The organism is Syntrophomonas erecta subsp. sporosyntropha (assembly GCF_055395365.1).
In genome coordinates this window covers 2,594,711-2,652,381 of sequence record NZ_AP042459.1, presented here as the reverse complement: position 1 = coordinate 2,652,381, position 57,671 = coordinate 2,594,711, and the positions used below count along the sequence as shown (strand labels likewise).

Sequence of the window (57,671 nt, the reverse complement as noted above, 5' to 3'; positions counted from 1 at the left end):
TTTTTAGATTACACTATTAAAAATAGTAATCTCATATGTATTTTTAAATAAGGTATGATATAATTGTGTTGTATAGTTTTACCATAGGAGGTGAAAAGAGGTTGTACCTTAATGAAGCAATTATAACAGTTTTTTTAAAAAAACCCCTCTTTTTTCAAGATGTGCAGGAGGAGATTGGAAAGTATATCAATCGTTCTATGATGGAAAACCATAACTTAACCAACTTACATGGAACTGATGGTTATAAGTTTTATGTATTTTCGGGTCTCTGGCCCCTCGAAAAAAACAAAACTTATCAGGCTGGAAATGTCTATATTTTTACAATTCGTTCATTAAGGGAAGATTTTATTGATCAAATCATTCCATGTATACGAAAAAATGATAACAAAATATTTCAAGTGTTGGCGATTGAAAAAAAACGATTCTGTCGCCGGTTTATACAGGAACTGTATACATTAACCCCTTTTGTCGTAACGATAGATGGGAAGCCATGGATGCCTGAACAGCATGACTTTGATTTGTTATTGAACAGGCTACATGGGAACGCTGAAAAGAAATATAAAAAGTTATTTGGTGAGGAGGTGTTTAGAGATTCATTTATCCAGGGTATTTATCTATTAAATAACAAACCACTTGTAATGCATTATAAAAATATTTCTGTGCTTGGGCATAAGGCTAGAATTGTAATCAATGAAGATGAGCAATCGCAAAAACTAGCTTTCACCGTACTTGGTGCAGGTCTTGCCGAGAAGAACTCTGCGCTGGGAGCGGGCTTTTGCCATGGAAAATTTGTTTAAATAAGGAGGTGTATTTGTGCTAAAAGATTTTGCTCCAGTTTTTGCTGATGAAATGGAAATACATCCTGAAACTCTATTTGACAACTATATCTTAAAAGAGGGACTGTATATACGTTTTGATTTGGAAAAATCTCTGGAAGAGAACACCAGGGATCTAGATTACATGATTGTTGCCAAAAAAGAGGAACTAGATCCAAGTAAAAAAGAATTGGCTAATTGGATTAAAAGACGTGATTACTACAGTAGTGTTCTTAATGATGATATGAACAAATGTTTGGATCTGCCTGCCCGCAAGGTACACAATACTAATTGTTTAACTCTTTTTTGGAAATCTGATTTATTATTCGGTAAGAATCCGACCTTTAAACCAGCAGAACTACAAGTTCATATTGATAACTTTTTTAATAAAGGACTTAGTTCAACAAGGGAGACCTTATTAAAGGTATACCCTATTACAGGGTCAACAAAGGCAGAAAAAGCGAGAAACACACAACAACGGGAGAATTTTTTCGCCAACCAGTACGCTGATTTGTTAAAACATCTTAAATCAAAATACAGACAGGATATCTTTGATAGGGCTAGAAAGTTCTGGCAGAAGCATTTTGTTGATTTTGCTATCTTCCTTAATAATTTTAAGCAAACTAATCCATTTTCTAACTATATAAAAGTTTTCTTTGTTGCTACTGAAGATTTTTATCAAAAGGAATACCAATTATATATGATACCCAGGATTTTTAATATTAATGATTTTAATGTGATAAAAGGCGATCGTATTTACGGATTACCTGCCTACGATGTAAGTATGAATTCGAAAAAGCCATTTTTAGAATTGAAAACCATGCGAACAAAAGTACCGACCAGAGTATCCCTTGAGGAAGCAGTTCTTATAAAGAATTTTTATAAATGGTTGGAATCAAAAGGGAAAATGAGCGAAAAGGTTCTTTCGATGCACAGCCCTTTTTCTCCCGTAGGGGATGATAACGATGGAGCCTTTCATATTCGACTCGATAGTAGTGGTCAGATAGACTATTTTGAAAATGTCCCTTTTAAATCTCCTGCTAATTGGGATATAGAAGTCGATAATATTTTACTCCGTCAAGAAAAAGAAAAGAAAACAGGAGTCTGGTATACGAAAACATATGATACTATCCAGTCCACGGGCGCTTTACACAAGCAAATCAGTAAATGTTTTTTTGCTGGTAGACTAGCAACTTCATTTTTAAATAGTGATATTCCTAAAGTAAAAGGAAGTGTCTTTACATCTCACATGCAATCGATTTTCGTAATAACCAGACAGTCTTTATATGACTTTCTCTATAAGGGGACAACCATAAGTATTCGCCCTTTTATTTTAAAATATTCACGCCAGCTTATAGAGGAGCAGCTTTGTAAAACGGTTGAGGGTTTAGCGCTTTACCAGCAGGCAGATGCCTTTAACTTGCGTTTGGCATTAATGAAACACCTGGGATTAAAAGAAGGGGAAGAGGTGGCTACTTTGATAAATCAAGCCTATGGCAGTTTAACTAAAAAATTAAATAGCAAAGACAAACTGGTGACCTGTGCTAACAACGAAGAATTTGCTTTTCTAGCTGGTCAATTAGCCTTTTACTTACTGGCACAATCGAAGGCTGATCGTAAAAACCTAGGTATGATGGAACCAATCTTACGAGCTAAGAACGTAGCCATACTAAAACGACGTCTTGAAGATCTGTTAGACACATATGGACATGAAATAGCACTAGGTAATGTTCGTTTCAGGAATGGCTTTTCTATGGTTATGGGTTATGAAACCAATATGAAACTAGAAGGTACTAACAGGGATATGCTTTTGGCAGGTTTAATGGCGAAAAATTTATTCTATGAAAAATCTGGGGAGGAACTATAAATGGCTAAAATGATAAAACGTGTATACGGATTAGCAGGGATTGGTTGTTATATGGCAAACTGGAATGCCGACTTTACCGGTCGTCCTAAAACAACAAGTGATGGAAGTATTTTTGGTAGTGATAAGGCCTTTAAATACAGCATTAAGCGCTACTGGGTAAACCAGGGCGAGAAAATACTATATTTTAAATCCTATATCATAACTGATAAAAAAGGAAAGAGCGAAGAAAAGGAAAAGCTGCAGCCGAAAGAACTCAGTCAACGTTATGAGGAGATTTTTGAAACAGAACTACTAGCAAGTACTAAATCATCAGAAGTATTGGGGAATCTTTTTTCGGCGTTAGATGTACTGAATTTTGGTGCCACATTTGCAGTTGGAAAACAGAATATAAGCCTAACAGGGGCAGTTCAAGTAGGGCAGGGTATGAATAAGTTTGAGGACAGCAATATTGAGGTACAGGACATTCTTTCCCCTTTTCGTAATCCCAAAAAAGAAGATGCTGATGCATCTTCACTAGGCAAAAAAATCGTGTGCGATGAAGCACATTATGTTTATCCATTTAGCATAAATCCAAATAATTACGATGAATACATTCCAATGCTCGATGGCTTTGAAGGATATACCGAAGAAGCCTATGAAAGGTTTAAAGAAGGTGCCCTGCTGGGGGCCACCGCATTAAATACCAATAGTAAGGCAGGCTGTGAAAACGAAATGGCTTTGTTTGTTACTTGTAAAGAAGGTGACAACCTCTATTTACCCCATTTAGATGGCTATGTAAGCGTTTTTAAGGAAAACAAGGAAGACAAGATAATATACGACTTTACTATTCTAGAGACTTTCCTGGCAGAATTAAAGGAACATATAGAAAGGGTTGAACTTTATTATAACCCCTATAAAGTTGATGTTAAACTTGACAGTAACTGGTTTGCCAAAAGTCATATATATACGCGGGAAGCGCTTTAATTGACGGGGTGTGAGCTAATGAAAGCTATTGCATTAGAGATAAGCGGTAAAACAGCCTGTTTTCGCAAACCTGATGTTAATGTTAACGTATATTTTACGTACAACCATATACACAAGGTAGCTTTGCTGGGCTTGTTTGGAGCTGTACTTGGGCTGGGCGGGTATAATGCCCAAAATAGGGCCATAAATGAGCAAGATATTAAATCAGAGAACATATATCCGGATTTCTACATTAAGTTAAAGCACTTAAAACTTTGCATAGTTCCCCATGGTGATCGGGGCTACTTCTCTAAAAAAATCCAAACCTTTAATAACTCAGTGGGTTATGCATCACAGGAAGCAGGAAAAAATCTTGTAGTAAATGAACAGTGGTTAGAAAACCCTTGCTGGACCGTATATATATTTGATGATAATAGTGAAATGTATATTAGGTTACAAAAGGCTCTACTAACAGGTCAATGCAAATATATTCCCTACTTGGGGAAGAATGATCATTTCGCCAATCTGACCAATGTACGATCCATAGAATTACAACCGGCAAAAAAGTTTACCCAAATAGACTCCTTATTTGCTTTGGGAAAAACCGAATTTCAAAAACGTTTTACTGGGCAACCGTTTTTTTACAAGGAGTTTTTACCGATTGCGTTAGATGAGGTAACAAATGGCTATATTTTTGAAAACATGGCCTTTACCAACAGAAAAATACAAACATATAACGAAGGGGAAAGTCTTTATATAGGTGAGAATAAAAACCTGTTTTTCTTTTAAAAGAGGCTTCCCCCCTCTTTTTTTATTGTTAGGGAGGATGTATATGGTCCATATTGATGACTATCTGGATTTACCATGCGGGGAAATTATTTATGCCCATGAAGGGGAAACATTGGTCGAGCATGCCAATGTGGTAATGTATTTCTATCATAAGTTAGGGCAAGAAAATGGCTTGCACCTGCAATTGGAAAAAATCATCGCGACACTACGTTTCCAGAACCAATCCCTTCCTTTACCGGAAAGGACAATGATTCGCAGATGGTTTGAACAAGCAATATATTTACACGATCTAGGAAAAATAAATCCGGCTTATCAACGCATTAAATTAAGTAATAATACTATCCATTTTATTGATAGAGAAACTGATCACAAACATTCATTACTTTCGGCCCTGCTATATTTGCATCTATTCTTACCTGAAACAAATAAGGTTAGTAACGATGAGCTTCGAGGCTTCATGCGACATGTACTATTTGTTTTTGCCTACATGATATCCAGACATCATACATTTTTGCAACACGTATCCGATAAAGATGACAAGTTTTATGTGAACCTAAAAGGATTACTAAGACGGGTTACAAAACAGCGGAATTATATAAGATATTATAGGTACCGGGAAAATCTCTGTGCTAACTTTGAACTAAGTCTCTTTAAAAAATACCAACGTTATGATGACGAACATGAACTATTCTCCTTGTATATACTGGCTAAACTGCTTTATTCCACCCTGGTAGCCTGTGATTTCTACGGGACCTACACTTATACAAAAAACGGACAAAAGCCTGAATTTCATTATTTCAGCCAACAGGATATTTCTAAACTTGATAGTTCGTATAAGGGAACAGAGCTTTACCAAGGGATTAGAGCGTATAAGAAAGATAGTGAGCATTTTATCGCAAATCCCATCAATGCGTTAAGATCGGATATATTTATGGATGCTGAAAATGAACTATTAAGAAACCTAGATAAAAACATATTTTATCTTGAGGCCCCTACCGGAAGCGGTAAAACAAACGTTTCTATTAATCTGGCCCTGCGATTACTAGAAAACGATCCTGGGGTTAACAAGATAATATACGTATTTCCTTTTAATACTTTGGTGGAGCAAACTAAATATAGCCTGGATAAAGTTTTTCCTCAAGAAATTCAAAATGATTATCGTATTCAGTTAATTAATTCGATAACACCTATTGTAAATGACTTGGAAAAAAAAGAAGAAGAGGATTTTATTGATTATCAAGAAGAAGTATTACGCCGCCAAATGCTTCAATACCCGATTACGGTCACCTCGCACGTAAATTTTTTTAATTATCTTTTCGGTACCGGTCGCGGAATCAAATTTAGCCTTTACGCATCTGTGCAATAGTGTAGTTATCTTAGATGAAATCCAAAGTTACCGTAATGATATTTGGGTAGAAATTATTCATTTTCTTAATGCTTTTAGTCAATTCATGAATATTAAAATTATTATTATGTCAGCTACATTACCAAAACTTGACCGACTCTTAGGTGAAAATGAGGTTACCGCAGAACTTCTCCCTAACTGTCGTAGGTACTATGAGAATCCTCTATTTAAAGACCGGGTACAGGTGAATTATGACTTACTTGATAAAGGTAAGATTTCTATTGAAGAATTGCAGGATTATATCGTGTCGCTGCACCAGAATCATGGACCAAGCCGGATACTTATAGAGTTTATAAATAAAAAATCAGCTCGTTCATTCTATCATCAGTTATATGAGAATTATCAAGGCATCGTTCCTGTCATAGAATTGACTGGTGATGACCATCGCTATTATCGTCAAAAGATTATTAACATGTTAAATGAGAAGGATGCCGATAAAAATTTTGTTCTTAATGATGTAATAGTGGTCGCTACCCAGGTTATTGAGGCCGGGATCGATATTGATATGGACCTCGGGTTCAAAGATATTTCTTTGCTCGATGCAGAAGAACAACTGATGGGAAGAATTAATCGTTCTTGCTTGCGTGAAGACTGTTGGGTTTATTTTTTTGATATGGATAATGCAAAACCAATTTATAAACATGACTTTCGTTTGGAAAAAGATCTAAATGACAAGAATCTTCGTCGACTACTCAGGAACAAGGATTTTGGAGAATTTTATTCATTGGTTTTACAGCGATTAAAAGAATGTAAAAATGAACGAAACAATAACCACATAGATGTTTTCTTAAATAAAGTAAGGCAGCTCGATTTCCAGGAGTTAGCTGAAGATATGGAGCTAATCGAAGATACCTCCTGCACATTGTTTATAAATTATAAGCTCCAGCTCGATGATGGCAGTGTATTAAATGGACAGGAAATATGGGAGCAATTCAAGGAACTAATTTATGACCAGGAAATGGAGTATGCGGAACGCCGGGTGAAAATATCAGCCATACAAGAAAAGATGAGTTTTTTTACATTTTCATACAAAGGCAGCCCTAAATTGTATGATGATTGTATTGGAGAAACCTATTACGTATTTAATGGTGAGTTAATGATGGAAAGTGATCCATTAACAAACATGAAAAAATTTTCTCTAGAAAGGTATCAAGAGGCAAGTGAGGGGCTGTGCTTATGAATATTTCTGGTACTGTGATTAATTATTATTTTCATTGCCGAAGGCAATGTTGGCTTTTTGCCAATCGCATTAACATGGAGGACAATAGCGAGGACGTACGTATCGGCAAGGTTCTTCACGAATTAAAACTACAAGATAACAAGCAGAGTGAAGTCCTTATCGGAAATATAAGAGTTGATAAACTAACCAACGAATATCTTGAGGAACTAAAAAAATCGGATGCGGATGTAGAAGCAGTAAAATGGCAAACCCTATATTATCTCAAGGTATTAAAAGGAAAAGGGATTAAACGCAACGGAAAAATCATATTTCATGAAAAGAAGAAACAGACTCATAAAATCGTGTATGTTGAATTGACTGAAGAAATCGAAAGTCGACTTGATCGAATTATAAAAGAAGTTGATGAATACATTCAAGGCCCCTTACCGGATTCTCCAATTTCTAGTGCGAAATGTAAGCGATGTTCATATTATGAATATTGCTTTATTTAGGGAGGAGGAGAGCATGTGCCTAAAGCAACAAAATACTTGCTTAGTATGGGAGAGCTAAAGCGCAAGGATAATAGTCTAGTATTCAAAAACGATATTGGCAATATCTACATACCCATTGAAAACATTCGAGAAATTTACTGTCTAAATGAGATTAACATGAATACAAAAGTTTTAGATTTGCTGTCTAAAGCCGGCGTAATCGTCCATTTTTTTAATTTTTATGGTTATTACACAGGTACATTTTATCCACGTGAGCAATTAGTTAGCGGTAGGTTGACTATTATGCAGGCTAAAGCTTATGAGGAACGAAGAATGGAAATTGCGAAGTCAATAGTAAATGGAATTGCTGATAATATGCATTATATAATCTACCATTATTATAAGCATGGAAAAGAAGAGGTAAAGCCATTTCTAGACTCATTGAAAAAAGACGTACCAAAATTTTTACAAAAAAACTTAAATATAAAACAGGTCTTGTTTATTGAGGGTGAAATGTGGCGAAGATTTTATGAATCGTTCAAGTTTTTTCTCCCCGAAACATTTTTAGTGAACAAAAGGGTAAAACGTCCTCCAGATAATCCGATGAACGCCCTTATTTCTTTTGGCAATTCAGTTTTATATAGTAAGACTGTATCGCAAATTTATAGAACCCATTTAAATCAGACTATAAGCTTTTTGCATGAACCAGCAGAACGACGTTTTTCATTATCTTTAGATTTAAGCGAAGTATTTAAACCAATCATTGTATATAGAACCATTTTCGATAATGTCAATAACCGGAAACTAAGTGTTGAAAAACATTTTGATAAAAAATTAAACTACGCAATGCTGAATGAATCTGGACGTAAGATATTTATCCAATCCCTTGAGCAAAGATTTGATTCTGTAGTAAATCACCCACAGTTAAAGCGTAAAGTTAGTATGGAAACGGCTATTCGCTTAGATGCGTACAAGTTAATAAAATGTGTATTAGAGGGGAAAAATTTCAGGCCATTTAGTATAAGGGAGTCGATGTAATGGCAGCAAATAAACATAACTATAATTATGTTTTTCTTTTTTATGAGGGTTCAAAAAATTTTTAAAATTTGTAAAAAGTATCTTTACCATCATCAAAAATCTGTATTTCGGGGACCTATTACCCCTTCTAATTTAATGAAGCTAAAAATGGAATTATACAAAATAATCAACCCAGATGAAGATTTTATTTCTATTGTTAAATTTGTAAGTGATTATTATTTTGATGAGGAAACTTTGGGAACTAATCATAAAGATAGTGAGTCGCTATTTTATTAATTCCCAAGTATCAGTATAATTAAAGTGTAATAAGAGTCGTGAATGGCGGGCCCTATAATAAAAACATTATGATTTTTTCTATTATGGATTACCAGTTGGTAAAAATCATAAGAAATGATGGTTAAAGGAGGGATAGAGCCTTACGATATAATTTGAGAATACCATTTTTACTGTGGTGGAACCGTAACATAAGATGTATTTAAATATTACTGATACAAATAATATAAAAAGTATCCCGTACCACCCTAAAAAGTGATACGGGATATTTAGCTCGACTAAATATAAATATAGTTATCTTATTTAATAGTTAAGCCCTTTTTTCCAGAGTAGCAAACCAGTTGCCGTTATGTTCGGAAGAAAAGGCGGCATCAACGTAACCGTCCAGCATCATAGATCCAAATTCCACCCTGGACTTTGGGTGGATGGCCGCCAGGAAGAAGTGTCCACCAATAGCTAGTATCATAACAACAGCATCCCAAAAGTGAATAGTATAACAGAGTTTGAGTAGCACGGCAGGTAAGATACCACGCCACAACCACATGGGAAAACCGGTTATCACCAGCAGGATACAACCCATGATAACCAACCATCCCAGCAGTTTTTGACCGGCATTATATTTATCCTGAGGTGGTACATAACCATGGAGAAAAGGTAGGTAACCACCCATAGTTTTAAGCCACTGGATATCGTTTTTGGTAAATGTCGAAATAGTATCGATAAATTTGGCAAATCTTTCAAAGTTAAGTAGAATATAAATGGCGGGGCCGGCCGCAAAAACTACTCCAGCCCACCTGTGCACCAGTGAGGCATTGGCTGCCCCGCCAAATATATTGCTTATTCCATTCAGATCAAAGTAAAATCCAATACCGGTTAGTCCCAAAAGCAGGAAGCAGATTAGATGAATCCAGTGCATAGTGCGAGTTTGCTCACCATGTTTTAAAACTTTGCCTTGAATGTCACTCATTTTCTTCCCCCCCTATACAGCATTTTTAAGCGTATGCTGCTGCAGTTCTTCAATCAACCCCGGGATATCTTTACCATACCTGGTATGGAGCAGGTGATGGGCTTTTTCACTTACTGGCTTCACTTCTCCGGGGGATAGGAAATCTTTATACAGCTGGATAATTTCTGGATTTTCATGAGATTTTCTTATAGCCATTTTTTCATCCAGACTGTAAAGTCCCGCCGCCCTTTCAGAAATGTAGTCGGAACTGGCGGCAAAAACGTCTACCCCAATTTTGGCCATGACACCTGCAAATATTGCTGTTACGGCCAGCATACCAGTACCTTTAACAAACTGCCTTCTGGTAATACCAGCTTTTTCGGAAAATATGCTCATTCTAATCCCCCCCTCAGTAGGTGTCTCTTCTTATCGGTTGTCCACCGCCGTTAATGCAACCACCGGGACAATTCATGACTTCAATGAAATGATAGTTACTACGTCCATTAAGAACATCTTCTATAATGTTGTCTACATGTTTGATACCGGTTACAATGCAGACATTAACTGGAATTACTTTACCAAGTTGTTTAACCGGGATTTCTACCGTGGCTTCCCGTACGGGCTGCATGCCTCTAACAGCTTTAAATTCAACTTTATCGAGGATTTCACCGCTTAAAAGTTCGTAAGCGGTACGTAAAGCCGCTTCCATAACCCCACCAGTCGCTCCGAAAATAGTAGCTGCACCAGTTGATAATCCAATAAAACGATCAGCTTTTTCATTTGGTAAAGAAAGGAAATCAATTCCAGCTTCTTTTATCATTTGGGCTAGTTCGCGGGTGGTAATCACTGCATCAACATCCTGAAAACCGCTGGCTATCATTTCCGGCCGGCTGCATTCGTATTTTTTAGCGGTACAGGGCATTACCGACACTACGAATATATCGGTCGGGTTAACCCCCAGCTTTTCTGGTAAATAAGTTTTAGCAATAGGGCCAAACATTTGCTGTGGAGATTTGGCCGAAGATATGTAGGGCAATATACGGGGAAATTTATCTTCGGCATATTTGATCCAGGCTGGACAACAAGATGTGAACTGGGGTAGAGGCCCTATGTCTTCATATCCTTCAACCCCCAGGGCGTTAAAAACCCGGTAAATGAGTTCGGTGCCTTCTTCCATGATAGTAAGGTCGGCAGTAAATTCGGTATCAAAAACCTGGTCAAATCCTAGTTTTCTTAGGGCAGCATACATTTTTTCCTTTACATTAGTGCCGGGAGGTTGTCCGAATTCTTCCCCCAAAGCCACCCTAACTGCAGGGGCTTCCTGTACCACTACAGTTTTGCGCGGATCTTTAAGAGCCTGTTTGACCTGTTCTACCATACTGATATCTTCTATGGCCCCGAATGGACAGCTTATCAGACATTGTCCGCAATTAATACATTTACCCACATTAATCTGGTGCTTCTGGCCTAAGGTACCACTGATAGCACCAGTAGGGCAAATGAAGGAACAATGGTCACAAGCTTTACATTGGCTTGTAACCTTGATAATGCCCTCACTGACTACTGTGTTCAAATCAATCCCTCCCCATTGTGTAGTCTATCAGGCTATTTTTGATAAACTATGTCACCTCCTTGTTAATGATTTTATCCTAGACTTCGGGGGAAAATAACTTCCCCCGCTAGTGGAGGATCTTATTATATGTTCCGGGATTATTTATAAGTAAAATTAATCCCGGTGATTTTTAAAAGGTACCCGCTTGCGGGGATGCAAGCGGGAAGAAAAAGATTGGGATTGAATAAAAAATAGTCGCATCTGGTAAAAAAGACACGACTATTTATTACCTGTTTTAAGCAGGTTGGTCATATCTCCTTTCCAAAACACGGGAGGCACAACCGTTTCCAGGTGCACCCATCGGCCCAAAAACCATAGCCTATAGCCACAGGCTCAGAGGCTCGGAGAATTATTAAATTATAAATTAAAATAAGGACAGCACGTTTTGCAAAAAGAGCATACGAAAGCTGTCCTTTTATTTCCTCTTTTACTCCTTTCCAAAACACGGGAGGCACAACCGTTTCCAGGTGTACCCATCGGCCCAAAAACCATAACTTATCGCCACAGGTTTAAAGGGCTCGGAGTTTATATTTAGTTTGGATAAGTTTAGCATAAATGGTACTATTAATCAACACTTTTTGGCAATATTTATGATAGCTAATCTTTTTGGTTCCTGCCGTATCTTAAATAAAAAGCAGTTTTGCAAACGTTTGCCCGCAGCTTCTTGCTATCAACTCCTATATATTAACCTATGTTCTTTTGAACAATTAATGCATCTTTTCATCTGGATGCATAGATATAAAATATATAGCCCTATTAGAAGGGGAGAAAGGCAAAGTAAGGGGTTAGGCAAAACCTTCCCACCAAAGGTAATTTAAGGGCTGCTTAAGAAAGGGATTTCCTTTTTTAGCAGCCCTTTGTTAATGAAATATTCCAATTAAACTGGATTTCATTATAAACTAATAGTATGTATAGAAAATCCCCAACCGGGGAGGGGAGTGGTACCAGGTTTAAAATGAGGGGAATCATGACTTATAAAAGGGGAGGCGAAAATAATGGACCAACTCATACAGGTATGTGGTGACCCTACAGTAGATTGGTTTAGAATCCATAACGAAGATATCATTGTACGAGGCGGAGTATATTACTGGAAAAAACAAAATGAGGTTTCCAGGGTACGATTAAGTTCAAATCCAGGGGGAACCGCCATGATCCTCCGATTGCTAAATGAAATGATTTCTGAAAAATTGGCTAGAGTTGAAGGAGTAACCATAGATGAGGAGTTACTGAATAGACCTAAGGATAATAATATAACGACCTCCTGGACAGTGTGGAAGGATTTTGTTAACCCAGGTTTTGTCCATAGCTCTTTTCGTTTAGAAAAATGGCTTGAATTTGAACCAGGTAACTGGGATTATGCTTCGGCAAAGCTAAATGGCTATCCAGATTTATTAATAATTCATGATAGTGATCTGGGCTTTCGTAATAATAAAGAGGGATGGCCGGAGGTTTTATCTGACGATTCCGGAGAAAAACTACCTGGTGATATTATATATAAACTAGGTCAATATAATGATGATCCTAGCAATCCTTTGCTTGCTAGGATTGCTGAATTAGGGTTAGCAGATAAAACCACCATATTAACTACTTTAAGCGACCTGCGTTCCTGTGCTGTCAAGATAGGAATATCATTGTCATGGGAAAGGATGCTAGACGAGGTAGTTACGGCTGTATTCAGTACGCAGTGTCCTTTTGTTGACCAGGAAGGTAAACATTTAAAATATAAACAGGTTATTGTTAGTATTGGTGCTAGTGGGGCTGTAATTGTCGGCAAGGATAAAAGCACCTTAATTTTTGATCGCAGTGGCCAGGAAGGTGATTTTGCCAGCCTGTTTCCCGGACAAATTATGGGTTACAACACATGTTTAGTAGGGGCACTGGCGGCTGACTGGGCTCAAAACCCGGAAACAATAAATTGGACCCAGGCGACCTGTACTGGAGTTAAATTAGCTCGTAAACTTCATGTTCTTGGTTATGAAGTTATCGAGTGCGATGGAAATAAACATCTGCAATTCCCGGGTAAAGCCATTGCTAAAACCTACTGGGAGTTAAGATCTACTGAAAAGAAAAAAGAAAGTGTGCTCTATAAGCAGATTGGTGATTTGGGAACCTTTACTCTGGAAAACCATATCCTAACCAGTAAATTGAATCGGGACAATTGGACTATTCTGGAAGAAACTTTACTAAAACAACAGCAAGCTGAAGGATTCTCACACGATCCGCAGAGCGCTGTCAATGAATGTGCCAGAGACATTGTTATTAAAGGAGCCCTGGAAGCCCTAGCTGATGTTCCCATCGAAACAATCGGTGCCTGGTCCAGTGCAGACCGGCAGGAAATAGAAGGGGTACGCAGCGTAAATAATGCCATGAAGGATTATCTGGGAATAAAGAATCCGGAGTTACCCCTTTGTGTTGCGGTATTTGGGCCTCCCGGATCAGGTAAATCTTTTGTGGTGAAAGAAATAGCCAAAGGGCTGGGTATAGCGGAAGATGCTCAGTTAACATTTAACCTTTCTCAATTTGAGTCTTACGAAGAGCTGCAGACCGCCTTTCATCAGGTACGAGATCTTAATTTAAAAGGCAAACTGCCTTTGGTATTCTGGGATGAGTTTGATACACCTTGTGCCGGACAGCCCTTAGGATGGTTACGCTATTTCCTGGCTCCCATGCAGGATGGAGTATTTACTGATCAGGGAGTTTCTCATCCTTTGGGTGGCGGTATTCATGTTTTTGCAGGTGCCACTAGATATTCTTTTCAAGATTTTCAAATGGGAGACAACCTGGAGGATCGTAATGCTAAAAAGCCAGACTTTATCAGTCGATTACGTGCCTATATAAACATCAAAGGAATCAACGGAGATCCGAACACAGTGGAAGATAGGCTTTACACGATCCGCAGGGCCTTTATTTTAAGACAATACCTGGATACTTATGCCCCTCAGATTAAAACCGATGATGAGTTTGAAATCGAAGCCGGCGTTCTGGATGCTTTCTTAAGGGTAACTAAGTATTCTCATGGTGCCCGGTCAATGGAAAATCTGATTAAAATGAGCAGTATAGCTGATAAACGTAAATTTGAATTATCATGTTTACCACCTGATCATATTTTAGGAATGCATGTAAATGTTAAAGAATTTAATGATTTAACCTATTTAGGACACCGAGAAATGCTCAGAATCGGTGTTGTAGGACATACCAAGCTGGATCAAAGCCAGATAGCTAAATTAGAGCAAGCCGTAGATAAAGTGATTGGTTTTATCGAAAATCGTGTACCCAAGCACTATATGACAGTTTACTCTTCATTAGCAAAGGGAGCTGACCGTATGGTAACCCGTCAGTTATTAAACCGGAAAGCATCCCAGTTAATAGCGATATTGCCGATTTCTAAGGATAAGTATATAGATGATTTTGGCCCATCTGACGATTATCGTGTCGATAGTGAGGGAGCAGCACTACGGCAGGAATTTAAGTACTGGTTATCACAGCGAGCCATTGAAGTTATTGAAATGTCTCCTTCACCTACCCGCTGGGCTGCATACCTTAAGGCCGGGCACTTTATTGCTGAACAAAGTGATATTCTAATTGCAGTATGGGACGGGCAAAAGCACCAGAATTCAGTTATCGCCCCAATTGTCGATAGAGCCGAACAACTCAATAAACCTATTTGCCATATCTGGGCAGATAACTACAAAGCAGGTCCCCCCCAGACCAGTATAGGACTAAAGCTCGGAGAAACAACCTACAAGAATTTCTAAAAAAAGGAAGCAAAGGGGCGGTCCCTTTGCTTCCTTTCCTTAGTATTTATAAATATTTATACTGCCTTTTTAATCGCAGCTGCATTTTGTACCGTTTTTGATTCATCTTTGGATAGGAACCATCCTGCTACAGCGATAGTTATTAAAACTAACCAGAAAGTTATTTTCCAAACTGGTGAATGGGGTATAGTAGGGGATAGGACATGTAATCCTGGGTGGGCCAGCGAATGAATTGCCAGTTTAACCCCCACCCATCCTACAATTAGATATGCAGTAGTTTCTAATCCTGGTTTTTGTTTTAGCAGGCTTATTATATATGTAGCAGCAAATCTTACACAAATGAGACCTATAAAACCACCTATAAAGGCGACTAAGAATTGAGCACCATCCATACCGCCAATGTTAGGCAGATTTGTAACCGGAAGGCTAACCACTAATGCTATAGCAGCTAGAATAGAATCTACAGCAAAGGCTATATCAGCCAGTTCAACCCTTAATACCGTTCCCCATAAGCCAGGGGCTTTTTTAGATCTACATTTAGTTTCATCCTTAGCATCACCGGGTTTATTATCTTTAATATGACTTTTATAAATATGACTAACAGCGATAAACAATAAGTATGCTGCTCCTATAGCTTGGATTTCCCATAGATCAACTAGGTAGGAGATAACAAAAAGAGAGGTAAAGCGAAATACAAATGCTCCAGCCAGTCCATAGAACAATGCTTTTTTAGTTTGTTCATCAGGTAAATGCTTAACCATAACCGCCATTACTAAAGCATTATCAGCAGCTAATAAACCTTCTAAGGCAATGATTATTAACAATGACCAACCATATTGAAATAATAAAGCCGATTCCATTATATAGCCTCCTTACAACTAGCTAAATTGTTTAGTAGGAACAAAAAACGGCCCTCCATTTCTGTGCAAAATAAAAAAACCTATGGCACTACATAAGAATGTGCCATAGGTCTCGTTTAGCAAAATAAATACTTTGCCCGATAATACCAGACAAAAAATTGACGAGATTGTTGATATTATCCGCTGAACTACTCCCCTATGTTCTTTTGTTATAATAAACCAAATTTTTGTTATTTTCAATAGGGTACTATTTTTTAATTGAATCCACATTAAGCGGGTCGGTTAACAATCAACTATATCTGTCTTTATTTATAGATTTCCCACGTCTAAAGATCGGCATTTTCAATAAGTAATGTCACTAAAGCACCTTACTAATACTTTTACCCGCGACAATTTTTTAACCTAGTGAGCGGCTGACTGTTTCAGGCTAGGTGGACTTAGAAAATTTTGTATAATGATCTTCGGCTTATGATAAGATTATGATAATATATTTTAAAATTGAAAAGGAGGATTTTCATCTATGATTCTGACAACTACACCTGGTATAGAAGGCCAAACCATCCGTGAATATATGGGCCTGGTGGCTGGTGAAGCCATTATGGGCGCCAATGTAGTTAGGGATATATTTGCTAGTATCACCGACATTGTAGGGGGACGCTCCGGTGCTTACGAAACCAAACTAAGCGAAGCCCGCCGGATTGCTATTGATGAAATGACCGATAAGGCCCGTCGGCTAGGGGCCAATGCTGTGGTAGGTATTGACCTTGATTACGAAGTAATCCGAGACGGGATGCTGATGGTATCCGCCAGCGGTACTGCAGTGAAAGTCGGTTAAGTTGCCAAAACAGGTTGCCGTATTATATATATACCAATGCTCAGCTCGAAGAAATTATTGCACTAATGCCGGAAACATGTCAGGAATTAATGCAGATTAAAGGTTTTGGAGAAAAGAAATGCAGTAAATACGGAGATGCTATTATAAATATTGTTAATAAATTTAAATAAAAACCAGATTAAACGTGATGGTGCCATAAACCACCTACTAAATCCACTGGCAAGTTTTTCCGGCAAGTGTGTTCATTGCCCAATACTCCCTTAATTAACCTATCTTGGATTAATACTGGTAGAATTTTCAACTAGCCATACGGTAATATATTCAGTTAATTTAAGGAAAAGGAGGTATGGCTATGAAAAAAATTCTAGTACCTGTTATAGCCCTTTTTCTTATCCTGGTACCCATACATAGTCTCAAGGCTGAGACAAATCAGGTATGTTCATCCCAGGGTACACGGCTGGTATTAAGGAGCGATTTATGTCGTTCAAGAAGTACCAGTGTCAAGCACCAATTCCCGACTATACGGATCCCAAGATGGGATAATGCTGATCAAAAGAGTGTAAGAGTAATCTACAACAGCAGAGGGAAAACATTGACCCGGGTTCCTTCACAAACAGTACCGGTGCCAAAGCAACCGACTTTTCAACCGAGTCCGGTTCCTGCAAAACCGGCACCTGTATCGACACAACCCTTGGCTCCAACACCTGCACCCGAGCCAACTCCGGCACCAGCACAGGAACCGGCAAATTTCTCTGCTATGCAAAAAGAGATGCTGGGTTACATAAATGCGGAAAGGGCATCTGCCAATTTGCCTTCGTTAACCCTGGACCAAAAGCTATGCCAGGGAGCCTATCTCAAGTCACGCGATATGGCAGTTAACGGATATTTCAGTCACACTTCACCGACCTATGGTAGTCCCTTTGAAATGATGAAAAGTCAGGGTATTACCTATAGGACAGCAGGGGAGAATATAGCTAAAAACACTAGTGTAAAAGGTGCCCATAATGCATTTATGAATTCAGCAGGTCATAAAGCCAATATTCTTAACCCGGGATTCGGTAAATTAGGGTTGGGTTTTTACCAGGAAGGACAGTATTTGTATGTTACCCAATGGTTTACAAACTAAAACTTATGAGCGGTAACTAAAAGGGAAAAAATCAGGGGGCAGTTTTGAAGCAAAATTGCCTCCTGATTTTATTACCAATGCTATGCCAGAGAGCCTATCTTCAAATCCTGGGACATAGCATTAATAGCGTTTTCAGCCACAAGTCACCGGCTCATGACAGTTGTCTTTAGATAACAAAAAGGGCGAACATAGCAAAAAGCTAGCGTTAAAATGCCCAAAATGCATTTTTAAGATGCGGTAGGTTTAATGCCAGGGTGGCCAGCTTTATAAAAGGGTATTGGTAGGGCTATTTTTAAGAATAACTAAATATCCAGCTAAATACTTATTTTAACCGCCAATATTGACCGGCTTAAACCCAGTTGATATTTCTTCTGCCTTCATAGTATCTAGGTAACCTGTAGCCTTAAGGGTATCCCACACCTTTATAGCAGTATACAATTCTACTCGAGTCTCCATTTGCGAAAGATCGACATTTAAAATCTGTTCAATTTTGTTCATCCGGTAGTAAAGAGTATTAACATGAATAAAGAGGCTGTCAGCGGTTGATTTGATATTTACGCATGAATCAAGTAATTGCCGTAATGTAGGCAGTAACTCACCTTCATTTTTACAATCATGTTCAACTAATAAACCTATCCTTTGTAAACAATAATCTTTGATGGCATGAACATCCTGGGAGAAAACACCATAATACACTCCTAAATCTGAAAACTTTTGAATTAGACTATTTTTACCGGTTAAATGAATAAGAGCAACAGTTATGCGAGCCTCATGGTAGCTTTTTAATATATTACTAAGCGGGTAGATTTGTCCTATGCCAATACAAATCCTAATTCTAAAGCGTTCCTCAACCATTACTTTATAATTAGTAATATTTTGCGGCAAAACAGCCTTAAGGTTGTGCCATTCTTTATCTCCCTCATAAACAGGAATTAGCATAATTAGACATTCATTACCTATAACCGGGATTATGTCATAGCCTTCTTTTTTAAAAAACTCATTAGAATATGACTTAAGCAGATGCCAATCAATTTCATCATACGCAGATTCTTTACGGACTAATAAAGCAAAATAGGATTCATAGATATTTAAATTTCGTTCACTTAATTGGAGAATATCTTCCATGCTAGAGGTACTTTGGCCTAAAAAGTATTGTTGAAGAGCTTTCTCGAAGGATTTTTTGTTTTTGTTCAATTTACAGAAGTAACACTTTATAGCTAATCTCGTTACTCTAAGAACCGAGAGGTAAGAAAAAATCTGGGGTTCGCGGCCTTTAACTACAACATATGCACTAGAGTTATTATAGTTAATACGATAATAAAGTGTTTTGCTTTTTTTATTAAAATAATACTCTCTACGCTTAGCTTGACCGGGAATATTGATAAAGAAATCATCAACACTAATATGACAATCACTTATCTCCGGATAATAAATACGCCCATTATAATCAGCAATTATTATAGACGTTTCCAGAGTTGATTCAAGATATGATGCAACAAAAGCTAAACCTTGGTCTAATACTCCTTCTATTAAAATATATAGGTTTTGGGGTTTATTAGACATTATGCCACCTCTTTTGCTTAATCATATTAGCCTAAGTAATTGCAAGAAACCGGACTGACCCCCTAATATTGTACAAAAACTCTTAATGTCTGGCTGATACTTAGAATTTGAAAATTTATATAAACTGGCTTTGCCAGGATCATTATTATACCCTTACAGACTGGATTTTTAAGGATTTCTGCTGTAACAGGTGGTACGCTTCATTTGGAGTATGATATTTCAAACTGGAATGAATCCGCACTGCGTTGTAGTCTTTTATGAATTGGCTTACCGTATCGTAAGCTTCGGCATAACTTTGGAATTCATGCTTGCTCAGACATTCTCCTTCTAGGATGGCATTGAAAGATTCAATGTGAGCATTTTTATTGGGTGTACGACAAGGAATACGCTCATGTTCAACGCCGAATTTAATACAGCTTTCATCAAAATGATGACTGATAAACTGTGGCCCATTGTCACTTCGGATGACTAAATCATCGGTTCCATATACCTGACGTTTAAACATGGCTGCCTGTACAGTACGTGCAGCATCCTGAGCATTACAGTTTAGGCCGATGTGGTAATCCACAATAACCCGATCAAACACGTCTATGATAGGCAGAATATAAAAGAAACGGTTTTCTCCAGTAATATAGCCGTATTTGAGATCGATTTCCCACAGACGATTTGAAGAAGTAATTTCATGGTTCCGTGCCAGTCGTCTGGGATGCTTTGCTTTAAGTTTACGCTGCGGTTTCAATATATCCAGTTCTTTACACAAACGATATACTTTCTTTTTATTGATGATAAGCTGGTATTTCCGTCTGAGCGCCCAGGTTAATTTGTGGTAACCATAGTATTCTCCTTCAGCGAAGATGAGTTCACAAAGCCATTCTTTAACCTGTTCATTGCTTACAAATCTGCCATCGTTAGTGCAGGTACTTGCAGTTGTCGGGTGGCCGCCTCTGTGATTAAGTGCAGAAACTGGATGCTTCAAATGGTAATAGTATGTTGAGCGGCTAAGCCCGACCAATCGCAATACAAGGGTTTTATGATATCCTCTTGATATCCATTTGCTGGATATATCTACTTTATCTTGAATTGTGGGTTCGTTTTTTTTACAAGATCCTTAAGAATGGCTATTTCAAGGTCTTTTTCGCCCAGCAACTTTTTAAGTTTCTCGTTTTCAGATTCCAATGCTTTAGCGCTTTGATTATATGGTCCGATTCTAACAGGGATTGGTCCTATTCCAATACTATTGTGATTCTTATGTTCTCTAACCCAACGACTGACCATGTTGGCAGATAAATCATTCTTCCGGGCCACAATAGCGGCATTGCCAACTTCCAGAGATTCTTTAACAATCTGATCTTTAAATTCTTGTGAGTACCTTTTACGTTGCATATTGCCCCCTCCTGTTTTAAAAGGTACCAGATTAAGATACTTTGTCCAAGTCGGTTAGGGGGCTAAAGAGAATCTATTGAAAAAACCCGTAAATTTGCCAGTTTGGACTTTAACATTCTTATCCAAGGGGAGAGTGGAACAGGTAAAGATGTATATGCTCAGGCCGTTCATAATGAAAGTAGACCCGATGGCCCCTTTGTGGCGGTAAATTGTGCCGCTATACTGCGAACTTTAATTGAAAGTGAGTTATTTGGCTATGAAGGAGGAGCATTTACAGGTGCGGAGAGACAAGGAAGGCCTGGGAAAATAGAATTAGCTAATAATGGCACCCTGTTTCTTGATGAAATAGGAGATATGCCTTTAGAGCTGCAACCAGTTCTCTTACGGGTATTAGAGGAAAAACAGGTGATGCGGGTTGGCAGCAATCGCTACATACCAGTTGATTTTAGATTAATTACTGCAACTAATAAGAATTTACTAGAGTTAGTAGAAAACGGTGATTTTAGGCAGGATTTATACTATAGGTTAAAAGTATTGGAGGTTAATATTCCTCCTTTACGGGCTAGGGGACAGGATATATTACTATTAGCACAACATTTTGTAGAGAAAATCGCCCGGCAAAAAAACAATTCCGCCCCAGTTTTAAGCGATTTGGCTATCATTTATCTTTTAAAGTATGATTGGCCAGGTAATGTTAGACAGTTAGAAAATGCCATGTTCTACGCTGTTACGGTATGTAAAGGAAACATTATAAAACCTGAAGACTTACCTGCGGAAATATTAGAAAAACTTAATATTGCTGAACCTGCTAATAGTACTAATAATGCCGACAATAAACTTTCTATGCAAGACGTAGAAAAGGTTATGATAATAAATGCTTTAAAACAGACGGAAAATAATGTATCAGAGGCTGCCAAACTATTAAAAATGAGCCGTTCCACCTTATATCGTAAAATTAAGCTTTATGAAATATAATCGATTCCTATGAATAGAAAAAAAGATAGGGCCTGAAAAAATCAAGCTCTATCTTTTTTCTATTTGTAAGCGTCAAATAAATCGTGACGTGGCTTTAGCAGTACAAAAAGTTGTACAATCATGATGACAAGGTTGAAAAAGTTTAAAAAGTTTAAAAAGTAGGCCAACTAATTCAACACGAAAACGGAGTGATTGTATGGACACACAAAAGGTTACTGCGGAATACCGATTATTACACTGGATGAAAGTGATACAAGAACGGCAAAACAGCGGGCAAAACATTAAGGAATTCTGTGAGTCAACTGGAATAAGTAGACACGCATACTATTACTGGCAACGGAAGTTACGACAAGCTGCATGTGCAGAGCTTTCAAAGTTAGAAAAGCCCGTTAACTATGTTCCAGAAGGATGGATACAAATTGCCCAAAGTCAAAAAATAAAATCAACACTGGATATTGAAGTCGGCGGGTGTCGTGTCACTGTAGATGAAAGTACTGATCCAGAATTATTAAAAAAAGTCTGCCGCGTATTAAGGGTGCTGTAATGAGATGGAGCGAAAAACCTGTATACCTATGTTGTGGATATACAGATATGAGGAAATCGATTAACGGCCTAATGACCCTGGTTAAAGAAAGCTTTTCCCTTGATCCGTTTTCGGAGGCGCTGTTTGTCTTTTGCAACCGGAATCGGGATAGGATAAAAATCCTGGAATGGGACGGCGATGGATTCTGGCTGTATTTCAAGCGCCTGGAACGCGGACGTTTTCGCTGGCCAGCAAAAGGAGATGCCGCTACTATGGTGCTTGATGCCAAAGAACTATCATACCTAATAGAAGGTGCGAAACTAGAGAAAAAGCTTAAGAGGAACGAAGTATTAGAGCGGCAAATTTCTTAAAATAGATATCATAAAAAGGGCTTAAAAGCCCATAAGATCTAGCTTTTTAGCAGTTTTTCTGGTATAATTTTCTTATGGAAACACAGGAAATTTCAGCAGAAAAACTGCTTGGTATAATTGAAGAAAAGGATCGTAAGATCGCTGAATTAGAGAAACAGTTAGAGTGGTTAATGTCACAAATTCGTCTAGCAAAGCATAAGCAATTTGGGACATCAAGCGAAAAAACTGATAGCTTGCAATTGTCTTTATTCAACGAAGCCGAATCACATGCGGATATGACCATACCGGAACCCAAAATTGCCGAAGTAAAAGCCCATTACCGCAAACGGACACGTCTAACAACTGACAAATTGCCGAAGGAATTACCTATTGAGATAATTGAACACCAGTTGTCGGCTGAAGATTGTATATGCCCGGAATGCGGCAGCGATATGCATTCAATGGGAAAAGAAACCCGCGAAGAACTAAAGATAATTCCTGCCAAAGCAATAATTACTCGTCATGTGCAGCATGTTTATGCCTGCCGGAATTGTGAAGAGACTTCCGATCATGTTCCTATCGTTAAGGCAGATATGCCAGAACCCGTCATAAAAGGTGGATTCGCCGCACCTGAAACAATTGCCCATATAGCAGTGCAGAAATTTATGATGGCATCGCCACTGTACCGACAGGAGCAGGAATGGAAACAAAATGGCATTCTGCTTTCCCGGCAGACTATGTCAAATTGGCTGATCAAAGCCAGTGAGGCCTGGCTAGAACCGATATATGAAGAGCTGAAGCGTAGATTATGTAAGCACGAAGTACTTCATGCAGATGAGACGACTATTCAGGTATTGAAAGAACCTGGGAAAGCGGCACAGTCAAAGAGTTACATGTGGCTGTACCGCACCAGTGGAGAGGCCAAACAGCAGATCGTACTTTATGACTATCAACCCGATAGAAAGCCTATACATCCGCAAACGTTTTTGAAAGATTTCAAAGGATATCTTCACGCGGACGGATATAGCGGGTATCACAAACTGCCCGAAAAAATTATAGTTGTTGGTTGCTGGAGCCACCTGCGACGAAAATTTTTTGATGCGCTGAAAACCCTGCCAAAGGACAAGCAAGCGGATTCCAATGCAGCAAGAGGAGTCAGCTATTGCGACAGACTGTTCTATTTCGAGAAACAGTTCGCTTTGTTGACCCCTGAAAATCGGCTTAAAGAGCGTGAAAGGCTGTCCAAGCCGCTGATAGATGAATTTTACAATTGGATTGAACACTTGAATGCCCTGCCCCAAACCCTTCTTGGCAAAGCAGCGTATTATGCGCAATCCCAGCGCAAATATCTTGAACGATATTTACTGGATGGGCGTCTGGAAATATCGAATAACCGGGCCGAACGTAGCATCAGGCCTTTTGTTATTGGGCGTAGGAACTGGCTTTTCAGCAACACGCCGAACGGTGCGAGAGCTAGCGCAGTATATTATAGTCTTGTTGTGACCGCCAGGGAAAACGGCCTGAATCCATTTGAATATTTGGCGTGGATTTTCACTAATGCCCCTAACCTTGGAAAACCTGGCTATGCCTCCACAATTGAAGATTTGCTTCCCGGTAGTGCAGCATTACCCCAGAAGGTAATTATACCGGAGCCCAAGGAAACAAAACCTGAAAAATATGCCTGGGAGGAAGATTAATGAAGGTTGGGAAACATACAGCGTTTATGATAGACTTTGTCTCTGATTTCGCTGACGGAAAGATATCGAGGGATCATTTTGAACTAGATTATTCAGGTTATGTTATTGAGCATTTTCCAATGATGGAAAGGGAGAATGTACTTTTAGCGCGGAAATTCGCCAGCACTATTGATGATACCGTCGAATATGCTCAAGCCAACGACATATCGGATGATGATTTCAGGATAGCAGTTAATAATGCTCTTTGTGATATACTTGGCGTGGATGAGCCCGACTTATTGTAATTCACGTCAGAATGTATTTGACGCTTACTTCTATTTAGTTAAACTAACCTAAGTTTAGAATGTTTTTGCCGGCCAGATAGCCAAAGGTGAAAGCCCGGCCATGACTATTACCTGGTAAGCTTACGCAATAATCATTAGCATAATAATTACCAGATGCGTTGCCAGCCGCATATAATCCTGGAATTACATTCTTCTCATTATCAAGCACTTGTAGTTTATCATTTATCTGTAATCCACCTAAGGTTACTAATAAAGACGTTCCCAAAGGAGCTGAGTAAAAGGGAGCTTTTTCAACAGTTGTTAAGCACTCCGAACGTTTACCAAAGTCTAAGTCCTGACCTAGTCTAGCCAGCTCGTTATAACGCTCTACTGTTTTCTTTAATGTATTGGCTGGCACTTTAATCTTTTTAGCCAATTCTTCAATAGTATCAGCTGCTCTGATGTAACCTTTTTCAATATATTTCTTTATATTATCTGGATTATGGAACTCGGTTCTCATGTCTTTACATGCTACTAGATTAAACTTTGGTGCCTCCTCAGGCCATTTAGCATCCCAAATCGCCCATCTGTAATGTTCCGGTTGTTGACGCTGAGCATTACAAAGGAAAGCATATGGTAAGTCTTCGTTACAATATCTTTCCCCCCGCACATTAACATTTAACCAGGATTGACGCATTAGAGCATCCGCAAGTATAGGTGCACCTACCACCGCAAAGTCAAAGTACATAGGAGCATGAGGTGCTTCATCCATGGCAGCCCCGATCCATAATCCCATTTTATGTCCGTCACCAGTATTAATCGGTCCGTGAACCATTTCATACATATTCATATGCATATGTTCGGTGGAAGGAATATAATATTTACGCATTTCCTCATCACTGCCATAATCACCAGTACAAAGGATAATTCCTTTACCGGCCATAAACTTAGTGTAGTTACCTTCTTCTCCTGCTATTACCCCGGTTACACGTCCCTTATCTTCCCGTATTAGCTGGGCTGCAGGGGTTTTAAAGCGGATATCTACCAACTTTTCAGCAGTAGTTTTCAAAGAATAAGCCAAAGCTGCTGTATAAGGACTTGTTCCTTTAGGAACTGATGCCATGGCTTTCTCATTAGCCTTAAGGCGGAAGCTGAGAGTTCCCAGTGTTTCAATAGTAGATCCGGTAATAGTGGTCTCATCAATAGGTATTGGTAAAGGTTCAATTCCTAAGGCTTCGGCTTTTTCCATTATCCAGTCAGCAACTTCTCCGCTATGGTTAGCCCATAAAGATACTATCTTTTGATCAGCTTTATAACCACCATAGCGCATGATTTCTTGTATAGCCCGCAGTTTATCAACCTTATTTCCAATCGATTTTTGCATTTTGGAGTCAATGGCACCCCAGTCATAGCCGCGGAACTTGACATCATCAGTTTTTTCCAGTAATACTACCTTGGCTCCTTCTTCAGCTGCGGAGATAGCGGCACATAAACCTGCCATACCAGCCCCGATTACTACCACATCAGCCTTAACTGTTTGTTTGATTTCACTATCCGCAATAGGTTTAGGTGGGTCAAAAAAGCTTGGTTTGCCGGCTTCTGGTGCAGCCCCATTTTCTGACTCGGACTGAGGACTTTCACCAGTTGAACCGCAACCGGCTAATATTCCAATAGAACTTGCAGCCACAGTACCTATAGCAGCTCCCTTAATAAAGCTTCTTCGTGAAATTCCATTAGTCAATTTTTCTTCATAACTCATAAATCCTTCCCCTTTCTACTAGATTAGCACCAGGAAGCCGTGATGTATGGTTCACATAACGTACTTAAAATACACTTATTTACGCTAGTGTAGCTCTTTAGCCCCCTAACCGACTTGGACAAAGTATCTTAATCTGGTACCTTTTAAAACAGGAGGGGGCAATATGCAACGTAAAAGGTACTCACAAGAATTTAAAGATCAGATTGTTAAAGAATCTCTGGAAGTTGGCAATGCCGCTATTGTGGCCCGGAAGAATGATTTATCTGCCAACATGGTCAGTCGTTGGGTTAGAGAACATAAGAATCACAATAGTATTGGAATAGGACCAATCCCTGTTAGAATCGGACCATATAATCAAAGCGCTAAAGCATTGGAATCTGAAAACGAGAAACTTAAAAAGTTGCTGGGCGAAAAAGACCTTGAAATAGCCATTCTTAAGGATCTTGTAAAAAAAACGAACCCACAATTCAAGATAAAGTAGATATATCCAGCAAATGGATATCAAGAGGATATCATAAAACCCTTGTATTGCGATTGGTCGGGCTTAGCCGCTCAACATACTATTACCATTTGAAGCATCCAGTTTCTGCACTTAATCACAGAGGCGGCCACCCGACAACTGCAAGTACCTGCACTAACGATGGCAGATTTGTAAGCAATGAACAGGTTAAAGAATGGCTTTGTGAACTCATCTTCGCTGAAGGAGAATACTATGGTTACCACAAATTAACCTGGGCGCTCAGACGGAAATACCAGCTTATCATCAATAAAAAGAAAGTATATCGTTTGTGTAAAGAACTGGATATATTGAAACCGCAGCGTAAACTTAAAGCAAAGCATCCCAGACGACTGGCACGGAACCATGAAATTACTTCTTCAAATCGTCTGTGGGAAATCGATCTCAAATACGGCTATATTACTGGAGAAAACCGTTTCTTTTATATTCTGCCTATCATAGACGTGTTTGATCGGGTTATTGTGGATTACCACATCGGCCTAAACTGTAATGCTCAGGATGCTGCACGTACTGTACAGGCAGCCATGTTTAAACGTCAGGTATATGGAACCGATGATTTAGTCATCCGAAGTGACAATGGGCCACAGTTTATCAGTCATCATTTTGATGAAAGCTGTATTAAATTCGGCGTTGAACATGAGCGTATTCCTTGTCGTACACCCAATAAAAATGCTCACATTGAATCTTTCAATGCCATCCTAGAAGGAGAATGTCTGAGCAAGCATGAATTCCAAAGTTATGCCGAAGCTTACGATACGGTAAGCCAATTCATAAAAGACTACAACGCAGTGCGGATTCATTCCAGTTTGAAATATCATACTCCAAATGAAGCGTACCACCTGTTACAGCAGAAATCCTTAAAAATCCAGTCTGTAAGGGTATAATAATGATCCTGGCAAAGCCAGTTTATATAAATTTTCAAATTCTAAGTATCAGCCAGACATTAAGAGTTTTTGTACAATATTAGGGGGTCAGTCCGTTAACCTTTATTGGTTTTTTATCTAATTTTATTCTTTGGATTAGCCGTACAGTAATGAGCGGTCGCCTTCCCCTTACTAATGGCTATGAATTCGTCCTTTCTTTCTCCTTGATTACCGTATTAATGTATCTAATAGGTGAATACAAGGCTAAAATAAAAAGGGCCGGTGGGATAGTAATGCTTATCAATACGCTACTATTCCTGTCTATAGTGTTATTAATGCCGGGCCAGATTAATACTGTAAGTCCGCTCATGCCTGCATTGAAAAGTCCTTGGCTTACTGTTCATGTAATTACTGCAATAATAGCTTACAGCAGTTTTGCATTAGCAGCCGGATTAGCCTTGTTACAGATAAGAAATTATACCCCTAAATTTGAAGTAGTTATCTATAAATTAGTTGCCTCAGGCTTTGCCGCCCTATCATTATCCATAGTCTTAGGTGCTATATGGGCAGAACAGGCCTGGGGGAGTTACTGGACCTGGGATCCTAAAGAAACCTGGGCTCTAGTAACCTGGATTATTTACGCTGTCTATTTACACCTTCGACAGGAAGGTTGGCGAGGGGAAAATGCTAATACTATGGTAGTAGCCGGATTTATCTTAGTCTTATTCACCTTTTTTGGAGTTAATTATCTATTATCAGGTTTGCATAGTTATGCCCTTTTGCTTTAAAAGGGTAGGACTGTACCATAGGTGGAAATAAATTAACCAAAGGAGGCAGAAACATGTTGGGAATAATCGGTAATGTGGGACCTTGGGAAATGGCATTTATTCTGATCATTGTTTTAATAGTTTTCGGGCCAGGTAAATTACCCAAAGTAGCCGAATCTATGGGTAAAGCCATTAATAACTTTAAAAGGGCTAAAGATAAAGAATTTGAAGAGCTAGAGAAAGAAGAAGGGTAGGAGGATGACTAAATGAAACATCCTCCTAGTGAGTCTACAAACTGGCGGGCCGTACGCCCGGAAGGTCCATGATGGGAACGTTCCCATTCTAAGGCTCTACGCCGCAATAATTCCGGATCGATATCCAGCTTTTTCTTACTAACCAGGTGTTCCACAATCTGCAGATAAGTCTGCTGACCAGGGGATGGAAAAGTAATAGTAAGGCCAAACCGGTCGGCCAGGGACAGTTTTTCCTGCATAGAATCACCAGTATGGATTTCATCTGCAGCTTGTCCGCGATCAGAAAAGTATTCCTTTACCAGGTGACGTCGGTTAGAAGTTGCATAAATTAACACATTGGCCGGCCGTGCTTCCAGGCTGCCTTCCAGTACTGCCTTTAAATCTTTGTATTCAGTTTCATAATCTTCAAATGATAAGTCATCAATAAATAATATAAATTTTAGGGAAGAGTGCCTTAACTGTCCCACAATATTAGATAATTGGTCTAAACTATCTCGTCCTACTTCTACAATCCTGAGCTTATGGTCATAGTATTTTGGTAAAAGTGCTTTAACCATGGTCGACTTACCGGTTCCTCGGCTTCCGTAAAGTAAAATATTGTTGGCAGTATGTCCAGCCAAAAATTGCTCAGTATTTTTACATACCTGCTGTTTTTGTGTATCATAACCAAGTAAGTCATCCATTGCCGGCATATCTGGCTGGTCAATTCCTACCAGCCCTTTTTCCTTATCCCAGCGAAAAGCCCGGTAAAGGGAAAATATCCCACAGGAGTTAACTGCGTAATAATCAGCCAATTGTTCAGCTAGAGCCGGCCAATCCCGTGAACTAGCCAGTACTTTTATAATAGCATTGCCGTTATCATTACCGGTTTTAAATACCGGGCCGGCCATATTAAGCAGAGGTGATGAAATTTCCATAGCCTTTGCCAGGTAATTAAATTCAAGTTTATACACTTTAAAAAGCATAGCCAGGTCATGTTTTACCGCCTTAATCAGGGCAGGATTAATATCTTCAAAATCTTTTATCTCCGTTGCCCGGCTAAAAGGATTCTCATCATGGAGAATTAGATAGAGCAGGTGCTCTTGAAATGATCTGTCGGTATGATAAAGCTTAAATACAAAATCATGATAATTATTTATAACGTCCAGAGATGGACCTTGCCCGGAAAAGCAATCCAAAGTCCTTACCAGGCTGTCTATAACTTCATCCTGTAAGATATTTCGATATATACATAACCTTGCCAACCCATTGCGTACTTCGTTAATCAAAGCCACCCACCTTCCTGCTATTAATAATGGAACCTTTTTTAGCACTATATCAGTAAATCTATATGCACATAACAATTCAGAGGGGTAATGCCCGAAATGCACTTTTTTTTAGTAATATATTAGTAATTCTCTGTGCCGGGTATGACAAATACATACAATGCAAATGAGCCTATATAGGGAATACCCAATATAGAAATCGCTATAGATATTCTGTCAAATTGGGAGTAAAGAAAAAGCAATCTTAATCCGGCTTTTAAGTGCATCATAATCAAGCAACGACTAAGCTGCTAGGTTAAATTCTATTGACTCCTTATAACAATTCCTCCGGGTTTATTTCCAGTATCTCAACTACTGGAGAGGTATCATCATATTCCGTTAAACCCAGGCAGGATAAACAGGGAATGGTTACCCGATACCATTTGTTCTGCTTCTCGTATAATTTGGTATCTGCTCCTTCAAACGGCCCATAATAAACAGCCCCATCTAAAAAACGGTGTGCTTCCGGAATGGTCATCATCATTGCATTAGGATCATTACTATAGAGATTATTAGCACATGTTTCCACGTCTGTTTTACCTCTTTCCATCCATTTCATTAGTTTCATTAAGGATCAATATTAGAAATAACCGGCATAAAACACTGAACCAATCTGCCAACAATGTAATTTTATCATCATTTCGGGAAATGGTCTAAGGTGAAGAAAGGGGGATAGATCTGATTATATTTCCAAAATGGCATTTGCATCATGCTTATCCATACTGTACTGCGCAAAGTGTTAAAAATGCGCAGCAATTAAAGGAGTAAGTTATACTAAACATTAGTAGAGAAAGGTGTAACAAATAATATTAATATTTAATAGGGGGTATTATTATGATCGGTCTTGGTTATCTAAGTATCGTTTTAGGTTATATTAAAGCTATATTAGAAGTTATTCTGTATATTTCGGTTATTTTTGTATCATTTAAGGCAATACAAGCCTTGAATATTTATATTAATAAGAATACGAACTCAAGATAAATATTGCACATTCTTCTTATTTAGCACACAAAAATTGGGCGAATTTACTTTGGCCTTGCTGCACAGTTCAATAAGAAGGTGCAACAATGAATACTACCTGATGTAAAATCTAAATTGAGGACCGGGGGACTGACATCTACCAACTTTCCATATCCACCTAATGTAAGCTTGAGAAATTATATATTTTAAAGCTGGTCAGGGGAACCAGGTCAGGGATTAAGAAATGTTTCACAAAGTGTAGGAACAGATTAAGCTAAAATAACCGAAACCCTGGCAAAGGCCATTAGACGCTCCAGCAAGCGTTGATAAATTTTTCATAAGCGAATCATATTAAGCTGTTCCTAAATCCTACCGCATTTACAGGTATACTCGACACATTAGACTTTGAATTGTCATTTTGGTATAGATCACCGCACGAACACGAAATGAAATAATTCATAATTGATTTTTCATTTTTCATCACCGACGAGTTCTCAGCAACCAGATCCGATTTCTGAACCATCTTTGAACTTTTCGTTTTTTTCATTACTAATTACTAATAGGGAATTAAGTAAAAATATTAAGAGCTCATTTTGTTGATCCTTAGTTTAGCCTGGAGTAAATTCATTCTAGTTTACATAATGTTCATTATAGGAAGTTGGAGAAGGATTTAAAAACCCGGAAAGTACGGGTTTTTTTCTTACTGCTTATTTATTAGGGTTTACGAGTGTATTTACATAATTATTATATACGATTATTGTACGCGCCAGACCTGGCTTAAAATCTGGGCTATTTAAAATTAAAGTTTGGTAGGAGTCTAGTTGGTATGTATATTAATATATTAGTACACCTTCTATCTATCGAGCTATCAAGCTATCAAGGTAGCCCGTCCCATAATTCATGTTATTAATAATAAGTAAAAAAAAACCCGCTATAACCAGCGGGTAGAAAAAGATTAGAATTGGATTGTTACTATTAATTATAAAGCATTAGGCGCTGGCAATAAAATTGAGTATATTATTCACTAATATAACAAATATTTATGTGCTTAAAATCACATTCACAAACTTGCCAATAGACTATTTTTTTTGAATAAAGTTAAGAAGTTTTAAATAAAACGCATTTTTTGGTTCATAACATATTCAGACTCGGCTTTCCAAAGTACATCAGGGTCAAGCAAAGAGTTGAAAAATTTTTCTTTTAAACCGGTAAGCGATTCATGGGCTCTGGTGACTACCTGCATATCCCAGCATAACTTAAAGTTTTTAATATCCACTCTTAATAAATGCCCTTCCGCTAATTCCCTTTGTACTACTGGCAGCGGTACCATAGCTACTCCTTTATTTCTCATGACTGCTTCCTTGATAGCTCCAAAATTGCTCATTTCGGTAACAATATTAAATTCCGAAAAGGACATTCCCCGGGTGCCTTTCAAGTGCGAATCGAAGAATTGTCTAATACCGGAATCTTCTTCCCGGGAGATAAAAGGTTCTTCCATTAATTCCTGCAGGGTAATGCTATCAATATCTAACCATTTACCCCGTGGTGGCACTATTACCACTACCTCGTTAGTCGTAAGATTCTTAGCATTAATGTCCTTATCATTGGAGAAATCACCATCAACCACACCTATATCAATTACCCTATCCTTTATGTCGGAGATGATATCCTGACTGTGGCCGATGTCTAATCTAATGTAGACATTGCTATGCATTTCCTTAAAGGTAATAATAGTAGATGGTAAGAAATAATTTCCGGCTGTGTAACTTGCACCCACATTAATAAATTCTTTGTTTGAACCGGAAATATTTCCTATTTCGCGCTCCATTTCTGCATATAAAGCCAGTATCTTATCGCCGTACTCATAGAATTTTTTCCCGGCTTCCGTGAGTTTGACGCCAGTGTTGCCACGAATAAAAAGGGCAACGTTATATTTCTGTTCGAGTTGTTTAATTTGGGAGCTAATAGCAGGCTGCGTAAAATTCAATATTTTGGCTGCCTTAGTGAAACTCTTAGCTTGGGCGATAGTTCTCAACACATCAAACTGTTCAATATTCATTACTACATACCCCCTAGCCTGTTTATTTTTATTTATCTAAACGGATCATTAAAATTATTTATGACTACCTATAATAATAACAAACTTTGAAGTCCTATAAAAGTTTTTTTCGCCAAAATATATCTAATTTCTTTCTTTTTTTAAATATATTTTACTCAACTATTATCTGTACATTATTAGCAAATATTTTACCAGGTGGTGTTAATCATGTTTATTGTTTATGGTTCAGTGGAAATTTATTTACCTTACTCCTCGTCTTTAAAGGATAAAAGGCAGGTGTTACAAAGCATCATCAGTCGGATAAGAAAAAGGTACAATATTTCCATTAGTGAGGTTGACCATCATGATCTCTGGCAGCGTTCAAGACTTGGCTTCTCTGCAGTTGGTAAAAGTTCTTCCGAGGTGGACCGGATGGTTCTAGCTATAAAAGATACTCTGTACAACCATGAGGATGAAATAGAGGTGACGGGACTCGATTACGATTATATTTCCTGCTAACCTATTAATTACCATTATTTACTAGGTAATTTCTGCAGGAATATGTTAAAAAATGTTGAAATATGTTGGTACTTACTTTTTTGTTAAAAAGAATTCGTAATGGAAAGGAGTGATATTTTTGCAAAAAGTAAGTACCTCTGTAGTCCGGTATATTGCCATTTTATTGATGGGAACACTAATTTTATCGGCATCCTTATTCTTACCGCAGAATGCCCAGGCTTTTAGTGGTTCTTATTCTCAACCAGTTGGAATTCATGTAATTGATTCCCTGCAACCAGGCCATGATTATGGTAAACCACCAACATCGCCAGCCATAATGGTTACGGTGAATGGCGAACCTTTTACACTTAATACATATGCTTTGGCAGGTAGTAACCTTCCCCGTAAACCCCTTCCGGTAGAGAAGGAGAAAAGTTCTGCAACTGCCCCAACCCCGATCAAAGATAAATCCGTACAAAAAGAATCGGGGAGCAAGGCTAGCAAGGAAACAGTTACTTTGGCCAAAGGAACCAAGTATGCTACTGATTTACATATTATAAAAAGCGGTAAACCCGGCCCGGTGGTCATGATAGTAGGCGGAGTTCATGGTAGCGAAAAAGCTGGCTATAATGCGGCGCGTAAGCTGGTTGATTATAAAATTAGCCGGGGAACCCTATTAGTCTTGCCCGAAGCTAATAAAAGAGCTATATCGATTAATAGGCGTTTAGTACAAGGTGAAGGTGACTTGAATCGGAGTTTCCCGAAAACTGCTAAAGAATCACCTAAAAATACGCTGGCCCGGGCTATTTACCAGGTAGTAAAAGATTATAAGGTTGACTGGTTAATGGATATGCACGAAGGCTATGATTATTATAAAAATCAATCAACCAGTTCAGTTGGACAAACTCTTATTTACTATCCGGCTAATTCTGCCCGTTCTGCGGTAGATACGATTGTTAAAGGGTTAAACAAGAATATTAGTAGTTCCTATAAAAAGTTTTCTCTTTTACGCTATCCAGTAAAGGGCAGCCTGGCTAGAAGTGTTGGTCAGTTTTTAGGGGTACGTAGCTTTATATTTGAAACTAGTATGAAGCCGTCCCTGTCAACCCGGGTTGATTATCAATTAAAGGCTGCCAGATACCTGCTTAACGAGTTAAATATGCTTTAATGTTGAGTCACTATTAATAGTTGAATAGGCTATAAATCTATTTTTATTTACCGGACAATATGAGATCTACGGACTTGACCGGAGGTTATTATCCTACCTGATACTGCAGGGGTATTAGGTCGTGACCTCCGGTTTCTCATATTTATTGAAGTAGTGGCTGGGATAATTGCCTGGGGCGGAACTGTACCTGATGCCCTTACCCGGGTACCTCTGGTACCAGTCCGCATCCTTGAACCACTACTACTAGACGACGAACGACGGGATCTGGTCTGAACCGCGCTATCAGATGAAGAAATGCTTTGTACAGCCCGGGGACCGGAAGAAGTTGTTCTCATTTTACCGGAGTAATTTTTCTTAGGGACAGCTTTAATGTTCCAGGTTTTACGAAAGTCAATACGTTCATCCCAGGTTTCATTATTTAGTATCATGTCGTAAATAACCTCTAAGTCTTCAACGTAATCGTTAAACATGGCAGTGGTTTTAAGGTTAGACCAGAGTGAAAAAAAAATGGTCCGAAAGTATTCCTGATCACCACTATAAAAAGCCCTCTGGGCATCTACTGTATTCAGGTAGTTATGAAGAAGTTCTAGATAATGGCTGCCTACGATTTTAGCAAGGCAGAGCACAGCCGTGGTAATTTTTTCTGAAACCAGCCAACTGCCTGGTGTACGGTATTCAAACCCTCCATAGTCTTTAAAACGATAATCACCTAAAAAACCATACTTTCTGCGGCGTTTCAAAGCAGTAGTAGGATTTTCGATTAAAAATACCGGAATACCTATATAATTATCTAAGGCACGTAATAATCCCCCGCTTAATTTGATGTTGCTAAAGTGAATGTGCCCACCTATAGAATATCCATTGATCGGTTGACTCCCCGCAATCCATTTTACGTTCCGGTAAGGAGCCATACGGGAAGCGCTATTCAGTGCCTGCCTTATATTAGCACTTAATTCTACCGGTGATAATTCGGGCCGGGGACGGATTTCAGCTACCGGTCTTTGTGACCGGTTCGGCATGCGGATATTATCACATCCCACTACTCCGTCCCGGGGAAAAAATTGTGATGCTGATACTATTTTATTGTTTTTAGAGTTTAGCATCATGAATTCAGGATCTGCCCCTAATTTAACCTCTGCCTTTTTTAATTCATGGTCGAGGGCATACCATTTCCGAATGTATTTTAAAAGCGAAGCCGTATCTTTATCTCTAATTTCAGGTCCGGGATTTATTTTATCTACTTTATACCTTCGTTTACCATTAAGAACTATAGTAACCATACCGATATCCAAACCTAATAAATAGACGACTCGTTTAGCCAGATCAGCTACTTTACTATTTTCTCTTTCTTTAATAAATCGAGTTTGCGGTTTAGATTTTCCATGAACTTTAACTTTCATGGAAACTAATGTCATATCGCAAACCAGCACGCTATAAGTACGATTAATTGTTTCCTCTTCCCCTACCCCAAAGTTAATTTTATTTTCGGATAAAATTCCCCGGGCATTATCCTCGGTAAAGGCATTACGAATGCTGCGAGGGGTATTAATAATACGGCTGAGCGGGCTAAAATTATCACCAACATCAATTTGATAGTAATCAATTCCTTGCATGCTTGTTTGCCGATAGGTTACTTCATCCCATTCTTCCTCTATGGCATTTAGTATTTTAGCACCTGTATCATTTACCGGGTAGAATATCGTCAAGTTCATACCATTACCTTCCTCTTATTTTCCCGGGCTGCGAATATAAAATAATTGACTAAATAGCGGGTGTGTCTCTGGCGAATATCGTTTTCATCAAAACTGGCCGGTTTAGAGTTAACTTCTAGAACCCAAAGCCTACCATTCCTATCTATACCTATATCCATAGATAAAATCGCCAGATTTAGGTTAAGTCCCTGTTCCAGAACTTGTGGCACCATATTACAGATGACAGTTAGCTGTTCGCGGATCTGCTTTTGCAGACCAGGAGAAAAAACCCGGGTAATAACATCATCAAAAGTAGCCGCCCTACCTCCATTAGGGATATGGGTTACAAACTTGTTTTTTCCGGCAATTCTTACCCCGGTTCCGGTAATTATCCAGTGACCAAAACCGTCTTTTTGTACTTGGGTTCTTAGATCAAAAACCCTTTCCTGATACCGGGCCAGATCGATGCCTTGTTGGATTATATAAGTTTTTGCTGAAACTCGCATATTGGATATTTGTTTATAAAGTTCTGAAAATGAGTTTAGTTTAATCCAGCGGGATGGCTTCCATTCCGCCCTAGCTGTGGCAAATCCTCCCCCAGCCGTATGCACTACTTTAATGATTCCCTGTCCTCTACTGCTGTGTCTGGGTTTCAAAAACACCTCGGGATAGACGCGTAAAAAATTTTGCAGGCTGGTACGGTTATAAACGGTGGTGGCTGGAATAAATTTATCGGTTAAGGGATTACTAGCCAGAACATCATGAACTTCCCATTTGTTTAGAAATCGGCTGTTGAATAAATGTATTTCATGGTCGGAATGAATACGTTTTAATAACTGTTTTATAGCAGGCGATTTTTCTATAGAACGATAAAGTATACGATTATAAATGACATCAGGAATCGGATAATAACCACTAATCCATCTTCCTTTGTGGTCAAGACTATAGCCTTTTATGTGCTTCCGGACCGGTGAAAAATTTTTTGCGTAGAAAAAATAAACGAATACACCCTGATAGCTGGCCTGCTTTATTATTTCTTTAAAGATCCGTGCTTTTTTCCCGGTGGGAAGAGGGTTGCTTGGCTTACCATGGGTACATATACCAACTACTGGGCCAATAAATATGTCATTTTTGTGGATTAAATAAATATGATAACTGCCTTCTGGTAAATGAAGAGCCCGGGCTACAGATTCCTTTAGCTTGACACGGTCGTGATAAGGTGACTCATCCAGGGGATCACTGATAACCCGTGCGCTAACTACATTTTTCCCGGCATGAATACGCACCTGGTCATCGATTAACCGGGATATTTGGCTGGAATCCATTACCACTATCGGTTTTTTGCTATGATTTGTCTGCATTACGAGTCTCCTTTGCACATTCTTTATTGTCATAATATGTGCAGATAAATGACTACGTGCAGACTACAAAGTGGTACAAAAAGAAATACCAGCTTAAAGCTTGTATAGCTTTAAGCTGGTATCTTTTGTGTTTAGTATATTTTACTCTTTCCAGTACTCGGGAACCAGCATGACTAGAATGGGGTAAATCTCTAGTCTTCCTAGCAGCATAAGTAATGATAGGAGATATTTACCTACATCAGGTATAAAGCTAAAATTTTGGGTAGGCCCCACCAGTCCAAAACCAGGTCCAATATTACCCAAACAAGCTAGTACAGCTGTAGTTCCACTAACGATATCAAGCCCCATCATATTCATAGCCAGTGTTCCCAGTAAAACCAACATTAAATAGAGAAAGAAAAACTGTAATACATTTATTACCAGACTGTCATCCAGTATACGATCTCCAAATCGCAAAGAAACCATGGCTTTGGGATGAATCATTTGCTTTAACTCTATTTTGGCCCTTTGCAACATTATCAGGTAGCGCCCGATCTTTATGCCCCCGGAAGTTGAACCGGCACAGCCCCCTAAAAACATCATCAGGAATAAAATCCCTTTACCCACCGGGGCCCACTGATCAAAATCAGCGCTGGCAAATCCGGTAGTAGTTATAATCGATACTACCTGAAAGGCGGCCGCCCGCACTTTAGGCTCTAATCCGGCTATATGGGTTACCCCGAAAGCCGATATGGCAACTGCCAGTACCACTACTAGGGTATAAAGCACAAACTCCCGGTTTTGAATGTATTGTTTAAATGACCGCTGTTTACCGACCAAATAATGTAAAGAAAAATTGACTCCTCCGATGAACATAAATAATATGATAGTCCATTGAATTAGCGGACTCTGAAAATAGCCTACACTTTGATTTTTAGTGGAAAATCCCCCCGTTGATATGGTGGCAAAGGTATGACAAAAAGCATCAAACAAGTCCATACCAAAACCCCATAATAGTAAAAGCAAAACCACACTAATAAATACATAGGTTTTCCATAGTACCCGGGCAGTCTCACGCACCCGGGGACTTAGTTTACTAGAAACGGGTCCGGGGACTTCGGCACGAAATATTTGATTAGCCCTTACGCCCATACCGACAATAATGGCCACAAAAAGAGCCATTATACCCATTCCTCCCAACCATTGGGTAAGACATCGCCAAAATAATAGGCTATGAGGTAGTGCCTCAACATCGGTTAAAATACTGGCTCCAGTAGTGGTGAATCCGGATACGGTTTCAAATAGTGCATCGGCAAACGATGGAACATAACCACTGAATAAAAATGGCAGGGTACCAAAAAACGAGGCTGCCACCCAGCCCAGGGTCACTACTGCGAAACCTTCCCGGTAATTAAGGTTTTGGTCATGGCGAAAAATCTTGCCTAATAAGTATCCGATTATAATGGTAATGGAGGCTGCTAATAGCAACCTCCATATTATTTCTTCTTCGTAGTATATTGACCAGATAACACAGGTCAACATAGCTACTCCAATAATCACTACAATTTTTCCTACGTAGTTAAGGATTACGGTCGGCCTGATCACCTATGATTACCCCCGTTTACAAAAAGTCGTTCCACTTTGTGGATACTTTTAGGCAGGGTAAATACCATGAGGTGATCGCCTGCCATGATTAGGCTGTTGCCACCAGGTATAATTACCTGACCTTCACGAACAATAGCACCAACTACGGCTCCACTGGGAAACTTCAGACGATATAATTCTTTACCTGTGGCTAGTGATCCAGGCTGTGCCACTAGCTCGATCATCTCTGCATGATCTTCCCCCAAAACAGTAACCGAAACTATATCACCACGGCGGATATATTTTAATATGTACCCGGCAGTAAGTATCCGCGGACTCATAACCACATCTATACCAATCTGCTGCATTAAGGGCATAATATCGGATCGTTTAACCTTGGCTATTGTTTTAGCTGAACCAAGGTTTTTGGCTATAATTGATGATAGTACATTTAGTTTATCGTCATTAGTTACAGCTATAAAGAGGTCAGATTGCCCTACGTTTTCTGACTCTAACAGATCCAGATCGCTGCCATCACCGTTAATAACCAAAGCATTTTTTAGCCGGGCGGAAACTTCCCGAGCCCTTTTTAAATCCTTTTCAATTATTTTAATATTTAGCGGAAATTTTCCCTGTTCCAGAATATGGGCTAAATAAAAGCCAGTTCTGCCAGCTCCCAGAATGGTCAGGTTCTCTATACGCTTTTTTGGTATTCCAAAAGAACGCTGTACCTCGGGTATTTCATCAGTATTAGCCATGATATATATGTGGTCACCAACACGGATTACCTCATTCCCATCCGGCACAATGGTATGTTGTTTACGGATAATAGAGACAATAACAAATTTAGCCGTATCAAGGTCCTTAATTTTTTGTCCGGCAATAGGCATATGGGCTTCCACCAGTAATTCCACCAGTTGTACCCGACCATCAGCATAATAGTCTACACTTAAAGCGGCAGGGTTTTTAATAATTTTAGAAATCTCCAAAGCAGTTACCCTTTCTGGGTTTATAATCAGGTCAATGCCCAGTAAGGATTTGGGAGAAAAGTGTGGTGTTTCTACATACTCCGGGTTTCTAACCCGGGCCACTGTAGTTTTAACCCCATATTGCTTGGCCAGTAAACAGGCTATCATATTTAACTCATCCGCTTCAGTAACTGCTACTACCATATCAGCCTGTTTGACACCTGCATCTTCTAAAACCGGCCAGGAAGCACCACTACCATTAATAACCTGAACATCTAGTTCCTGGTCAATTAACTGGCTGCGTTCCTCTTCCTGCTCGATAACCACAACATCGTGCTCTTCGCTAGACAATAACTGGGCTATGCTAAAGCCTACCTTTCCAGCACCGATAATGATACATTTCATCTGTCATCTTACCCCTAAACATTAAATCTGAAATGAACTATATCTCCATCCTTGACTATATATTCTTTGCCCTCCAGACGGAATAGTCCCTTTTCTTTTACACCATTCATACTACCCATTTCATTAAGATCCTGATAGTCAACCACTTCTGCGCGAATAAATCCTCGTTCGATATCGGAGTGTATTTTGCCAGCCGCTTTTTTAGCATTTGTTCCCTTTTCAATAGTCCATGCTTTAACTTCATCTTCCCCTACCGTAAAGAACGATATTAAACCTAGACGCTGGTACATACTACGAGATATTTTTACAATACCAGGCTGTTCGATACCTATCTCGTTCATAAATATTTCCCGCTCATCAGGCTCTAACTCCTGTATCTCCTTTTCTATTTCTGCGGATATTTCCAGGACTGGAATATTGTGTTCCTGGGAATAGTTAAGAACCTCTTCTTTTCCCGCATAGCCATTTACTAATTGATCTTCCGATACATTAAGACACACTAGTAAAGGTTTTACAGTTAGTAACTGATAGTTTTTCACTATTTCGCTTTCTTCTTCATTAAGCTCCACCGATGAAATCTGCTGCTCGTTTTCAACTGCATTTTGCATACGCTTGAGCAGGTTTAATTCGTTTAACATTTGATTTTTCTTTTTATTAGCTTCAATTCTATCTATACGCTTTTCGATAAGGTCTAAATCTGCTAATAATAATTCGTATAAAATAGTTTCTATATCAGTTACCGGATCAATTTTATCGCTCATTAATGGAACATTGGCATCATCAAAAACCCTGACCACCATTAAGAGTGCGTCGGCCCGGCGGACAGAATCTAAAAATAAGCTGGCGGATTTTTCGCCACCTGGTACCAGTCCCGGAATATCAACCACCTCTAGCTGGGCATAGGTGGTTTTTTTCGGCTTAAAAAGTTCAGATAAATAATCAATCCGATTATCTGGAATCCGGGCAATAGCTGTATTAGTTTTAGCACCACCCTGATTTCTATTACCTCTATTTTCAGTCATTAAATCAAAAATTGTACTTTTACCTACCATGGGCATGCCTATAATACCGAGTTGCACGCATTTCAAATCCTTTCCTGTAAATAACTCAAATCATATTATATATTGCTAGTATTGAAAAAACCAGTATATCACTTTACTTCCCATTGAAACTGTTCTGACACAAATTAATCTTGATTAATATTGTTATTTTACCACCATATAAACAAGGTCTAACTCTCATGTAAACATTTGCTTATGCTCTGGAAACACCAATATAATAGGCTCCTTAAGAAATTACTACCATACAGTAAACAGTTGCTTAGCAAAGGTTAGACCTCCTTAGCTTACTACCATTAGATGGTGAATTGAATTACATAGATAGCTATTATCCAGGGGCGGTCCTTTGATGTAGGGCCAATAAATAGCATAATTTTTTTAGTGGCTAAATTTTAGTGGCTAAACATTTGTTTAATTATTAATTAGTAGCTTCAATCCGGCCTGTTGTTTACGCCAAAACACCTGGCTTGGATTGAGTTTGTCCTAGTATAAACATTTGTTAAGATCAAGATTGTTAGCATAAAAACTTAGCTAATCCCCTTTAGCCAGGTTCACTTATTTATAGACTTATTTCTGACAGGGATAGGATCAAAAAAATACCGGTAACTGCAATACCAACAAGTAATAAAATATAGCCCCCTTGACTGCTAAACTGATACAACCGTCCGGCATTACCAATATTAAAGAAAAACAAGGCTATGGCCAATACCAGTAATAGTATCACTAAGCGGGGAGCACCTGACCCAGGATAGAACAGACCTAGATAAACAGTAAATACCGCAATAAAAATCAGGTTTAGCCAAAATAATAACCGGTAGAAGTTGTCTTCCTGCATACTTTTACCCTTAACTTCTACCGGAACCTGGTCCATATTAACTATGGTTATTTCTTTTCCAGATCGCTGTGCTATTTCACCTATTAGGGTTTGATCCTGCGGGGTAATACCAAAAAATCCACGTTCTGTTTTTAGATAAATAAACCCTTTTTGCGGATGAGTAGCATACATGCGAGCCGGACCCAGGCCTTTTATTGAGTATAACCCGATCATATATCCGGGCCAGCTTGCCCCCAGAATGGAAAAAAGGTTGCTTTTACCTGTTACTTTAATAATTTCGTTAATGTCACTCCAGGGTACTCTAATAGTTCGTAATCCCCATTTAATTGCCAGGTGGTTGGACTCCGTCCGGTATCCCATACTTAACGCTCCTACGATAAGGATTATGTAAACTGCTAAAAACACATAGGCCGGAATGAGTAGTGCAGTTCGTAAAGTTTGCTGACTAGGCCCCAGCGAATAGTCTATCCCCCAAAAAGTAAACCCAAAAATAAAAATCCCTAGCAAAATCCCGATCCAGGCTCCATAAGATTTTTCTACCGGATAATCCATAGAAACCCTCCTTTAAGATTGATTCTTCGGTTCTTTGTAGTTATAAAAACCCTTACCACTTTTACGGCCTAAATATCCGGCTCGTATCATAGTAGAAAACAAGTTGTGGGGACGGTATTTAGGATCGCGAAACTCATTATAAAAGGTAAGCGTAACTGAGTAGAGGGTATCAAGTCCGATTATATCTGCCATTTCCAATGGCCCCATCGGCATGCCGGCACCTAACCTCATGGCCATATCAATATCTTCCTTACCGGCCACCCCTTCGCCTAATGCAAAAATAGCTTCATTAAGATAAGGTACCAGGATACGATTAACCACAAACCCAGGGCTTTCACGCTGAACCAGTATCTCTTCTTTGCCAAGATTGCGTACGAATTCCCGCGCCTTGTTAATAGTATCGTTGGAAGTATCCATTCCCTTAATTAATTCTACCAGGCGCATAGATGTTACCGGTTTAAAAAAGTGCATCCCCAGCACCTGGTCCTTTCGCCGGGTGGAAGCGGCTATTTCGGTTATAGATAGCGAGGAAGTATTGGTGGCCAGAATAGTATGTGCTGGACAGAGGTGGTCCAATTCAGCAAATATCTGCTTTTTTACGGCTATATTTTCTACCACTGCTTCTATAACCAGATCAGCGTCCCTAACTATGGAAAGGTCAGTACATCCTTGAATGCGTTCTAGTGTTTGTTTCTTTTGCGTGGTAGAGATTACTCCTTGCTCCACCATTTTCTCCAGGCTTTTTTTAATCGTATTTAATCCGTCTTTGACAATTCCCATCTGCAGATCCCGTAAAATAACCTTATATCCCCCCTGGGCAGCTACCTGGGCTATACCTGCCCCCATTATGCCAGCCCCCAGTACCGCAACTGTTTTCATTTCTTTACAGACCCTCCCATTTTTTCCCTAAAAACTAATTGAGTTTTAATTAATCGCCAAAATTAATTCCCAATGCTTTGGCAGCGTGTACCATGTCCCCTTCGGGTGGTACTTTGCGAATATCTTTAATAGCATCATGCAATGGTACCTCAGTAATATCACTGCCTCTTAGACTTACCATAGTACCAAATTTACGACGGATAAAATTGTCCACTGCCGCTACTCCGTAGCGGGTACCTAGAATTCGGTCATAAGGAATGGGGGAACCACCCCGTTGCAGATGACCTAGAACCGTCACCCTGGTTTCAACTCCGGTCTTTTCTTCAAGATCCTTACTTACTTCCTGACCTATTCCTCCTAATCTAATAGGATCGTGACTGGTGGGAACTAATTTTTGTATTACCATTTCCCCACCTTCTGGACGTGCTCCTTCAGCCACTACAATAATGCTGAATTTTTTTCCCTGTTCATAACGGTGCCTGATTTTAGCGATTATTGCATCGATGTTATATGGTATTTCGGGAATTAAAATAACATCAGCACCTCCGGATATACCGGCATGGAGTGCAATCCACCCCGCATATCGGCCCATAACTTCAAGAATCATCACCCGATGATGAGATTCAGCCGTGGTATGCAGCTTGTCCAGTGCATCAGAAGCTGTATTTACAGCAGTATGAAAACCAAAAGTTACATCAGTAGCTGATAAATCATTGTCGATAGTTTTGGGAACACCAATAATAGGTAATCCCTTTTGGTGAAACTCATAGGCAATACTCAAACTTCCGTCTCCACCAATAACTACTAGCCCATCCAGCCCTAGTTTAGAAATATTTTCTATGGACTGGTCGGAACAATCCCTATATTCACCATTACCGGATGGATCCAGATAATGAAAAGGATTATCACGGTTGGTAGTACCCAGTATAGTGCCGCCCGTATGTCCTATGCCTGAAACTGATGCTAAGGTAAGTTCACGGTAATTATTTTCCACTAATCCTTTAAAACCATCAATAAAACCAACTACTTCAATATCATGTTGAATAATGGCATTTTTAGTTACTGCCCTTATTACAGCATTTAATCCCGGGCAGTCTCCTCCCCCGGTTAAAACTCCAATTCTTTTAATAGATCGCATATTATAACCTCCTGGGATTTGTCAAATGTTATAGTAAATATTAGGTGGGTATTAACCCACCTTTTATTATACTGAATATTTCGGTGCCCGGATTCAAATTCCTGTAGATTAACCAGGTTTTTCTACTGGATCTGGTTTATTAATATACTTTAATACACTTTCCTTCAAGAAAATAACCTTAACGATAGTTGTGCTTTGCTATTAGAATCCCGCTAAATAGATACTATATTCAAGCGGACGTTTAAAAGCATTACGCATAATTACCCGGGACATTTCTGTTTCAGTGGTTTTCCTTGGTTTGGAGTTTACTTCAATAAGCCAGGGATGACCATCATTATCAATACCTATATCCAATCCTAATTCTCCAAAAGTTCGGCGCGTCACTATTTCTACCGTCTCCGCTATAGTCTGACATATTTCCTTTATTTCCCGGTTCTTTTGATCAATAATATTAGGTTTTCTAAACAAATAGCGCATTACTTTTTTACTAGATACCGCCCGTCCCCCGCTGCTTAGGTTGGAAACAACACTTCCCCGGGCGGCTACTCGTACAAACTTTTTACCGATCTGCCACTGTCCATGCCTGTTTTTCTGATAGATAATGCGTAAATCAAAAGGAGATCCCCGGTAAGTAGCCAGGGGAATGCCCTGTTGCACAATATAAGGCTTACCACTACGAAAGGAACGGGTCTTTTTCATGAGTTGAGTTGCACTATCCGCCTGACTACGCATTCGTTTACGGCGATGTACCACATAACGCAATACCCCCCGCTCATCTCTGGTAACTTTAATAATTCCCAGTCCCAAACTCCCATTACTAGGTTTAAGGTATAAGGTTTTATATTTACTTAACATTTCCTCTAAGTTTTCGGTAGTTAACGGCTTAGTTTCTGGAAGATGTGGTTTTAACCGGAAATTGTTTTCTAACATTTGATGGACCTGCCACTTATTTAAAAAAAATGGATTAAAATATTTCAGGTAAGGTAATTCCATTAGCTTTTTTTTAGTTTCCTTGATAAGTTGGCGAGCTTCCCCTTTCCTACTAGCTATACGGTCATAAACTACATCTGGTAGTGGGTAGATGGCTGATACCCACACTCCCCTTTCTGGTGAGACCTGCCGGTAAACATAACCCCTGGTAGTTTTATTAGTCCAGTTTATCGAATTAGGAGTAAAAATATAGACCTGTCCGGGCAAAATTTTACCTACATTACTTAGAAAAATTAATTCAGCCTGTACACTGGTGGGGTCAAATTCGCCTTTATTAGGCAAAAAGGTGGACAGAATTCCGATAGTAGGTCCTAAATGGAGCATTTCAGCATGAGCATCATATCTTAACTGCATTTTTTTCCTTTTTTTAATATAAAGAGCACCTGCCAGGGTTGGGGAAAGCATATAGGTCGAACGATCATTGTTTTTAATTATTAATTCAGTGTTTAATATAATATGTCCGGCACGAATAGTAATGACCGGTTTTTCAGGTAATCCCAATTTAGTTGCCAAAATTTTAGAAATATATATCTTCCCTATTGTTTTCATTAATTTTGAAACCCCTTTCTACTCGAAATGGGCTAAATAACGGCAGTATAACATTGGTTTGGTTACGGAGCGCAGGCGGGTATCTTTTTCTCCAATCAAATTGAAAACCTGTCGGGCTGGTCGTAAATTGGCTTCGATAAACCAGGCTTTACCATTTTTATCTATCCCAATATCAACACCCATTTCTCCACACTGCCCAATTGATTTTTCAATAGTTTTAGCTGCTTCTACCGACACAAAATGGAGCTGTTTTAGTATATCTATCCTCTGCTCTTCATTAGAAAAGTGTTTTCTAAGTACAGTTTCTACTTTGCTCCCGCTACCACCCGCCGAAATATTACTAGTAATGGAACCCTTTCTACCTATTCGGCAGGCCATGCCAGTAACACTCCATTCCCCGGTATGATCTTTTTGCACTATAATCCTTACATCAATAATATTGCCTTCCGCCCGAATTAGATTAATCTGCTTTTGAATGATATAAGTCCGGTTGCCCATAACCCGGCGTAATGAATTTTTTAGCTGGCTAAGACTAGTCGCACTTCCTTTTATAGGCTGATTGTTTAGTTGATATTGATAAGTGTAGCTTTTACCATTTTTTGACCGGGTAACTTTTATAATATTTTTCCCCTGGGAACCGGTAACCGGTTTTAGGTAAACCGCCTGGTATTTGTTGATCATACGGTCAACTTGCTGGAAACTTTTCACTAATCGGGTATCAGGAATATAGGGGACTAGATCGGGATTTTCCCTAATAATTTTGTGAGTCTCCCATTTTCCAATCAGGCAGGAGTTTAAAAATTTTATCCCCATTTTTTCTAAACGCCGGCGGATTTGCTGTTTTGACGAAGTATATGCCCTGGCTCGAGGGTAAATAACATCTGGCATGGGAAAGCTAGATTTTTTCCAGCCATTTTTTCCATAGGTATACCCGGTAATATTATTCCTTTTCCAGTTAACTCCTTGAGGGCTAAAAGCAAAACATATTTCGCCCATCTGTTTACCCGCCGTTAATAACTGACGTATAAAAAAGCTCTGCCCCCCAAAGGGCTTCCCAGGTGTCTGATACACATCAGACATGATTCCCACTACTGGTCCGATACGTATTTTCCCGGGTTGGGCAGTAAAACCATACAGCTGTGTTTTTGATTTAATATATAATTGGCGTATGGTGGCCGGGTTTAAAACGATATCTGCACCTTCCGAGAGCTTACGAATTAACATTCTTAGTTCTTTACTCACCTGTCCGACGGATAGTCTTACCTTTTCTCCAGGAATCAGATTGTACTGTTTGGCTAGACTTTGGCTTACCATTATGGTACTTGTATCCAACCGGGACGAAGATACAATACGGATAAGCTGAAATTTTTTCATAGTCAACTCCACCCTAATAAGTTGTATCTTATGATATGAAAACAGACCACTATTTGCTAATATAAAACCATATTAGGTGTATGCTTTGATCATATAATGGGGTACTACAACCTGCCCTCGGCAATGTGGCATAGATCCTTACGGTTGTGATAAATTTAAGCAGGGCTATACTTAATAGTAAGCTTCCCCGATATTAATAAACTAAGGATATTGCTATATGTTTATAATTAAACTAATTTAATAAGGTAAAGGCTATCTTGCCCATCCTTAAGATTGGGATTGCATAAAGATTTGCTTATAGAGAGTGGCATTGTTAAGGAGTGATAGCGTGAAAATAATAAGTGCTTGTTTATGCGGCATTGATTGTAAATACAATGGAGAGAATAATCGTCATCCACTATTTGTTCAACTATATAAAAAAGGCGAAGTACTCCCAGTCTGTCCTGAGCAATTAGGGGAACTTCCTACCCCCCGTCCGGCTAGCGAAATTCAAAATGGTAGCGGGGAAGAAGTATTATTAGGACGCAAAAAAGTCATGACTAAAGATGGACAGGACGTAACTACTTTTTTTATAGCCGGGGCTAAAAGAACCCTGAAATTGATTAAACCGTACCCGGTAGACTTAGTAATCTTTAAAAGCCGCAGCCCATCCTGCGGAGTAGGGAAAGTTTATGACGGGAGTTTTTCCGGGAATTTACGCCCTGGGGACGGAGTGGCAACTGCTTTTTTAAAGAAAAACGGTTATAAAGTAGTAAGTGATGAAGAATATCTCAAGGAGGTTGGCACCGGTGAAAGCCATTAGCCTGTTCTCAGGTGGTCTTGATTCCCAACTAGCAGTAAAAGTAATTCAAAACCAGGGTATTACTGTAGTGGGGTTAAACTTTATTAGCCCCTTTTTTGGAGCTGATGAACGTACTTTTTGTGCTGCAGAGCAGCTGGGAATAGAACTGCTTACGAAAAAAATTGATCATGAATATATGAATAATGTGTTGCGAAACCCGGTCTATGGTTATGGTAAGCATATGAACCCTTGCATAGACTGTCATGCCTATATGCTGCGAAAAGCTGGTGATATGATGCAGGAGCAGGAGGCTTCGTTTTTAATTACTGGTGAAGTTTTAGGACAAAGACCTATGAGTCAGAACCGATCGGCTCTTAAATCAGTAGAAAAGCTATCCGGTTATGGCGGCTATATTCTTCGCCCCCTGTCAGCCCGCCTACTGGACCCTACCATACCGGAAACGGAAGGCTGGTTGGATCGCAACCAGCTGCTGGATATAAATGGGCGTGGCCGGGGTCGGCAAATTGAACTAGCTGAAAAATTTGGCATAAAAGAATATCCTTCGCCGGCAGGAGGTTGTCTGCTTACCGAAGAAAATTTCGCCCGGCGTCTCGAAAAAATGTTGGCTTTAAAGGACGTACCCCTACCTGAAGACATGGATATTCTAAAGTTAGGTCGCCACTTTTACCTGGATGAACATCACCTACTAGCAGTAGGACGTAACTTTTCGGAGAATGAATGTTTACAAAAAGTCACCCTTCCCGGTGATCATTTATTAAAAGTAGCTGATCGCCCTGGACCGCTAGGTTTATTACGAGCCATTAATGCTGTTTTTGATAGTAGCCATCTGGAATATGCCGCTTCAATTGTGGCTCGCTATAGTGATGCCCGGAAGGAACCGGTAGCCCGGGTTAAAATCCTGACCTATGATGATAACCTTATCAAAATACTCGAAATACCCCCTCTAAAACCAGACCAGATACCTGCCATGGTATAAAAAAAAGCCCTCCTTCTAAAATAGAGAGAGGGCTTTTTAAATTAAGTCTATTTAAATAGGTTTAAGTCTATCTGTCTGAATATGGCCTGGTATCCTTCCCGGGTAGGATGTCCACCATCCGGAAGCAATAATTCAGTTTTTACTTCCCCCCGCTCATTATAAAAAGCCTGGTGAAAATCAATCACTTGTAAGCCTTTTTGATCAGCAAAGCGGTGTATCCATTCCCGAATCCGCATTATATTTCTCTCGTAACAAGGTTCATCTACTGCAGTAGGAGTACCCATAATAACAGTAATACCTTGGTTAAGAGCATTTTCTACTATGATCTTAAGATTTAATACAATACGATCAAAAGATTCCTGGCCTAAAACGTCATTGATTCCCCCCATAATAATCATATGGGTAGGGTGATGCTTTTGTACTACCCTATCAAAACGGAAAAGCATATCACCAGTAGTATTACCGTTGACTCCCTGGTTAATGACCGGCTGGTTTAATGCCTGGCCAAGCATTTCCACCCAGGAATCTTGATGTCCGTAAGGAAAACCCCAGGTTATACTGTCTCCCAGGCACACAATCTTTTTATCCCTATTCATCTTATTCCCCCTATGACCGGTGCCATCCATTTTAAACCGTTTGGTTAGTTAATTCCTCTAATTCACGGATAACTTTATTTAACTTATCGATATTTTCACCATATCCAGCCCAATCGCCTTCTTTTAGCCTTGTATTGGCCCGGTCGTAATACTGACGGGCCTGCTCAGCCAGTTCTTTTACTGTGCTCGGAGTAGTGTCTTTATCACCAGGTGTATCTTCTGTAGACACGGCCGGGCTGCCTTCTCCAAATAATCGAATCAAAGCCTGATCCAAAGAAGGTTCCATAACAATTTTATTACCAAAACCAGCAATTACTCGTTTCAGTTCAGGCAACCTGCCATTGTCGGCCTGCAAGTAAAGTGGTTCCACATAAAGTATGGAATTATTCATGGGGATTACCAGTAAGTTACCACGATAGGTGGTAGAACCCCTTTGCCCCCACAAAGTTAATTGTTGGGATATCTCAGTATTCTGGTTTACCCTGGCCTCAATCTGTTCAGGTCCATATATCGAATCCTGTTTAGGGAAATTATAAACCAGCATTTTGCCGTAATGGTCCCCATCCATACGAGCGGCCATCCAGGCTACCATGTTAGGTCTACTCTTAGGAGTAAACGGCATCATTAGGATATACTCAGCCTCTTCCTCGCCCGGCAAACGCATAATTATATAATAAGGCTCCATTTTTCGGGGTTTATCTTCCACTATCTCGGTCGGAATAATCCAGGGGTCTTCTTTGTTATAGAATACCCAGGGATCAGTCATGTGGAAAGTCTGGTACATTTCTGCCTGTACTCCAAAAAGATAAGAGGGATAACGCACATGGGCTTTTAGACCCTCAGGCATTTCACTAAGGGGTTGATAAAGCCCCGGAAAGATTCGGCTATAAGTTTTTATAATAGGATCTTTATCATCCGCAATATAAAAAGTCATTTCGCCGGTATAAGCATTACATATTACCTTTACTGAATTACGAATATAATTTATGCCCTGACGGTCAAAAGGCTGGGAATACGGATATTTATTGGAAGCTGTATAGGCATCCAACATCCAGTACAAATTACCATCATTACTGACAACTATATAAGGATCACGGTCAAAGGATAGATACGGGGCAATTTTGGCTATCCTCTGGGTAATATTCCTATTCATTAAAACCTGGCTGGAATTATTAATATCAGAGGATAAGATCATTTTATAATCCTTTAATACCCAGCTAAATATTAAACGGCGGCTAAAAGAGTTAATCTTAATCCCATTTTTGCTCTGATAAGTTGTATAAATATTCTGATCGCCCATAGGATAATCGAACTCTTGTTGCTTAGTATTAACGATAACATATGAATTAGTTCGTTCTCCGAAATATATTTCGGGTCTTTTAACTTTGACATCCGTAGTGAATTTAGGAGGGATATCCTTCATAAAAAATTCGGGGAAGCCCTCTTCAGCTACTTCATTAACTGGACTCATCACCACTCCATAACCATGGGTATACATTAACCTCTGGTTAATCCAGGTTTGGGCCTGAGGCGGCAGTTCTTCCTGATCGATTTCCCGGGCAGCCAGCATAACTTGCCGATATTGGCCATCGACCACATAGCGATCAATATCTACATCCTCAAAAACATAGTAGGGACGTAATTGCTGCAGGTTTTTATAAGTGGTTTTTAAGGGATCCCAGTCCCATAGACGAATGTTATCGATGGTACTCTTCAACTCAGGATCGTTTATATCTAAATCATAATCAATATTAAAGACCCGGTTTTCTGCTCTGTCCAGGGCATAAGCTTGCCGGGTAAAGGCAATGGCATTTTCAATATAAGGACGTTCTTTATTGAATTCGTTAGGTTGAACAATAAGCTTCTGAATAAGGGTAGGATATACACCATTTAAAACTACAGCCAGTACAATCCAGGCCGCAATACTTATAACAATCCAGTTTATCTTGCGCACGAAAATATTAGCCAGGATTACTGCAGCTACTACCAGTGATACTACTAGTAATACTTTATAGGCGAGCAAACGGGCATGAATATCAGAGTAAGTGGCCCCGTAAACAATTCCACTCGGCGAAAACAGAAGATCATAGGAGGCTAGTTTGTATCCCCATGCCTTAAGGGTAAAAATAGCCGCTACCAGTATTGCCAGATGTCCCTTGGCAAAGGAAAACTCCCGCCACTTGCCCAGCAAAGCGGCTGAACTGGCATTTAGCACATAGATTACAGCCATAACAACGGTGAGTATAACCAGAGCTGACATAAGGGTATTATATATAAATTGATAAAAGTTAAGGTTAAAGAAATAAAACCCCAGGTCCTTATTAAATAATGGGTCGGTGGTTCCCACTGAAACCCGGTGGATAAATTGTTGTACGATTATCCAACTATCAGAGTTAACCGAACTTACCATAAAAGCACCTAAAAAGCTTATGCCTAAAAATACCCATTTAGATGTGGCCCCTTTTAAAAACTGTTTCCAGGGAGTATTGTCAGGGTTAAGATAAATAATATCCCGTCCCTCATCATTTTGAAAGGGGCGATCATCATGACGACCTAGTTCCTTACGACTGATCTGCAGGTTTATAAAAAATAGTGCAAATGTAAACAGAAAAATAGCTATATATAGTCCGACCCTATTTAGAAGAATAGTAGTAAAAACCTTTTGGAAATGGACTGAGGCAAACCATAACCAGTCAACATACAGGCGGGATACTAAAGAAATGGCGCCTAACACCACCAGTAGTATAACCAGCTTTACAGTGCTGCTCATCGATCCTAACCGATTTTGATCCATCTTAACCCTCCTTATGATACACTTCCTTTAACAAGGTTTCTTTACGCAAACTTGGACAGGTACAGTCCTGCCTGGTGGGAAGATCACGTAAAAATTCCAGCATAAGTCCTCCTAGCATGCAACTCTCATTGTAAAAAATATCTGCCAATTCTTCATGTCTCCAGGGAGCAACAATACCTTCGGCATAATTGACTACCAGGTAAATACCCGCATAGCAGGCCCCTATTTCCCTGGCCAGGTATACCTCTGGACATATACTCTGCCCTACAATGTCCCCGCCGGCGATCTTGAACAGGTTGACTTCAGCCGGACTTTCAAAATGGCGACCATCGGTGTTTACATAAATACCCCGATCAAAAACCCGTCCTTTCCAGTGGTTTTCAAGATGTTTTACCAGAGAGCGTCTCATTTCTGGACACAGGGCCTCTCTCATCACCAACAGGTGTTTAGCTTCCAAACCTACATCTTTGCGTACTGAAAAATCCATATAATCATGAGCAATTACCAGATCACGGGTACGTAAAAGATGGTTTATTGCTCCTACCCCACCTTCAACCAGAATTCTTTTCACCCCGGCCTGTTTGAAAACCCAGAAGATCTGCCGGGAAGCATCGGCTCTGGTTACTCCAGATCTCCAACCATGCATCCGACAGGTTAGTACCCTTCTGGTTCCCTCTGCTCCGGTAAGCTCTAGCAGCTTAAAAGCAGGACTGGTGCCAAATGGGGTGGTAAAGGTCAAATCTTTTTCTATAATATTTACATAGTCTAAGTTAAGGTCTTCAGGCATTTCTATACTAAGGGTACTTGAACCCCCGATTAAAGCCAATTCACTAGCTGGTATATTCATCTTCCTAACTCCTCTGAATAATTTATCAAGGCTTGTGTTAAAAGTTATTGTGCTAAGTTCCCAATACTTTATTTTAGAATGTTTTTAATATTTCATATGCTGTATTGCGTAAAGCCGGTGTCAAGCCTGTACCCCTTATAATATTTACCATTTCATCAAGTTGCATCTTGTAAGTTAGTCCTGCCGCCCGGACTACGTTTTCTTCCAGCATAATACTGCCTAAATCATCAGCCCCAAAATAAAAGGATAGTTGCCCGATTCTTTTACCCTGAGTAACCCAGGATCCCTGAATATGATCGATATTATCAAAATAGAGCCGGCATAAAGCTAAAAACCGCAAATACTCCAGGGAGGATATTTTTTCCCCCATAAGTTCGTTATTGCCAGGCTGGTAAGTCCAGACAATAAACGCCCGGAATCCATCCCCGCTCTCGTCCTGCAAGCTGCGAATTTGCTCTAAATGGTGTAAGCGGTGTTTCATAGTCTCTACTCCGCCTATTACCATGGTAGCCGTGGTTTTCATGCCTATTTTATGGGCATTACGCATTACGTCCAGCCAGCCGGCCGTACTTATTTTATTGGGACTAATATGGCCTCTAACCTCATCATCTAAAACTTCCGCCCCTCCGCCCGGTAGTGAATCAAGCCCGGCCTTTTGTAATCTAAGCAAGGTCTGTGCAAGGGTTAGACCGGCGTTTTGGGCTATAAAAGCAATCTCAGGAGCAGTCAAGGAATGAATAGTAATGTCATATCTGGCTTTGATACTCTGAAACATATCTTCGAAAAACTCAATATTCAGATCGGGATTAAGCCCCCCTTGTATCATCAACTGAGTCGCTCCCATTTCTATTGCCTCGTCTATCTTAGCGAACAGGGTATTCCTATCAATAACATAGGCATCATTATCTTCTTTTTTCCGGTAAAAGGCGCAAAATTTGCACTTACAAGAGCAGATATTAGTGTAATTGATATTACGATCGATAATAAAGGTACCTCTTTTTTCCGGAAAACGCAAATCTCTTACCTGATTAGCAGCTCGGGCCAGATCAAATAAATCCGCATTATCAAATAGAAAAATAAATTCCTCTCCGGTCATACGCCTACCAGTAACTATTTCATTAAGTAGGTTCCTAGTCTTCATCAATAGTCTCCTCGTTTAAATATGCAAAACTTGTAAAGGGGGTACTTCATCAATAAGACCTAAATTAGCTGCCTGGCGATAATACTCCATCAACCCTTCCTGCTTATTCTTATCAAAATCAAAACGCAGGCTGGTAAAATAGTCGACCAGGTAATCAGGCCCAAAATCTTCCCATTGAGACGCCTTAGCAGCCACATCCTGAATATTGTCCAGACTGTATATCATTGACTCACAAAAGGTATTTTTAATTAGCTTAACCTGGTCCATACACCGGGCGGCGAATTCTTTTCTTATAGCCCAAACTGCAAATACCATAGGTAGACCGGTAAAATCCTTCCACTCTTGCCCTAGATCATATACATATAACCGATCTTCATTTTTATAACGGGCTCGTAGGGCATCATCTCCAATTAAAAGAGCGGCATCTGCTTCTAAAAGCATAGCCCCCAGTTCCGGTGCAGATGGGAAATATTCCGGGACACTGTGATAATAGCGGGCCATAATTATACGTAACAAGGCCTGAGAAGTAGCTGATATATTAGTTAGAGCTATTTTTTTACCATTAAGCTGGTCAATAGGTACCTTAGAAAACAGGTATATGCTTTTTACTTCCCCATCAGCACTAACTGATATATCAGGCATAATTACATAATCTCGGTAGTTACGAGCATAAGCAATAGAAGGAATAGGCGCTAAATCCAGCAGGTTAGCTTCTAACATACGGTTTAAATCAGTAGGATTGCCCTTTATCAAGTCAATCTCCAGCAAAAACTTCTTTTCGATAAGTCCATAAAATAATGGGAAACAATTAATAAATTGAATATGTCCTACTCTTGGTCGCATAATCATTCTCCTATCCTAATAGGTTTTTATAATGTTGTAGAGGGTGTCTCTTTCCGTGGGAATATAGCCTGACTCATTAATAAGACGGATGATCTCCTCCCGGGTGATTCCCCTTTTGGTACTGGCTCCAGCCGCATGCATAATCCGCTCCTCCACTATAGTTCCATCTAAATCATCGGCTCCAAAATCTAGTGAAATCTGGGAAACCGGTAGACCTAGCATGATCCAAAAGGATTTAATATGATCAATGTTATCTAACATTAATCGGGCAATAGCAATGGTTTTCAGATCATCTACCGCACTAGTCCGGGGAATATCTGCCATGCGGGTGTTTTCCGGCAAAAATGGTAAAGGAATAAAAGACTGGAAGCCGGGGGCTTCATCTTGCAGTTCTCTAAGTTTTATCATGTGATCTATCCGGTGGGCGAAAGACTCCACATGGCCGAATAACATAGTACAGTTAGTCTTGATACCTAACTGATGAGCGGTACGATGCACCTCTAGCCAATCTTCACTCATTGCTTTACGGGGGCACAATTCCTGTCTGAGCTCGTCATTTAAGATTTCAGCTCCCCCACCGGGCATGGAGCCCAGACCTGCTCCTTTAAGCGTAGTTAATACTTCCTTTATAGATAGTCCACTAATTTGACTAAAATAAAATATTTCTACAGCAGTAAAAGCTTGTATATGAATATCCGGGTAAGCCTGGTGGAACCTTTTTATTATATCCAGGTAATAATCGAAAGGCATTTTAGGGTGCATAGCACTTACAATATGAAACTCGGTAATATTTCCGTTATCTACTGCTTGTCTTCCATATTCAAAGGCCTCATCAGCACTCATCAGATAGGGACCACCGTTGCCGTCCTCATCTACCCCGAAGGCACAAAATTTACAACGGGAAACACAAATATTAGTTAAATTTATGTGACAGTTAGCATTAAAAAAAACATGTCTTCCCGATACCTGCAGTTTCCTTTGGCGAGCCAGCTCCCCTATGGCCAAAAGATCACCTGATTCATACAGGTAAATTCCATCTGCGCGATTTAATCGCTGTCCCTGATCTATTTTTTCAGCGATTTCATTCATTCTTTTTTCCATACTGCATCTACTCCCCTATTTACTTATCGAATATTATAACAGATTAAACCTTCTAAAAGAGATGTGAAAAAGTACCGTACCAGCATCACATTACTTTCAAATTACACATGGTATTTACCACGGCCTAGCTTCAACCTCCCCATCATTAAAACGTAAAAAGCCTTAAGATTTAGTATCCTAAGGCTTGATTCCAGTTTAAGTGACTAGATCATCTACCGGATTTAGAGATTTTTTTGCCTTCACGGTAATTTATATACTCAATCGGGTCGACCTCTTCAGTAAAAACTAAAGCCCACTCCAGACGTTTGATAACCTCCTCGGTAGTTCCCGTTCCCGTGTAAATAAGTGGTTCACAGGACAGTCTTTCGAGAAAGACAGCCAGTTCAGCAGCCATGTCTTCAATATCTTTTAGC

Annotated in this window: 54 protein-coding genes and 2 riboswitches (1 of these 56 cut by a window edge); of the genes, 26 read left to right on the top strand and 28 right to left on the bottom strand. The window is 39.4% G+C overall.

The window, feature by feature from the left end:
• Positions 1–101: 101 nt before the first annotated feature.
• From ACZ5Q0_RS12875 to cas2, 9 genes are all read left to right on the top strand, one after another.
• Positions 102–797, top strand: coding sequence for a CRISPR-associated endoribonuclease Cas6 (locus ACZ5Q0_RS12875; RefSeq protein ID WP_446820262.1), 696 nt, complete (start codon positions 102–104; stop codon positions 795–797).
• 16 nt (positions 798–813) lie between these two features.
• Entirely contained in the window at positions 814–2,682 is a 1,869-nt protein-coding gene (locus tag ACZ5Q0_RS12870) for a hypothetical protein (protein ID WP_446820263.1), read from the top strand.
• A complete protein-coding gene (locus tag ACZ5Q0_RS12865) occupies positions 2,683–3,645 on the top strand; it encodes a type I CRISPR-associated protein Cas7 (RefSeq protein ID WP_446820264.1) in 963 nt (320 codons plus the stop codon).
• A gap of 18 nt (positions 3,646–3,663) precedes the next feature.
• Positions 3,664–4,413 (top strand): type I-B CRISPR-associated protein Cas5b, encoded by a 750-nt coding sequence (cas5b, locus tag ACZ5Q0_RS12860; protein ID WP_446820265.1) that lies wholly within the window; start codon positions 3,664–3,666, stop codon positions 4,411–4,413.
• A 43-nt stretch (positions 4,414–4,456) separates the two neighbouring features.
• Positions 4,457–5,779, top strand: coding sequence for a CRISPR-associated endonuclease Cas3'' (locus tag ACZ5Q0_RS12855; RefSeq protein WP_446820266.1), 1,323 nt, complete (start codon positions 4,457–4,459; stop codon positions 5,777–5,779).
• Positions 5,780–5,864: 85 nt separating this feature from the next.
• Positions 5,865–6,998 (top strand): hypothetical protein, encoded by a 1,134-nt coding sequence (locus tag ACZ5Q0_RS12850; RefSeq protein WP_446820268.1) that lies wholly within the window; start codon positions 5,865–5,867, stop codon positions 6,996–6,998.
• Positions 6,995–7,489, top strand: coding sequence for a CRISPR-associated protein Cas4 (locus ACZ5Q0_RS12845; protein ID WP_446820270.1), 495 nt, complete (start codon positions 6,995–6,997; stop codon positions 7,487–7,489). The genes ACZ5Q0_RS12850 and ACZ5Q0_RS12845 overlap by 4 nt, the downstream gene beginning before the upstream one ends.
• A gap of 15 nt (positions 7,490–7,504) precedes the next feature.
• On the top strand, positions 7,505–8,506 hold the full coding sequence (cas1b, locus tag ACZ5Q0_RS12840; RefSeq protein ID WP_446820271.1) for a type I-B CRISPR-associated endonuclease Cas1b: 1,002 nt from the start codon (positions 7,505–7,507) through the stop codon (positions 8,504–8,506).
• 27 nt (positions 8,507–8,533) lie between these two features.
• The gene (cas2, locus tag ACZ5Q0_RS12835; protein ID WP_464827166.1) at positions 8,534–8,782 is read left to right on the top strand and encodes a CRISPR-associated endonuclease Cas2; all 249 of its coding nucleotides are present in this window, start codon (positions 8,534–8,536) and stop codon (positions 8,780–8,782) included.
• Positions 8,783–9,089: 307 nt separating this feature from the next.
• Here cas2 and ACZ5Q0_RS12830 read toward each other — a convergent pair whose 3' ends face one another.
• Genes ACZ5Q0_RS12830 through ACZ5Q0_RS12820 form a run of 3 tightly spaced genes read right to left on the bottom strand, consistent with a single transcriptional unit; the run spans position 9,090 to position 11,298 of the window.
• Positions 9,090–9,746 (bottom strand): formate dehydrogenase subunit gamma, encoded by a 657-nt coding sequence (locus ACZ5Q0_RS12830; RefSeq protein WP_446820273.1) that lies wholly within the window; start codon positions 9,744–9,746, stop codon positions 9,090–9,092.
• 12 nt (positions 9,747–9,758) lie between these two features.
• Entirely contained in the window at positions 9,759–10,121 is a 363-nt protein-coding gene (locus tag ACZ5Q0_RS12825) for an iron hydrogenase small subunit (protein WP_446820274.1), read from the bottom strand.
• Between the two features lie 13 nt (positions 10,122–10,134).
• Entirely contained in the window at positions 10,135–11,298 is a 1,164-nt protein-coding gene (locus ACZ5Q0_RS12820) for a [FeFe] hydrogenase, group A (protein WP_447182583.1), read from the bottom strand.
• A 277-nt stretch (positions 11,299–11,575) separates the two neighbouring features.
• Positions 11,576–11,696: riboswitch (molybdenum cofactor riboswitch) on the bottom strand.
• Positions 11,697–11,751: 55 nt separating this feature from the next.
• Positions 11,752–11,873, bottom strand: a riboswitch (molybdenum cofactor riboswitch).
• A 459-nt stretch (positions 11,874–12,332) separates the two neighbouring features.
• On the opposite strand from ACZ5Q0_RS12820, the gene ACZ5Q0_RS12815 reads away from it, so the two are divergent.
• Positions 12,333–15,092, top strand: a complete 2,760-nt coding sequence (locus ACZ5Q0_RS12815) for an AAA family ATPase (protein WP_446820278.1) — start codon at positions 12,333–12,335, stop codon at positions 15,090–15,092.
• 56 nt (positions 15,093–15,148) lie between these two features.
• Here ACZ5Q0_RS12815 and ACZ5Q0_RS12810 read toward each other — a convergent pair whose 3' ends face one another.
• A complete protein-coding gene (locus ACZ5Q0_RS12810) occupies positions 15,149–15,952 on the bottom strand; it encodes a TerC family protein (protein ID WP_446820279.1) in 804 nt (267 codons plus the stop codon).
• Positions 15,953–16,472: 520 nt separating this feature from the next.
• Between ACZ5Q0_RS12810 and ACZ5Q0_RS12805 the strand changes: the two genes are divergently transcribed.
• The 3 genes from ACZ5Q0_RS12805 (at position 16,473) to ACZ5Q0_RS12795 (ending at position 17,913) form a co-directional block, all read left to right on the top strand.
• Positions 16,473–16,787: a YbjQ family protein gene (locus ACZ5Q0_RS12805; protein WP_446820280.1), complete on the top strand. Its 315-nt coding sequence runs from the start codon at positions 16,473–16,475 to the stop codon at positions 16,785–16,787.
• A 14-nt stretch (positions 16,788–16,801) separates the two neighbouring features.
• The gene (locus ACZ5Q0_RS12800) at positions 16,802–16,957 is read left to right on the top strand and encodes an HRDC domain-containing protein (protein WP_446820281.1); all 156 of its coding nucleotides are present in this window, start codon (positions 16,802–16,804) and stop codon (positions 16,955–16,957) included.
• Between the two features lie 182 nt (positions 16,958–17,139).
• A complete protein-coding gene (locus ACZ5Q0_RS12795) occupies positions 17,140–17,913 on the top strand; it encodes a CAP domain-containing protein (RefSeq protein ID WP_446820282.1) in 774 nt (257 codons plus the stop codon).
• Positions 17,914–18,240: 327 nt separating this feature from the next.
• Here ACZ5Q0_RS12795 and ACZ5Q0_RS12790 read toward each other — a convergent pair whose 3' ends face one another.
• The 3 genes from ACZ5Q0_RS12790 to ACZ5Q0_RS12780 all read right to left on the bottom strand — a co-directional run bounded on the left by ACZ5Q0_RS12790 (position 18,241) and on the right by ACZ5Q0_RS12780 (position 20,859).
• The gene (locus tag ACZ5Q0_RS12790; RefSeq protein WP_446820284.1) at positions 18,241–19,476 is read right to left on the bottom strand and encodes a PucR family transcriptional regulator; all 1,236 of its coding nucleotides are present in this window, start codon (positions 19,474–19,476) and stop codon (positions 18,241–18,243) included.
• 145 nt (positions 19,477–19,621) lie between these two features.
• The gene (locus ACZ5Q0_RS12785) at positions 19,622–20,488 is read right to left on the bottom strand and encodes an IS3 family transposase (protein ID WP_464827279.1); all 867 of its coding nucleotides are present in this window, start codon (positions 20,486–20,488) and stop codon (positions 19,622–19,624) included.
• Positions 20,489–20,541: 53 nt separating this feature from the next.
• A complete protein-coding gene (locus ACZ5Q0_RS12780; RefSeq protein WP_447182485.1) occupies positions 20,542–20,859 on the bottom strand; it encodes a transposase in 318 nt (105 codons plus the stop codon).
• A 75-nt stretch (positions 20,860–20,934) separates the two neighbouring features.
• Between ACZ5Q0_RS12780 and ACZ5Q0_RS12775 the strand changes: the two genes are divergently transcribed.
• From ACZ5Q0_RS12775 to ACZ5Q0_RS12755, 5 genes are all read left to right on the top strand, one after another.
• Positions 20,935–21,834: a sigma-54 interaction domain-containing protein gene (locus ACZ5Q0_RS12775; protein WP_447182851.1), complete on the top strand. Its 900-nt coding sequence runs from the start codon at positions 20,935–20,937 to the stop codon at positions 21,832–21,834.
• Positions 21,835–22,075: 241 nt separating this feature from the next.
• Positions 22,076–22,378, top strand: coding sequence for an IS66 family insertion sequence element accessory protein TnpA (gene tnpA / locus ACZ5Q0_RS12770; RefSeq protein ID WP_464827088.1), 303 nt, complete (start codon positions 22,076–22,078; stop codon positions 22,376–22,378).
• Positions 22,378–22,728 (top strand): IS66 family insertion sequence element accessory protein TnpB, encoded by a 351-nt coding sequence (tnpB, locus tag ACZ5Q0_RS12765; protein ID WP_446818711.1) that lies wholly within the window; start codon positions 22,378–22,380, stop codon positions 22,726–22,728. Before tnpA ends, tnpB begins: the two co-directional genes overlap by 1 nt.
• Before the next feature lie 74 nt (positions 22,729–22,802).
• A complete protein-coding gene (tnpC, locus tag ACZ5Q0_RS12760; protein WP_446818710.1) occupies positions 22,803–24,404 on the top strand; it encodes an IS66 family transposase in 1,602 nt (533 codons plus the stop codon).
• On the top strand, positions 24,404–24,688 hold the full coding sequence (locus ACZ5Q0_RS12755) for a hypothetical protein (RefSeq protein ID WP_446818709.1): 285 nt from the start codon (positions 24,404–24,406) through the stop codon (positions 24,686–24,688). Before tnpC ends, ACZ5Q0_RS12755 begins: the two co-directional genes overlap by 1 nt.
• Positions 24,689–24,731: 43 nt before the next feature.
• Here the strand turns inward: ACZ5Q0_RS12755 and ACZ5Q0_RS12750 are convergent, their stop codons facing one another.
• A complete protein-coding gene (locus ACZ5Q0_RS12750) occupies positions 24,732–26,426 on the bottom strand; it encodes an FAD-dependent oxidoreductase (protein ID WP_446820288.1) in 1,695 nt (564 codons plus the stop codon).
• A 163-nt stretch (positions 26,427–26,589) separates the two neighbouring features.
• On the opposite strand from ACZ5Q0_RS12750, the gene ACZ5Q0_RS12745 reads away from it, so the two are divergent.
• The 4 genes from ACZ5Q0_RS12745 to ACZ5Q0_RS12730 all read left to right on the top strand — a co-directional run bounded on the left by ACZ5Q0_RS12745 (position 26,590) and on the right by ACZ5Q0_RS12730 (position 28,827).
• The gene (locus ACZ5Q0_RS12745; RefSeq protein ID WP_447182485.1) at positions 26,590–26,907 is read left to right on the top strand and encodes a transposase; all 318 of its coding nucleotides are present in this window, start codon (positions 26,590–26,592) and stop codon (positions 26,905–26,907) included.
• Positions 26,908–26,954: 47 nt separating this feature from the next.
• On the top strand, positions 26,955–27,827 hold the full coding sequence (locus tag ACZ5Q0_RS12740) for an IS3 family transposase (RefSeq protein ID WP_464827124.1): 873 nt from the start codon (positions 26,955–26,957) through the stop codon (positions 27,825–27,827).
• Positions 27,828–27,976: 149 nt separating this feature from the next.
• Complete coding sequence (gene ccsA, locus ACZ5Q0_RS12735; RefSeq protein WP_447182582.1) at positions 27,977–28,594, top strand: cytochrome c biogenesis protein CcsA; 618 nt, start codon at positions 27,977–27,979, stop codon at positions 28,592–28,594.
• 53 nt (positions 28,595–28,647) lie between these two features.
• Positions 28,648–28,827 carry a Sec-independent protein translocase subunit TatA/TatB gene (locus ACZ5Q0_RS12730; RefSeq protein ID WP_446820294.1) on the top strand — a complete coding sequence of 60 codons (180 nt, stop codon included), beginning with the start codon at positions 28,648–28,650 and terminating at the stop codon, positions 28,825–28,827.
• A gap of 8 nt (positions 28,828–28,835) precedes the next feature.
• On the opposite strand, the gene ACZ5Q0_RS12725 is transcribed toward ACZ5Q0_RS12730, so the two are convergent.
• The 3 genes from ACZ5Q0_RS12725 to ACZ5Q0_RS12715 form a co-directional block, all read right to left on the bottom strand.
• Positions 28,836–30,101, bottom strand: coding sequence for an ATP-binding protein (locus ACZ5Q0_RS12725; RefSeq protein WP_446820296.1), 1,266 nt, complete (start codon positions 30,099–30,101; stop codon positions 28,836–28,838).
• A gap of 304 nt (positions 30,102–30,405) precedes the next feature.
• Complete coding sequence (locus ACZ5Q0_RS12720; protein ID WP_464827164.1) at positions 30,406–30,699, bottom strand: hypothetical protein; 294 nt, start codon at positions 30,697–30,699, stop codon at positions 30,406–30,408.
• 1,500 nt (positions 30,700–32,199) lie between these two features.
• Positions 32,200–33,150 (bottom strand): LysR substrate-binding domain-containing protein, encoded by a 951-nt coding sequence (locus ACZ5Q0_RS12715; protein WP_446820298.1) that lies wholly within the window; start codon positions 33,148–33,150, stop codon positions 32,200–32,202.
• Positions 33,151–33,345: 195 nt separating this feature from the next.
• On the opposite strand from ACZ5Q0_RS12715, the gene ACZ5Q0_RS12710 reads away from it, so the two are divergent.
• Both ACZ5Q0_RS12710 and ACZ5Q0_RS12705 read left to right on the top strand, forming a co-directional pair.
• Complete coding sequence (locus tag ACZ5Q0_RS12710) at positions 33,346–33,648, top strand: DUF503 domain-containing protein (RefSeq protein ID WP_464827163.1); 303 nt, start codon at positions 33,346–33,348, stop codon at positions 33,646–33,648.
• A gap of 118 nt (positions 33,649–33,766) precedes the next feature.
• Positions 33,767–34,795, top strand: coding sequence for a M99 family carboxypeptidase catalytic domain-containing protein (locus ACZ5Q0_RS12705; RefSeq protein ID WP_446820300.1), 1,029 nt, complete (start codon positions 33,767–33,769; stop codon positions 34,793–34,795).
• A gap of 47 nt (positions 34,796–34,842) precedes the next feature.
• On the opposite strand, the gene ACZ5Q0_RS12700 is transcribed toward ACZ5Q0_RS12705, so the two are convergent.
• From ACZ5Q0_RS12700 to ACZ5Q0_RS12655, 10 genes are all read right to left on the bottom strand, one after another.
• A complete protein-coding gene (locus tag ACZ5Q0_RS12700) occupies positions 34,843–36,507 on the bottom strand; it encodes a putative amidoligase domain-containing protein (protein WP_446820301.1) in 1,665 nt (554 codons plus the stop codon).
• On the bottom strand, positions 36,504–37,847 hold the full coding sequence (locus ACZ5Q0_RS12695) for a YheC/YheD family endospore coat-associated protein (protein ID WP_446820302.1): 1,344 nt from the start codon (positions 37,845–37,847) through the stop codon (positions 36,504–36,506). Before ACZ5Q0_RS12695 ends, ACZ5Q0_RS12700 begins: the two co-directional genes overlap by 4 nt.
• Positions 37,848–37,988: 141 nt before the next feature.
• Positions 37,989–39,431, bottom strand: coding sequence for a TrkH family potassium uptake protein (locus ACZ5Q0_RS12690; protein ID WP_446820303.1), 1,443 nt, complete (start codon positions 39,429–39,431; stop codon positions 37,989–37,991).
• Positions 39,428–40,783, bottom strand: a complete 1,356-nt coding sequence (trkA, locus tag ACZ5Q0_RS12685; RefSeq protein ID WP_446820304.1) for a Trk system potassium transporter TrkA — start codon at positions 40,781–40,783, stop codon at positions 39,428–39,430. The genes ACZ5Q0_RS12690 and trkA overlap by 4 nt, the downstream gene beginning before the upstream one ends.
• A gap of 14 nt (positions 40,784–40,797) precedes the next feature.
• The gene (gene ychF / locus ACZ5Q0_RS12680) at positions 40,798–41,862 is read right to left on the bottom strand and encodes a redox-regulated ATPase YchF (protein ID WP_446820305.1); all 1,065 of its coding nucleotides are present in this window, start codon (positions 41,860–41,862) and stop codon (positions 40,798–40,800) included.
• A gap of 538 nt (positions 41,863–42,400) precedes the next feature.
• Positions 42,401–43,228: a PH domain-containing protein gene (locus ACZ5Q0_RS12675; RefSeq protein ID WP_446820306.1), complete on the bottom strand. Its 828-nt coding sequence runs from the start codon at positions 43,226–43,228 to the stop codon at positions 42,401–42,403.
• A 12-nt stretch (positions 43,229–43,240) separates the two neighbouring features.
• Positions 43,241–44,107 carry a 3-hydroxyacyl-CoA dehydrogenase family protein gene (locus ACZ5Q0_RS12670; RefSeq protein WP_446820307.1) on the bottom strand — a complete coding sequence of 289 codons (867 nt, stop codon included), beginning with the start codon at positions 44,105–44,107 and terminating at the stop codon, positions 43,241–43,243.
• Positions 44,108–44,156: 49 nt separating this feature from the next.
• Entirely contained in the window at positions 44,157–45,245 is a 1,089-nt protein-coding gene (locus ACZ5Q0_RS12665; protein ID WP_446820309.1) for a 6-phosphofructokinase, read from the bottom strand.
• A gap of 201 nt (positions 45,246–45,446) precedes the next feature.
• On the bottom strand, positions 45,447–46,784 hold the full coding sequence (locus ACZ5Q0_RS12660; protein WP_446820310.1) for a YheC/YheD family endospore coat-associated protein: 1,338 nt from the start codon (positions 46,782–46,784) through the stop codon (positions 45,447–45,449).
• An 18-nt stretch (positions 46,785–46,802) separates the two neighbouring features.
• Positions 46,803–48,158, bottom strand: a complete 1,356-nt coding sequence (locus tag ACZ5Q0_RS12655; RefSeq protein WP_446820312.1) for a YheC/YheD family endospore coat-associated protein — start codon at positions 48,156–48,158, stop codon at positions 46,803–46,805.
• Positions 48,159–48,486: 328 nt separating this feature from the next.
• Between ACZ5Q0_RS12655 and ACZ5Q0_RS12650 the strand changes: the two genes are divergently transcribed.
• Together ACZ5Q0_RS12650 and ACZ5Q0_RS12645 are read left to right on the top strand one after the other, a co-directional pair.
• Positions 48,487–48,960 (top strand): 2-thiouracil desulfurase family protein, encoded by a 474-nt coding sequence (locus tag ACZ5Q0_RS12650; RefSeq protein ID WP_446820313.1) that lies wholly within the window; start codon positions 48,487–48,489, stop codon positions 48,958–48,960.
• On the top strand, positions 48,947–49,936 hold the full coding sequence (locus ACZ5Q0_RS12645; RefSeq protein ID WP_446820315.1) for a tRNA 4-thiouridine(8) synthase ThiI: 990 nt from the start codon (positions 48,947–48,949) through the stop codon (positions 49,934–49,936). The genes ACZ5Q0_RS12650 and ACZ5Q0_RS12645 overlap by 14 nt, the downstream gene beginning before the upstream one ends.
• A 47-nt stretch (positions 49,937–49,983) precedes the next feature.
• Here the strand turns inward: ACZ5Q0_RS12645 and ACZ5Q0_RS12640 are convergent, their stop codons facing one another.
• The 7 genes from ACZ5Q0_RS12640 to ACZ5Q0_RS12610 all read right to left on the bottom strand — a co-directional run.
• Entirely contained in the window at positions 49,984–50,532 is a 549-nt protein-coding gene (locus ACZ5Q0_RS12640; protein ID WP_446820316.1) for a GDSL-type esterase/lipase family protein, read from the bottom strand.
• A gap of 31 nt (positions 50,533–50,563) precedes the next feature.
• The gene (locus ACZ5Q0_RS12635) at positions 50,564–53,326 is read right to left on the bottom strand and encodes a UPF0182 family membrane protein (RefSeq protein ID WP_446820317.1); all 2,763 of its coding nucleotides are present in this window, start codon (positions 53,324–53,326) and stop codon (positions 50,564–50,566) included.
• Position 53,327: 1 nt separating this feature from the next.
• Positions 53,328–54,173, bottom strand: coding sequence for an MTAP family purine nucleoside phosphorylase (locus ACZ5Q0_RS12630; RefSeq protein WP_446820319.1), 846 nt, complete (start codon positions 54,171–54,173; stop codon positions 53,328–53,330).
• 73 nt (positions 54,174–54,246) lie between these two features.
• On the bottom strand, positions 54,247–55,314 hold the full coding sequence (gene mqnC, locus ACZ5Q0_RS12625; protein ID WP_446820320.1) for a cyclic dehypoxanthinyl futalosine synthase: 1,068 nt from the start codon (positions 55,312–55,314) through the stop codon (positions 54,247–54,249).
• Positions 55,315–55,329: 15 nt separating this feature from the next.
• Entirely contained in the window at positions 55,330–56,157 is an 828-nt protein-coding gene (locus tag ACZ5Q0_RS12620; protein WP_446820321.1) for a menaquinone biosynthetic enzyme MqnA/MqnD family protein, read from the bottom strand.
• 15 nt (positions 56,158–56,172) lie between these two features.
• Positions 56,173–57,258 (bottom strand): aminofutalosine synthase MqnE, encoded by a 1,086-nt coding sequence (gene mqnE, locus ACZ5Q0_RS12615; RefSeq protein WP_446820322.1) that lies wholly within the window; start codon positions 57,256–57,258, stop codon positions 56,173–56,175.
• 208 nt (positions 57,259–57,466) lie between these two features.
• A protein-coding gene (locus tag ACZ5Q0_RS12610) for a hypothetical protein (RefSeq protein ID WP_446820324.1) crosses the window boundary here: on the bottom strand, positions 57,467–57,671 show its 3' portion. 116 nt of this gene lie beyond the right edge of the window; the window shows 205 of its 321 coding nt (coding positions 117–321); the start codon falls outside the window, past its right edge; its stop codon occupies positions 57,467–57,469.

Coding starts and splice junctions, on each gene's coding strand:
- ACZ5Q0_RS12815 (WP_446820278.1), top strand. CDS start 12,333: ATGGACCAACTCATACAGGTATGTGGTGACCCTACAGTAGATTGGTTT.
- mqnC (WP_446820320.1), bottom strand. CDS start 55,314: ATGAAGACTAGGAACCTACTTAATGAAATAGTTACTGGTAGGCGTATG.
- cas5b (WP_446820265.1), top strand. CDS start 3,664: ATGAAAGCTATTGCATTAGAGATAAGCGGTAAAACAGCCTGTTTTCGC.
- ACZ5Q0_RS12720 (WP_464827164.1), bottom strand. CDS start 30,699: ATGAAACTAATGAAATGGATGGAAAGAGGTAAAACAGACGTGGAAACA.
- ACZ5Q0_RS12635 (WP_446820317.1), bottom strand. CDS start 53,326: ATGGATCAAAATCGGTTAGGATCGATGAGCAGCACTGTAAAGCTGGTT.
- ACZ5Q0_RS12745 (WP_447182485.1), top strand. CDS start 26,590: ATGCAACGTAAAAGGTACTCACAAGAATTTAAAGATCAGATTGTTAAA.
- ACZ5Q0_RS12655 (WP_446820312.1), bottom strand. CDS start 48,158: ATGAAAAAATTTCAGCTTATCCGTATTGTATCTTCGTCCCGGTTGGAT.
- ACZ5Q0_RS12695 (WP_446820302.1), bottom strand. CDS start 37,847: ATGCAGACAAATCATAGCAAAAAACCGATAGTGGTAATGGATTCCAGC.
- ACZ5Q0_RS12640 (WP_446820316.1), bottom strand. CDS start 50,532: ATGAATAGGGATAAAAAGATTGTGTGCCTGGGAGACAGTATAACCTGG.
- ACZ5Q0_RS12850 (WP_446820268.1), top strand. CDS start 5,865: ATGAATATTAAAATTATTATTATGTCAGCTACATTACCAAAACTTGAC.
- ACZ5Q0_RS12795 (WP_446820282.1), top strand. CDS start 17,140: ATGAAAAAAATTCTAGTACCTGTTATAGCCCTTTTTCTTATCCTGGTA.
- ACZ5Q0_RS12855 (WP_446820266.1), top strand. CDS start 4,457: ATGGTCCATATTGATGACTATCTGGATTTACCATGCGGGGAAATTATT.
- ACZ5Q0_RS12715 (WP_446820298.1), bottom strand. CDS start 33,150: ATGAATATTGAACAGTTTGATGTGTTGAGAACTATCGCCCAAGCTAAG.
- mqnE (WP_446820322.1), bottom strand. CDS start 57,258: ATGGAAAAAAGAATGAATGAAATCGCTGAAAAAATAGATCAGGGACAG.
- ACZ5Q0_RS12755 (WP_446818709.1), top strand. CDS start 24,404: ATGAAGGTTGGGAAACATACAGCGTTTATGATAGACTTTGTCTCTGAT.
- tnpC (WP_446818710.1), top strand. CDS start 22,803: ATGGAAACACAGGAAATTTCAGCAGAAAAACTGCTTGGTATAATTGAA.
- ACZ5Q0_RS12780 (WP_447182485.1), bottom strand. CDS start 20,859: ATGCAACGTAAAAGGTACTCACAAGAATTTAAAGATCAGATTGTTAAA.
- ACZ5Q0_RS12700 (WP_446820301.1), bottom strand. CDS start 36,507: ATGAACTTGACGATATTCTACCCGGTAAATGATACAGGTGCTAAAATA.
- ACZ5Q0_RS12660 (WP_446820310.1), bottom strand. CDS start 46,784: ATGAAAACAATAGGGAAGATATATATTTCTAAAATTTTGGCAACTAAA.
- ACZ5Q0_RS12750 (WP_446820288.1), bottom strand. CDS start 26,426: ATGAGTTATGAAGAAAAATTGACTAATGGAATTTCACGAAGAAGCTTT.
- ACZ5Q0_RS12670 (WP_446820307.1), bottom strand. CDS start 44,107: ATGAAAACAGTTGCGGTACTGGGGGCTGGCATAATGGGGGCAGGTATA.
- ACZ5Q0_RS12665 (WP_446820309.1), bottom strand. CDS start 45,245: ATGCGATCTATTAAAAGAATTGGAGTTTTAACCGGGGGAGGAGACTGC.
- ACZ5Q0_RS12730 (WP_446820294.1), top strand. CDS start 28,648: ATGTTGGGAATAATCGGTAATGTGGGACCTTGGGAAATGGCATTTATT.
- tnpB (WP_446818711.1), top strand. CDS start 22,378: ATGAGATGGAGCGAAAAACCTGTATACCTATGTTGTGGATATACAGAT.
- cas2 (WP_464827166.1), top strand. CDS start 8,534: ATGTTTTTCTTTTTTATGAGGGTTCAAAAAATTTTTAAAATTTGTAAA.
- ACZ5Q0_RS12805 (WP_446820280.1), top strand. CDS start 16,473: ATGATTCTGACAACTACACCTGGTATAGAAGGCCAAACCATCCGTGAA.
- ACZ5Q0_RS12865 (WP_446820264.1), top strand. CDS start 2,683: ATGGCTAAAATGATAAAACGTGTATACGGATTAGCAGGGATTGGTTGT.
- ACZ5Q0_RS12810 (WP_446820279.1), bottom strand. CDS start 15,952: ATGGAATCGGCTTTATTATTTCAATATGGTTGGTCATTGTTAATAATC.
- ACZ5Q0_RS12630 (WP_446820319.1), bottom strand. CDS start 54,173: ATGAATATACCAGCTAGTGAATTGGCTTTAATCGGGGGTTCAAGTACC.
- trkA (WP_446820304.1), bottom strand. CDS start 40,783: ATGAAATGTATCATTATCGGTGCTGGAAAGGTAGGCTTTAGCATAGCC.
- ACZ5Q0_RS12675 (WP_446820306.1), bottom strand. CDS start 43,228: ATGGATTATCCGGTAGAAAAATCTTATGGAGCCTGGATCGGGATTTTG.
- ACZ5Q0_RS12620 (WP_446820321.1), bottom strand. CDS start 56,157: ATGCGACCAAGAGTAGGACATATTCAATTTATTAATTGTTTCCCATTA.
- ccsA (WP_447182582.1), top strand. CDS start 27,977: ATGAGCGGTCGCCTTCCCCTTACTAATGGCTATGAATTCGTCCTTTCT.
- ACZ5Q0_RS12790 (WP_446820284.1), bottom strand. CDS start 19,476: ATGTCTAATAAACCCCAAAACCTATATATTTTAATAGAAGGAGTATTA.
- ACZ5Q0_RS12845 (WP_446820270.1), top strand. CDS start 6,995: ATGAATATTTCTGGTACTGTGATTAATTATTATTTTCATTGCCGAAGG.
- tnpA (WP_464827088.1), top strand. CDS start 22,076: ATGAAAGTGATACAAGAACGGCAAAACAGCGGGCAAAACATTAAGGAA.
- ACZ5Q0_RS12825 (WP_446820274.1), bottom strand. CDS start 10,121: ATGAGCATATTTTCCGAAAAAGCTGGTATTACCAGAAGGCAGTTTGTT.
- ACZ5Q0_RS12830 (WP_446820273.1), bottom strand. CDS start 9,746: ATGAGTGACATTCAAGGCAAAGTTTTAAAACATGGTGAGCAAACTCGC.